Raw genomic sequence first — 57,512 nt, forward strand, 5'->3', positions numbered from 1 at the left:
AGACGCCCACCACTTCGACGAGCGGTTTGGCGTAACTGCCCCCCACATGGGCTTAAATCTCCCGCTGTGACCGGCGTGCGGGGGGCGCGGTTTTCCACGGAAAACACAGCGCCCCTCGTCGACACCGCCTACCCGATCCCGCGCCACCCCTCCGGGTCGACCCCACCCGGCACAGGAGCCCCCTCGTCGTACGGCTGGCGCGTGAACACGAACGAGCCGAGGTCCAGATGGCTCAAGGATCCGTCCGGCCGCCGTACGGCCTTCAGGAGCTCGCCGGCGTAGTAGCCCTCCAGTCCCGTCCATGTGCCGTCGCCGTTCGGGCGGAACCGAGAACGGCGGCCGCTGCCGGACAGCGGCCCCAGCGAGACGAGCCCGTCGGCCGTCAGCCGTAGCGCGAAAGCGTGCGTCCCCCAGTACCACTGCCCCGTCAGCTCCAGCATCGACGGGTCAACATCGCTCACGGGCTTCCACGGAGAGGGGATGCGTGGTTCCGCCTCGGCGACGATGCGAACCAGGTCGGCGGCGACGGAGAACAGCAGCGGGCCCGAGGTGCAGTTGGCCAGGACGACCGCCGCCACGTCCTCCTCGACACCGATCATCAGGCACGCGAGGAAGCCCGGCAGCGAACCGGTGTGTCCGACGAGGGATCGCCCGTTCCGCCGTCGGATCTCCATCCCCAGGCAGTAGGCGTAGCCACTCGCCACATCCGCCGCGTCGTGGGGCGCTGCCGGTGTCCTCATCTCCCGCAGCGACTCGGCGCTCAGCACCCGCTCGTCGCCGTTGACCAAGAAGGCCGCGAAGCGCGCCAAGTCACTCGTGGTCGACCACAGTTGCCCGGCCGGGGCCATGCGCCCCAGATCCTCGGTGGGCTCCGGGAGCATCACGTCGGCCCAGGGATGCACCGCCCAGCCACCCGCATGCGGCGCCTGGGGCCGGACGCTCGTGCGGTGCAACTCCAGGGGTTCGAGCACTTCGCGCCGAAGGACTTCCTCCCAGGAGGCGCCGCGCAGCTTCTCGATGAGCGCGCCGAGCAGCGCGTAGCCCGGGTTCGAGTAGTGGAACCGGCGGCCGGGTGGAGACAGCAGGGGCCGCTCGCCCAGCACATCGGCGAGTTCGGGCCGCAGCGATCCGGGGCTTCGCTCCCACCACGGCCCCGGCGTCTCGGCCGCCAGCCCTCCGGCGTGCGCGAGCAGTTCGGCGACGGTCGCCTCCCCCACGCCGGTGCCCGGCAGATGCTTCTCCAGCGGATCTCCGAGGTCCAGCGCGCCCTCGTCGCGCAGCCGCAGGACGAGAACCGCCGTGAAGGTCTTGGTGATCGAGCCGATCCGGTACTGCACGTTCTCGTCGGGCGCATGCCCCTTCACCGAGGTCCGCGCGCCTGTCCACACCTGTTTCCCGTCCCGCACGACGGCCGCGACGAGCGACGGCGCCCGTCCTTCGGCCTGGGCGACGGCGATCCGGTGCAGCAGTGCGCGACGCGTGCCGGGAAGCAGCTCTTCCTGAGATGTCGTCATGAGCCCAGTCCACCCGCCCCGGCGTCCCCGCGTCGAGCACATTCCGGGCTGGCGTCGCGAGGGCGGAACCACGTGTAGGTTCTCAGCGCCCGTGTCATCCAGCGATGCTGTGATCTGGGCACTCTCGCAGAGTCTCACAGCGTGTCAGCCGACCGCGGTCTCGGATCCGTGTCATTTCCTCGCCTCGGCGGCCGGCCTGCGAGGTGTCCTGCCCCTCCCCCTTGTCAGCAGGCGCCGGCGGAGGCAGCTCCCCAACGCTGAGCCGAGCGCCACGGGTTGCCGCGGGAGCTGGTCCACGGTCGAGCGCGCCGAACGCCGAGCCCAGAAGGGAAGAAATCCTCACGTGCGTCAGGAGGGGCAGGCGGCTTCCCAGGCTGCTTCGATCAGCTCGAAGATCTCGTCCACCGCGGCGTCCGGATCGGCCGCGTCGCGGGCCAGCGCGTAGGCGTCGATCACGAATCGCGCGATCGCCCGGCTGGCTGTCGGGGTCAGTGTCAGCCCGGGACCCGCGGCCATGGCCGCAGCCAGCGCATCCGCGTGGCGCAGCCGCATCAACACCTCGTACTCCCGCAGGGCGCGAGACTCGTCGATCATGCGATAGACGGGCGCGCCGCCGTCCGCCGCGCAGTGCCGCACCATGGCCCGGATCTCCTGGCGCAGCGCCGGCATGAGCGGTTCCGCCGGCGCCCGGTCCGTGACGGCGCGAGTGAGGCGCTGCTCGAAGTCCTCGTCCAGCTCGAAGACCAGCGCCTCCTTCGAGGCGAAGTGGGAGAAGAGCGTGGTCACGGCCACGTCGGCCTCCGCGGCCACGTCGCGGATGCCTACGGCGTCGTACCCGCGCTCCAGGAAGAGCCGCAGGGCGGTGTCGGCGATCTTCTGGCGGGTCGCGGCCTTCTTGCGTTCACGGCGTCCGATCGGCACGGTCATGACGTGATGCTAACAGGTGCGAAATCATAACAGTCACTAAACGCTAACCGTTAGTGCTACGGTCGGCGGCATGAAGAAAGTGAGCTTCTCCGAGTTCGGCGGCCCCGACGTCCTGCACCTCATAGATGCCGAGGAGCCCCACGCGGGTCCCGGCCGGATTCGCATCGCCGTACGCGCGGCGGGCGTGAACCCCGTCGACTGGAGGCTCCGCGAGGGCCAGGTCCTGGGTGCTCATCCCGTCGAGCTGCCTTCCGGGGTCGGCCTGGACGCGGCGGGGGTGGTGGATGAGATCGGCGAAGGAGTCGAAGGAGTCGAGATCGGCGACCACGTGTTCGGCGAAGGGGAGAGCACCTACGCCGAGTTCGCCGTCCTCGGGGCCTGGGCCCGGATGCCAGACGGCCTGACGTTCGAGGAGGCGGCCGGATACCCCTCGGTGGTGGAGACCGCGCTGCGCGTTATCCGGGAGACGGGTGTGCGGCCGCGGCAGACGCTCCTGGTGAGCGGCGCGTCCGGAGGAGTGGGCTCGGCGGTGCTGCAGATCGCCCGCGAGCGCGGCATCAAGGTCATCGGCACGGCCGGCGCCGCCAACCAGGACTATCTGCGGAGCATGGGGGCCCTCGCCACGACGTACGGCGAGGGCTGGGTCGAGCGGGTGCGGCGGCTCGGCACCGTCGACGCGGCGCTCGACTTGGCCGGTTCGGGCGTGATCCGCGAACTCGTCGAGCTGACAGGTCACCCGCGCAAGGTGATCTCCATCGCCGATCTCGGTGCGCCGGAGCTGGACGTCCGGTTCTCCGGGGCGGCGGGGAGCATGCCGGACGCGCTCGCCGAGACGGTCGACCTCATCTCACGAGGGAAGCTCCACATTCCGGTCGAGACGTCGTACGCGCTCACCGATGCCGCGGCGGCGCACACCGACAGCCAGGCCGGCCACAGTCGCGGCCGCCGAGTCGTGGTCATCTGAGCAGATGATTTGGCCACGGAATCTGAGATCCCACACCACGGTCGGGTCAGGTCTGCGCCATGTCGACGAACCGTGAGTAGTGACCCTGGAAAGCGACCGTGATCGTCGCCGTCGGGCCGTTTCGATGCTTGGCCACGATCAGGTCGGCCTCGCCCGCGCGCGGGGACTCCTTCTCGTAGGCGTCCTCGCGGTGCAGCAGGATGACCATGTCGGCGTCCTGCTCGATGGAACCGGACTCACGCAGGTCGGAGACCATCGGCTTCTTGTCGGTGCGCTGCTCGGGGCCGCGGTTCAGCTGGGACAACGCGATGACCGGGATCTCCAACTCCTTGGCGAGGAGCTTGAGGTTACGAGACATGTCCGAGACCTCCTGCTGACGGTTCTCGGCACGCTTGGACCCACCGGACTGCATCAGCTGGAGGTAGTCGATGACGACCAGCCTGATGTCGTTGCGCTGCTTCAGGCGGCGGCACTTGGCGCGGATCTCCATCATCGACAGGTTGGGCGAGTCGTCGATGAAGAGCGGTGCGGCCGAGACGTCCGGCATGCGCCGGGCCAGACGTGTCCAGTCCTCGTCGGTCATCGTGCCGGAACGCATGTGGTGCAGAGCGACACGGGCCTCGGCGGACAGCAGACGCATCGCGATCTCGTTGCGCCCCATTTCGAGCGAGAAGATCACGCTCGGCAGGTTGTTCTTGATCGAGCAGGCTCGCGCGAAGTCCAGCGCGAGCGTGGACTTACCCATGGCGGGACGCGCGGCGATGACGATCATCTGGCCCGGGTGCAGGCCGTTGGTGAGCGAGTCGAAGTCCGTGAACCCCGTGGGCACACCGGTCATCTCGCCACTGCGCGAGCCGATCGCCTCGATCTCGTCGAGCGCGCCCTCCATGATGTCGCCGAGCGGCAGGTAGTCCTCGCTGGTGCGCTGCTCGGTGACCGCGTAGACCTCTGCCTGGGCGCGGTTGACGATCTCGTCGACGTCGTCGTCGGCCGCGTATCCCATCTGGGTGATGCGCGTACCGGCCTCGACCAGGCGCCGCAGGACGGCACGCTCGTGGACGATCTCCGCGTAGTAGGCGGCGTTCGCCGCCGTGGGCACCGTCTGGACGAGGGTGTGCAGATACGAGGCCCCGCCGACCTTGTTGATCTCACCACGCTTGGTGAGCTCGGCGGCGATGGTGATGGGGTCGGCCGGCTCGCCCTTGGCATAGACGTCGAGGACGGCCTGATAGATCGTCTCGTGGGCCGGCTTGTAGAAGTCGTGGCCCTTGAGGATCTCGACGACGTCGGCGATGGCGTCCTTGGACAGCAGCATGCCGCCGAGGACGGACTGTTCGGCCTCGATGTCCTGCGGCGGTACCCGTTCGAACGACGTGTTTCCGCCGCCGTCCCAGTCGCCGCTGTCCCTGCCGCGCTCGTGCTGCTCGTCACGGCCCCGGGCGCCCTCACCGCGTCGGCGGGAGGAGGGCAGACGATCACTGGGCCCGCTGTCGGCCCACGGGTCGTCCAAGGGCTCGGAAATGCTCACCGAGCCACCTCCTCCCGTCCGCCGCAGCAGACCTAGCCGTGCCTGTCTTTTCTACGGCACGGCACTGACAAATGAGAGGCCCAACTCCGGTTGCTGGACGTCGGTTTTGCGACGTTTGCGAAACCGACGGACGGAGCGGGCGCCGGACTACCGTAGGCCCGTCGGCACCGTCAGCCAATCTGGTTATCCACAGGCCATGTGGACGACGGCCCAGATGCTGTGGAGAACTCGGCGAAACCTGTGCACGACCCGGTGGACAGGCCTGTGAACAAGCATCGACCCATCACAGAGAAGCCGCCCTGACCTGCAACTTTGCCGTCCACTGGCTGTGCAGAAGAAAAACTTCCTCAACCGGCCCAAGATCGCTTCGAATGGTGCACAGCCGTGCGGACCTCTGGACGCATGGTAAGGGTCACAAAAGCTTTGTATCTCTTACCTGTGGACGATTAGATTGGTGCACATGACACAGGCCCCCGCGCGCCCTCGACCCGGCCGGAGAGAGCACGACCGAGAGATCGTCGCACTCGCCGTGCCGGCCTTCGGCGCGCTCGTCGCCGAGCCCCTCTTCCTCATGACCGACACTGCCATCGTCGGCCATCTGGGCACGGCCCAGCTCGCCGGTCTCGGCGTCGCCTCGGCCCTGCTGATGACCTCCGTCAGCATCTTCGTCTTCCTCGCCTACGCCACGACAGCGGCGGTCGCCCGTCGCGTCGGCGCGGGTGATCTCCCGGCCGCCATTCGCCAGGGCATGGACGGAATTTGGCTGGCCCTGCTCCTCGGCGCCGGTGTCGTGGCCGTCGTCCTGCCTACGGCACCCCACCTCGTGGACCTCTTCGGCACCTCGGATGCGGCAGCCCCCTATGCGATCACGTATCTGCGCATCTCCGTGCTCGGCATACCGGCCATGCTCGTCGTCCTTGCCGCGACCGGTCTCCTGCGGGGCCTGCAGGACACCAAGACCCCGCTCTACGTCGCCGTCATCGGCTTCGTGGCCAACGGCGCCCTCAACGCGGGGCTCGTCTACGGGGCAGGGCTGGGGATCGCCGGCTCCGCCTGGGGCACCGTCATCGCCCAGTGCGGCATGGCCGCGGTCTACCTCGCGGTGGTTCTGCGTGGAGCGCGGAGGCATGGGGCCTCCCTGCGCCCGGACGCTGCCGGGATCAGGGCCTCCGCTCAGGCCGGTGTGCCGCTGCTGGTCCGCACCCTCTCCCTGCGGGCGATCCTGATGATCGCGACGGCGGTGGCTGCCCGACTCGGGGATGCCGACATCGCCGCTCACCAGATCATCCTGTCCCTGTGGAGTCTGCTCGCCTTCGCTCTCGACGCCATCGCCATCGCCGGGCAGGCCATCATCGGGCGCTACCTCGGAGCCGGTGACACAGAGGGCGCCCGAGCCGTATGTCGTCGCATGGTGGAGTGGGGCATCGCCGTCGGCGTGGTCCTCGGTGTCCTGGTCGTCCTCACTCGACCGGCGTTCCTGCCCTTGTTCACCAGTGACTCGGCGGTCAAGGACGCGGCCCTGCCCGCCCTGGTCATCGTCGCCCTCTCGCAGCCGATCTCCGGCATCGTCTTCGTCCTGGACGGAGTTCTGATGGGCGCCGGCGACGGTCCCTACCTCGCCTGGGCGATGGTGCTCACCCTGGCGGTCTTCACCCCGGTCGCCCTGCTGGTTCCGGTACTGGGCGGTGGCCTCGCCGCCCTCTGGGCCACCATGACGCTGATGATGACCATGCGGATGCTGACCCTGTGGCTCCGGAGCCGCTCAGGCCGCTGGATGGTGACGGGCGCGACCCGCTGACGACCGGGCTCGGCCGTCGGACTGTTTCACGTGAAACACGGTGTTTCACGTGAAACCAGATACCGCGCCGACGGATACGGCGCGACGCGTCCGCATACGACGATGGGGCCACACCCCGAAGGGTGTGGCCCCATCGCTCACTGCATCAGCAAGCGCGGCACTCAGTCCGCGACGACCTCGATGCTGACCTTGGCGTCAACCTCGGGGTGCAGACGCACGGACGTCTGGTGAGCGCCGAGCGACTTGATCGGCGAACCGACCTCGATGCGGCGCTTGTCGACCTCGGGGCCACCGGCAGCCTTGATCGCCGAGGCGATGTCGGCCGGGGTGACGGAACCGAAGAGGCGACCGGCGTCGCCGGCACGGACGGCCAGGCGGACCTTGACGCCCTCGAGCTGGGCCTTCACCTGGTTGGCCTGCTCGATGGTCTGGATCTCGTGGATCTTGCGAGCACGACGGATCTGCTCGACGTCCTTCTCGCCACCCTTGGTCCAGCGGATAGCGAACTTCCGCGGGATCAGGTAGTTGCGAGCGTAACCGTCCTTGACGTCGACGACTTCGCCCGCGGCGCCGAGGCCGGAGACCTCGTGGGTGAGGATGATCTTCATGAGTCGGTCACCCTTCCCTTATCGCGCGGTGGAGGTGTAGGGCAGCAGCGCCATCTCACGGCTGTTCTTCACGGCCGTGGCGACGTCACGCTGGTGCTGCGTGCAGTTGCCGGTCACGCGGCGGGCACGGATCTTGCCGCGGTCGGAAATGAACTTCCGCAGCATGTTCGTGTCCTTGTAGTCCACGTACGTGACCTTGTCCTTGCAGAATGCGCAGACCTTCTTCTTCGGCTTGCGCACAGGCGGCTTCGCCATGGTGATTCTCCTGTGTGATCAAGAAGTTTGGGTGCGAACCCGCCCTAGAAGGGGGGCTCGTCCGAGTAGCCGCCGCCACCGCCGCCGCCGCCGGAGTTTCCACCCCAGCCGCCGCCACCGCCCTGGTTGCCACCGGCGGGAGCGCCGGTCGCCCACGGGTCGTCAGCGGGAGCGCCGCCGCCCTGCTGGCCGCCACCGGGGCCGCCGCCCCAGCCGCCGCCACCCTGGCCGCCACCGCCACCGCTGCCGTAGCCGCCCTGGCCACCGCGGCCGGTGGTCTTGGTGACCTTGGCCGTGGCGTTGCGCAGGCTGGCGCCGACTTCCTCGACGTCCAGCTCGTAGACCGTGCGCTTGACGCCCTCGCGGTCCTCGTAGGACCGCTGCTTCAGCCGGCCCTGCACGATGACGCGCATGCCTCGCTGGAGCGACTCGGCGACGTTCTCCGCCGCCTGACGCCAGACCGAGCAGGTCAGGAAGAGGCTCTCGCCGTCCTTCCACTCGTTCGTCTGGCGGTCGAAGGTGCGGGGGGTGGACGCGACACGGAACTTCGCGACGGCCGCACCGGAGGGGGTGAAGCGCAGCTCGGGGTCGTCGACAAGATTGCCGACCACCGTGATGACGGTCTCGCCTGCCATGGGGAACCTCTCGGCGGGTTTGCTGCTGGCTGCTTGTGCTGCTACTCGAATCCCGGGATCAGCTGAGCGGGAGAGCTCAGTGGGTCTCGGGGCGGAGGACCTTGGTCCGGAGGACCGACTCGTTCAGGTTCATCTGGCGGTCGAGCTCCTTGACGACCGCAGGCTCGGCCTGCAGGTCGATGACCGAGTAGATGCCCTCGGGCTTCTTCTTGATCTCGTACGCGAGACGACGACGGCCCCAGGTGTCGACCTTCTCGACCTTTCCGCCGCCGTCACGGACGACAGAGAGGAAGTTCTCGATCAACGGAGAGACAGCGCGCTCCTCGACCTCGGGGTCGAGGATGACCATCACCTCGTAGTGACGCATGTGGAACCCACCTCCTTTGGACTCAGCGGCCACGGTCGATCCGTGGCAGGAGGGTTGTGATGCGTATCCGACGGTATCGGCCACCACTGACAGTCGAGGGTTCTGTCGAGAACCCTCTGCCGTGATGTGGGCAGACACCGGTGCGGACGGTACAGAGTACCCGCACAGCGGCTTGCGGTTGAAATCCGGCCGCGAGGGCAGCCAATCTGTACACATCGGGTGTGTATGGCGCTACGATGCGCCGCCTTTCGCAGGAGGTGCCCTATGGCACAGGCATTGCGACCCAACACCGCCGGCGGTCTCTTCGCCACGGACGGCAAGCCCCATCCCCTCCAGGACACCCTGCTCGCGGTGACCCTGGTGCTGGGCATCACGTCGTTCGTCGCGGCACTCGTCGACGATGACCTGCACCTGCTCAGCTCCTGGACCGGCCTGGTGGGCATTCTCACCGGCGCGTACGGCCAGTGGATCTCGGAGACGACCCGTGAGCGCTTCGGCCTGATTCTGGGCCTGGGAGCCTCGGCTGTCGGGTTCTTCCTGGGCATGGCGCACGGTGGGTTGTTCGGCGGGCTCATCGACTGACGCCAGGCACACCCCATCTGAACAACGTGTGACGCCCCGGCCGCTCACGGGCCGGGGCGAAGGTCCGTACGCCCAACCGGCGCGCTCCCAAGGCGCAGTAGGCTTCGCGCGAGAGCCGGAGCCCCTGAACCCATGGGGACACACCAGCCCGAGGAGCGCCCCGAATGAGCCTGACCCTGAGGACCATCAGCCGAGAGCAGCATCTGGCATACATCCAGAGCCTGCCGTCGGCGAGCCACATGCAGGTCCCGGCCTGGGCTGACGTCAAGGCGGAGTGGCGCTCCGAGCACCTCGGGTGGTTCGACGACCGGACCGGCGAGCTCGTCGGTGCCGGCCTGGTCCTCTACCGGCAGCTCCCCAAGATCAAGCGCTACCTCGCCTACCTGCCCGAGGGCCCGGTCATCAACTGGTTCTCGCCGAATCTGCAGGAGTGGATCGAGCCGATGCTGGCTCATCTGAAGCAGCAGGGCGCCTTCTCCGTGAAGATGGGCCCGCCGGTGATCATCCGGCGCTGGGAGGCCGCCTCCATCAAGCAGGGCATCCAGAACCCGGACGTGAAGCGCCTGCGCGACATCGAGGCCGACCACATCGAGCCGCGCGCCTTCGAGGTCGCCGACAAGCTGCGCCGCATGGGCTGGCAGCAGGGCGAGGACGGCGGCGCCGGCTTCGGCGACGTCCAGCCCCGGTACGTCTACCAGGTGCCTCTGGCCAACCGCTCCCTGGAAGAGGTCCACAAGAACTTCAACCAGCTGTGGCGCCGCAACATCAAGAAGGCCGAGAAGGCCGGCGTCGAGGTCGTCCAGGGCGGCTACCAGGACCTCGAGGAATGGCAGCGGCTGTACGAGATCACGGCCGTGCGCGACCACTTCCGGCCGCGCCCGCTGTCGTACTTCCAGCGCATGTGGACGGCCCTCAACACCGAGGACCCCAACCGCATGCGGCTGTACTTCGCCCGGCACAACGGCGTGAACCTCTCGGCCGCGACGATGCTGATCGTCGGCGGGCACGTCTGGTACTCCTACGGGGCCTCCGACAACATCGGCCGTGAGGTCCGGCCCTCGAACGCCATGCAGTGGCGGATGCTGCGCGACGCCTACGCGCTCGGCGCCACCGTCTACGACCTGCGCGGCATCTCCGACTCGCTGGACGAGACCGACCACCTCTTCGGTCTGATCCAGTTCAAGGTGGGTACGGGCGGCCAGGCCGCCGAATACATCGGCGAGTGGGACTTCCCGCTGAACAAGCTGCTGCACAAGGCGCTCGACATCTACATGTCGCGCCGCTGACCCCGCACTCACCCCTCATCCCGCACCTCTGACAGCCACGAGAAAGGTTCCAGGTCCGGACATGGCGCTCACGCTTTACGTCGACACCGCGCGCTGGCGTGCGCACCACAAGCACGTGCAGGATCAGTTCCCTGGGCTCGTCCCGGTCTGCAAGGGCAACGGCTACGGCTTCGGGCACGAGCGACTGGCGGAGGAGGCCACCCGGCTGGGGTCGGACATCCTCGCCGTCGGCACGACGTACGAGGCCGCGCGCATCAAGGACTTCTTCGGCGGCGACCTGCTGGTGCTGACGCCGTACCGGCGCGGTGAGGAGCCGGTGCCGCTGCCGGACCGGGTCATCCGCTCGGTCTCTTCGATAGACGGCGTGTACGGCCTGGTCGGTGCCCGCGTGGTGATCGAGGTGATGTCCTCGATGAAGCGGCACGGCATCAGCGAGCAGGACCTCGCCCAGCTGCACGCCGCCATCGAGAACGTCCGCCTGGAGGGCTTCGCCATCCACCTGCCGCTGGACCGGACCGACGGCTCGGACGCGGTCGAGGAGGTCATCGGCTGGATGGACCGGCTGCGTGCGGCCCGGCTGCCCCTGCACACCATGTTCGTCAGCCACCTCAAGGCCGATGAACTCGCCCGTCTCCAGCAGCAGTTCCCGCAGACCCGGTTCCGTGCCCGCATCGGCACGCGGCTGTGGCTGGGGGACCACGAGGCCACCGAGTACCGCGGCGCGGTCCTGGACGTCACGCGCGTCGCCAAGGGCGAGCGCTTCGGCTACCGGCAGCAGAAGGCGGCCTCCGACGGCTTCCTGGTGGTCGTGGCGGGCGGTACGTCGCACGGGGTGGGCCTGGAGGCCCCCAAGGCGCTGCACGGCGTCATGCCGCGCGCCAAGGGCGTCGCCCGCGCCGGCCTCGCGACGGTCAACCGGAACCTTTCCCCGTTCGTCTGGGGCGGCAAGCAGCGCTGGTTCGCCGAGCCGCCGCACATGCAGGTCTCGATCCTGTTCGTGCCCTCGGACGCGCCGGAGCCGAAGGTCGGCGAGGAACTTGTGGCCCATCTGCGGCACACCACCACGCAGTTCGACCGGATCATGGACCGCTGACCGGCGCGGTGCACTGAGGTCGCACAGCTCGGCAAACCGAGGTCACAGACCTCAGCAAGAAGGCCGTACACGGCTTCCCGTGTACGGCCTTTCGCGTCGTTCGCTCAGAGCGAACCGTCGGTCGCGCCCCGTTTTCCCCACTGGACCTGCGCCCCGTCGAACCCAGCGGCCTCGTGCCGCCGCGAGGGACGGGCCGCCGGGCCGAGGACGAAGACGTCCTCGGCGCCGTCGAGCACTCCGCCCGAGGGATCGTCGTCGCCGGACCGGCGCACCGGATCCCGCTCCGGCATGAAGATGTCGCGCACGATCATGACGCACAGGTACAGCGTCCCCAGCAGATGCAGGCCGATGGCCCAGTGGTAGCCGTCGGTCGGCAGGCCCTTGTGGGCCTCTCCGCTGGTCGTGTACGCGAGGTACAGCCAGATCCCGAGGAAGTACGCCACCTCGCAGGCCTGCCAGATCAGGAAGTCCCGCCACCTCGGCCGGGCGAGCGCGGCCAGGGGAACCAGCCATAGGACGTACTGCGGCGAGTAGACCTTGTTGGTGAGGATGAACGCCGCGACGATCAGGAAGGCGAGCTGGGCGAACCGCGGGCGGCGCGGGGCGGTCAGCGCGAGCGCCGCGACTGCCGCGCAGCACACCAGCATCAGCAGCGTGGCGAGCGTGTTGACGGTGTCGATGCTGAGCGGGTCGTCCGAGTTCTGGGCCATGATCAGCCAGAAGGAGCCGAAGTCGACGCCCCGTTCCTGGCTGAACGTGTAGAACTTCGACCAGCCCTCGAACGCGAAGAGCATCACCGGCCCGTTCACGAGGACCCAGGCGACGATCGCGCCGCCCAGAGCCGTCCCGTACGCACGCCACCTGCCCGCGCGCCAGCACAGCACCAGCAGCGGCCCGAGGATCAGGAACGGATAGAGCTTGGCGGCCGTGGCGAGCCCCAGCAGGACGCCGAAAGCGAGGGGGCGGCCGCGAGACCACATCAGCATCGCCGCGGCCGTCAGAGCGACCGCCAGCAGATCCCAGTTGATGGTCGCGGTCAGCGCGAAGGCAGGCGCCAGAGCCACCAGCAGACCGTCCCAGGGACGCCGGGCGTGGGTACGGGTCACACAGACGGCGATGACCGACGCACACACCATGAGCATCCCGGCGTTGACCATCCAGTACCACTGCTCCTGGTACTGGATGGTGCCGCTGCCGGGCGTGAGCCAGGAGGCGACCTCCATGAAGACGCCGGTCAGCACCGGGTACTCCAGGTACTGCATGTCGCCGGGGAGCCGGTCGAAGTACGGCACGAGCCCGTCGGCGAAGCCTCGCCCCTGGTAGAGGTGCGGGATGTCCGAGTAGCACGCGTGCGTGTACTGGGAGCTGGCACCGAAGAACCAGGCCCCGTTGAAGCAGGGCGCCTTCTGGACCAGGCCGAGAGCGAACATGCCGATCGCCACCAGCGCGATCACGCGCACGGGTGTCCACCGGGACGCCCCGAGCAGGGCACGCCGCCCCAGCGGGCCGCCGATCAGCTCGCTGCCGGCCGCGGCGACCTCGTCCTCCCTGGTCGGCCGCACCGGGTCCGGCTCATGGACGCTCGCTTGCGTCGATTCTGCACTGGGCATGCCGCACATCCTGCCGTACGTGTCTGTCAGTACGCCGAGGGCCGCCGCACCCGGGTGGGTACGGCGGCCCTTGTTTCACGTGAAACAGCCTCGCGTTTCACGTGAAACGCGCAAGCCGGGCGATCGGTCGGCTAGCCCTCGGGGCCTCCGAAGATGCCTCCGTTGCCGTTTCCTCTGCTGTTGCCGCCGTTCTCGCTGGTATCCGTTGGCGAGGGTGAGGTGCTCGGCTCTCCGCCCGTGCCGCCGTTCTCCGTACCACCGTCTTCCTCATCGCACCCGAAGAAACCGCAGGTGTCGCTGGGCGAGGGCGACGGCAGCGACGGCGACTCGCTGGGCGTGGCGCTCGGGGACTCGGTCGCGGTCTCGCTGGGCTCCACACTGGGAGTCGGCGTCGGCGTCGGAGCACCCACCGCGTCCTGGATGCCGCCGATCTTCTCGGCCTCCGGGAAGCCGAGGTCGGTCTGGCCCTTCAGCGCGGCCTTCATGTACTCGGTCCACACCAGCGTGGGGACGTCACCACCATGGATGGACGCCTCGCCCGCCGTGCCGTTCATGGAGAGCAGCTTGGCGCTCTTGGGGTCCTCACGGAACATCGCGACCGAGGTCGAGAGCTGCTGGGTGTAGCCGACGAACCAGGCCGACTTGTTCTCGTCCGTCGTACCGGTCTTGCCGGCCGCGGTACGGCCCAGGGTCAGCGCGTTCTTACCCGTGCCGTTCTGGATGACGTTCTCCAGAACGTTCGTGACGTTGTTCGCCACGTTCTCGGGCATCGCCTGCGTGATCCTCGGCTTCTCGAAGCCGGGAACCTCCTGCCCGTTGGACTTGACGCTCGTCACCGAGTACGGAGCGGCCTGCTTGCCGGACGCGGCGAACGTCGCGTAGGAGTCGGCCATGCGGATCGCGCTGGGCGTCGACGTACCGAGCGCGAACGACGCGTTGAGACCGGCGAAGCTGCTGTCCAGGATGCCGGCCTTCTCGGCCAGATCAGCCACGTTCTTCATCCCCACGTCCATGCCGAGCTGCACGAACGGGGTGTTGACGGACTGCTCCATCGCCTTGCGCAGGGAGATGTAACCCCACGGGCGCTCGCTCTCGTTCTCCTGGAAGAAGGGCGTGTTGTCCTTCTTCATGACGTAGGTGCCGTCGTTGTTCCTGATCTTGAGGTGGTCGTTCCCGTTGTACTTGCTGAGCGGTGAGACAGGGCCCCGGTTCCGGTAGGTGCCGTGCTCCATGGCGGCGGCGAGCACGAACGGCTTCCACGTCGAACCGACGGGGACACCCGAGGTGTCCGCGTTGTTGTTGAAGTGGCCGTTCTCGTACCCCGCGCCACCGTAGAGCGCGACGATCGCGCCGTCCTTGGGCTTCACCGACGCCGCGCCGAACTGGACGTGCTTGTCGAGCTCACGCTTGTCCGGGTCGAGCTTTTCCTTCTCGACCTTCTTGACTGCCTTGGTCAGCGCTTCGACCTTGGCTTTGTCGAAGGTCGTCTTGATCTGGTATCCGCCCTGGTCGAACTGCTTCTCCGTGATGTTGGAGTGGTTCAGGACGTACTTCTTGGCCGTGTCCGCCAGATAGCCGATCTGGCCGCTCATCCCCTTGGCCGCCTTGCGGTCATCGGGCATGGGGTACTTGCTGATCGCCTTCTGGTAAGCGGCGTCCGAGAGCTTCTTGTCGTTGTGCATCTGCTGGAGGATCCAGCCCCAGCGGTCCTTGGACCGCTTGGTGTTGGCTTCCTCGCTCGCCGCGGTGTCAAGGCTCGCGTTGCCCGCGGGGTCGTAGTACGTCGGGCCCTTAAGCAGGGCGGCGAGGAAGGCGCACTCACTCGGCTCGAGCTTGACCGCGTCCTTGCCGTAGTACGTCTGGGCGGCCGCCTGGATGCCGTAGGCGCCACGGCCGTAGTACGAGGTGTTGAGGTAACCCTGGAGGATCTCGTCCTTGGAGAGCTTCGTGCCCACCTTGATCGAGATGAACATCTCCTTGAACTTACGGGTGACCGTCTGGTCCTGGCTCAGGTAGGTGTTCTTGACGAACTGCTGGGTGATCGTCGAACCACCCTGCGTGTCGCCGCCCCGGGCCATGTTCGCCAGCGCTCGGGCGATGCCCATGGGGTCGACGCCCGAGTCCTGGTAGAAGCTCTTGTTCTCGGCCGAGATCACCGCCTGCTGCATCTCTTCGGGGATCCGGTCGATCGTGACGTTCTGCCGGTTCTGGCCACTGCCGGTCGCGATCATCTGCTTGCCGTTGGACCAGTAGTAGACGTTGTTCTGCGACAGCGCCGCGGCATTCTCCTCGTTGGGGACGCCCACCATGGCGTACCCGATGCCCGCCACGGCCACCAGGCTCCCGAAGAAGCCGATGCACAGTCCGGAGACGAGCCTCCAGGACGGCACCCAGCGCTGCCAGCCGTACTTGCCGGCCCGCGGATAGTCGATCAGCCGCTTCTTGTCATACATGACCGCGCGCCCTGCGCCCCGCCCGGGCCCGTTCGGCCCGGCGGGAGCGGCGCGCCGGCCACCTCGTGTCGGTTCGGCCGCTCTGCGGCGGCCGCCCCCACTTCTCTGCGCCGCACGCCGGGCATCCGCACGGCCGCCGTACTGGCGCTCCTCACCCCCCGAGTCGTAGGAGTCCGACCCATAGGAGTCGGACGGAGACCCGGTGGCGCCTCGCGGTGCCGCGCGGCGGCCGGAGGACGAGCCGGACTGGCCGCGTCGGGCCGCGGCACGTCCGCCTCCCTGCGGCTGCGGCGGTTTGCGACGGTGCTCGCTCATCGAACGACTACTCCTCGGGCAGGCGCACCCCTGCGCGCCTGGAAACGGTTGCTAGTTTCCGGTCCCCCCGAAGTACGGATGCGGTGGGCTCCGCATTCATCGGTCCCGCATGCACCCGTACTACACCGAGGACGAGGACGCCCTCAGGCGTCCCACGGTTCCCGGTGATGTGCATGGCGCACAGACTACGCACCGCCAAAACCTGCCGAGGACCGAAGTTCACCTCAAATCAGGCAACTCACGTCTGACGAATCGGTGATGTGACCCCGGTCACCACACCCCCTCTTGTCGCATCCGCAAGGCCGTTCTATCGTCGTGATGTATCGAGTCGATACATCAGCTCGACACATCGGACCGAGACATCGGTACCGCGGGAGAGGAGGCGACGATGAGCCGGCGTTCCGGGATCCTCGAGTTCGCCGTACTCGGCCTGCTCCGCGAATCTCCGATGCACGGCTATGAGCTGCGCAAACGACTCAACACATCACTGGGCGTGTTCCGTGCGTTCAGCTACGGGACGCTGTACCCCTGCCTCAAGACGCTGGTCGCCAACGGCTGGTTGATCGAGGAGCCGGGGAACACCACCGAGGACGCCCTCGGGGCCCCCCTCACGGGGCGGCGCGCCAAGATCGTCTACCGGTTGACGGCGGAGGGCAAGGAGCACTTCGAACAGCTGCTCTCGCAGACCGGGCCCGACGCGTACGAGGACGAGCACTTCGCCGCCCGTTTCGCGTTCTTCGGGCAAACCTCACGCGATGTACGCATGCGCGTGCTGGAAGGCCGCCGCAGCCGGCTGGAGGAGCGCCTCGAGAAGATGAGCGTCTCCCTGGCCCGGACCCGGGAACGCCTCGACGATTACACGCTTGAGCTCCAGCGCCACGGGATGGAGTCCGTGGAGCGCGAGGTGCGCTGGCTGAACGAGCTCATCGAGAGCGAGCGGGCGGGGCGGGACCTCAACGGTTCCTCCTCCGGAGAGCCCGCTTCGCGTGACACCACATCTGGAGCGTCGGGCGGCCTGCCCCGGCCGGGGGACGACCCCCGTCCGGATACGCCCGACGACACCGCCACGTGAGAGCCCCCTTGAAGGGCCTCACTCATACACACAGGGAGCAACCGGAATGGGTTCGGTTCGCGTAGCCATCGTCGGCGTGGGCAACTGCGCCGCCTCGCTGGTACAGGGAGTCGAGTACTACAAGGACGCCGACCCGGCGTCCAAGGTGCCGGGCCTGATGCACGTCCAGTTCGGCGAGTACCACGTCAGCGACGTCGAGTTCGTCGCCGCGTTCGACGTGGACGCCAAGAAGGTCGGTCTCGACCTCGCGGACGCCATCGGCGCCTCCGAGAACAACACCATCAAGATCTGCGACGTGCCCAGCACCGGCGTGACGGTCCAGCGCGGCCACACGCTCGACGGCCTCGGCCGGTACTACCGCGAGACGATCGAGGAGTCCGCCGAGGAGCCGGCCGACGTCGTCCAGATCCTCAAGGACAAGCAGATCGACGTCCTGGTCTGCTACCTGCCCGTCGGGTCCGAGGACGCGGCGAAGTTCTACGCCCAGTGCGCCATCGACGCCAAGGTCGCCTTCGTCAACGCCCTTCCGGTCTTCATCGCCGGCACCAAGGAGTGGGCGGACAAGTTCACCGAGGCGGGCGTCCCGATCGTCGGCGACGACATCAAGTCCCAGGTCGGCGCCACCATCACGCACCGCGTCATGGCGAAGCTGTTCGAGGACCGAGGCGTCGTCCTGGACCGCACGATGCAGCTGAACGTCGGCGGCAACATGGACTTCAAGAACATGCTCGAGCGCGACCGCCTCGAGTCGAAGAAGATCTCCAAGACGCAGGCCGTCACCTCCCAGATCCGCGACCGCGAACTGGGCGAGGGCAACGTCCACATCGGCCCGTCCGACTACGTCGCCTGGCTGGACGACCGCAAGTGGGCCTATGTCCGCCTCGAGGGCCGCGCCTTCGGTGACGTCCCGCTGAACCTGGAGTACAAGCTGGAGGTCTGGGACTCCCCGAACTCCGCCGGCGTCATCATCGACGCCCTGCGCGCCGCGAAGATCGCCAAGGACCGCGGCATCGGCGGTCCCATCCTCTCCGCGTCGAGCTACTTCATGAAGTCCCCGCCGGTCCAGTACTTCGACGACGAGGCCCGCGAGAACGTCGAGAAGTTCATCAAGGGTGAGGTCGAGCGCTGACGCGCCGCAACGAGTCGCTCCTGCCAGAGCTGTGAGGGTCCCCGGGTCTTACGACCCGGGGACCCTCCCCGTATGTGAGGCTGTGCCCCATGGCCGTCGTCCGTGACCTGCGCGTCCTGTTGCGCTTCCAGGGCTTCCGGCGTCTGCTCGCCGTGCGCCTGCTCTCCCAGGGCGCCGACGGCGTGTACCAGGTCGCGCTCGCCGCGTACGTCGTCTTCTCTCCGGAGAGGCAGACCTCGGCCGCTGCGGTCGCCTCCGCGATGGCGGTGCTGCTGCTCCCGTACTCCCTCGTCGGCCCCTTCGCCGGTGTCCTGCTGGACCGTTGGCGCCGCCGCCAGGTCCTGCTGTACGGCAGCCTGCTGCGCGCCCTGCTGGCCTCGGCGACGGCCCTGCTGATACTCAGCCCGGCCCCCGACTGGCTCTTCTACGTCTCCGCCCTGTGCGTCACCGCGGTCAACCGTTTCGTTCTCTCGGGCCTCTCCGCCGCCCTGCCGCGCGTGGTCGACGCCGAGCGCCTGGTGATCGCCAACTCCCTCTCCCCGACCGCCGGAACCCTGGCCGCGACCGCGGGCGGCGGCCTCGCTTTCGCCGTCCGCCTGGTGGTGGCGGACTCCGACGCCACTGTGGTGCTCGTGGCAGCGGGGCTGTATCTGTGCGCGGCTGTGGCATCGCTGAGCATGGCGCGGGAACTCCTGGGCCCTGACCGGACCTTGGTGCGCGAGCGGCTCGGGTCCGCCCTCACGGGCACCGCGCGCGACCTGGTGGCCGGCGTACGGCACTTGGCCGCGCCGGAGCGCAGGGAGGCCGCCTGGGCGCTCGCGGCGATGGCGCTGATGCGGTTCTGCTACGGCGCCCTGCTGGTCATGCTGCTGATGCTCTGCAGGTACGCGCTCGCCTCGACCACGGACGACGGACTCGCCCTGCTGGGACTTGCGTTGGGCGTCTCCGGCGCGGGGTTCTTCGCGGCGGCCGTGGTGACGCCCTGGGCCGCGGGGCGGCTGGGGCCGGGCCGCTGGATCGTCGTGTGCGCGGGGGCCGCCGCGCTGCTGGAGCCCGCGCTGGGGCTGCCGTTCGCGACCACCCCGCTGATGGTCGCGGCCTTCGTCCTGGGGCTGACCACCCAGGGCGCGAAGATCGCCACGGACACCATCGTCCAGTCCTCCGTGGAGGACGGCTTCCGTGGCCGGATCTTCTCCGTCTACGACGTCCTCTTCAACGTCTTCTTCGTCGGCGCCGCCGCCGTGGCGGCCCTGATGCTGCCTCCGGACGGCCGATCCGTGCCGCTGGTGGTCACGATCGCCGTTATCTACGCGGCGGTATCGGCGGCTATGGCCAGGTTTGGCCACCAGTAAGTGTCACATCAATGACACAGAGCCACTCCTGACCACAGAGTTGTCAGTGGGGCCCGATAACTTACGTGCGTCTTATCTCGCGACATGTTCGCGTCATTCACCATGTACTAGGGGGACCCCCGAATGACCACTCCGCCGCCCCAGGGCAACCCGTTCGCACAGAACCAGCCCGCGGGTCAGCCCCAGGCTCCGTACCCGCCGCAGGGCGGCTACCCCCAGCAGCCCGGACAGCCCGGCTTCCCGCCCCAGGGTGCTCCGTACGCCCCGGTCCCGCCGCAGCCGTCCGGCCGCAAGCTCAGCTTCAAGACCATCAAGAACATCGTGATCGTCATCGCGGTGGCGGGTATCGCCATCGGCGGCTTCATAGCCAGCCGGGACGACGCCAACACGGCGGCCGTCGGCGACTGCATGCACCGTGGCAGCACCAGCGACAACAACCCGGACCTCGAGGTCGTCAAGTGCAGCGACGCGAAGGCTCAGTACGTGGTGCTGGCCAAGATCGAGGGCTCGTTCCTCACGGACACGCTGGCGTCGAGCAAGTGCGAGTCCGCGGCCAAGGACTTCCAGTACTCGTACACCGAGAGCGGTGACGGCAAGGACTTCCTGCTCTGCCTGAAGGACTACAAGAAGTAGGGCAGCCACTCAGACACAGAGAGGGGCGGTGTTTCACGTGAAACACCGCCCCTCCGGCTGTCTCCTGCGGGGTCATGTTTCACGTGAAACATGACCCCGTTTCACGGTCTCAGCCCTCCTGCTCGACCCACCACTCCTTGAGCGCGGCGAGGGCGACGTCGTGCTCCATCGGCCCGTTCTCCAGCCGGAGCTCCAGCATGTGCTGGTAGGCGCGGCCGATGACCGGGCCGGGGCCGACGCCGAGAATCTCCATGATCTGGTTGCCGTCGAGGTCCGGGCGGATGGAGTCGAGCTCCTCCTGCTCCTGCAGGCTGGCGATCCGCTCCTCCAGGCCGTCGTACGCCCGCGACAAGGCCGTCGCCTTGCGCTTGTTGCGCGTGGTGCAGTCCGAGCGGGTCAGCTTGTGGAGACGGTCGAGGAGCGGGCCGGCATCACGGACGTAGCGGCGGACCGCCGAGTCCGTCCACTCGCCGGTGCCGTAGCCATGGAAGCGCAGGTGGAGCTCGACCAGACGGGAGACGTCCTTCACCAGCTCGTTGGAGTACTTGAGCGCTGTCATGCGCTTCTTGGTCATCTTCGCCCCGACCACCTCGTGGTGGTGGAACGAGACCCGGCCGTCCTCCTCGAAGCGACGCGTGCGTGGCTTGCCGATGTCGTGGAGCAGGGCGGCCAGGCGGAGCGTCAGGTCCGGACCGTCGTCCTCAAGCGCCATCGCCTGCTCCAGGACGATCAGCGAGTGGTCGTAGACATCCTTGTGCCGGTGGTGCTCATCACGCTCCAGGCGCAGGGCGGGCAGCTCGGGCAGCACACGGTCGGCGAGGCCGGTCTCGACGAGCAGCGTCAGGCCCTTGCGCGGGTACCGCGAGAGAACCAGCTTGTTCAGCTCGTCCCGCACCCGCTCGGCCGAGACGATCTCGATCCGCCCGGCCATGTCCGTCATTGCCGCGACGACCTCGGGGGCGACCTCGAAATCGAGCTGAGCCGCGAAGCGCGCGGCCCGCATCATCCGCAGCGGGTCGTCCGAGAAGGACTCCTCCGGGGTGCCAGGAGTGCGCAGCACCCGCGAGGCGAGGTCCTCGAGGCCGCCGTGCGGGTCGACGAACTCCTTCTCCGGCAGCGCGACGGCCATCGCGTTCACGGTGAAGTCACGGCGGACGAGGTCCTCCTCGATGGAGTCGCCGTACGACACCTCGGGCTTGCGCGAGGTCCGGTCGTAGGCCTCCGAACGGTAGGTCGTCACCTCGATCTGGTAGCCGTCCTTCTGGGCGCCGACGGTGCCGAAGGCGATCCCGACCTCCCAGACGGCGTCGGCCCACGGGCGCACGATCTTGAGGACGTCCTGGGGACGGGCGTCGGTCGTGAAGTCGAGGTCGTTGCCGAGCCGGCCCAGCAGCGCGTCCCGCACCGAGCCGCCGACCAGGGCGAGTGAGAACCCGGCCTCCTGGAAGCGGCGGGCGAGGACGTCGGCGACAGGAGCGACCCGCAGCAGTTCACTCACCGCGCGGTGCTGCACCTGGCTGAGGGCACTGGACGTTTCTTCGTTGGCGTTCGGCACAACAGAAGAGGGTACGTGGCCCGGGCGGTCATGAGCTCCCCCTATTACGCGTGCGGACTCGTCATCACGCGTGCGGACTCGTCCGTGAATAGACGCACAAGACCCGCCCTTGAGATGAAAAGAGCCGCTCCCTTCTATACGGTCGCATTCCGGGCAGTGCGGTGCCGGGCCCGCGATCTTGTGGAACGGACCGCGGCACTTCCCCTCAGCGCGCATCGTTACCATGCGTGGACGCACATTCCGACGACCACTGACGAAGACGAGGGACGGGCGAAGCGCGTGGCCGACGCGGCAGACTTCCAGGGGACCAGTGCCTCACCTGCCCGCCGGTGGCTGCGGCGCACCGGGGCACTGCTCGCCGGTGCGCCCCTGCTGGCCGGGCTGCTCCAGCTGCCTGCCGCGGCCCCGGCGGACGCGGCGGGACAGGAGGCCCCGCAGGCGGCCGGACGCGCGGGCTCGGTGGCCGTAGCAGTCGACTCGCTCACCCCCAGCGCCCCCACCGACGGGGACACGGTGAACGTGTCGGGCACGGTCACCAACAACGGCAAGCAGCCGGTCACCGACGCCCACGTCGATCTTCGGGTGGGCCCCTCGCTCGACACCCGCTCCTCCATCGACGCCCTCGCCAAGAAGAGCGACGATGTCCAGGGCCCCGCCGGCAAGGCGGTCGGCGGCAAGTACAGCGAGAAGTTCGCCAAGCTCACTCCCGGCGTGTCAGAGCCCTTCGACATCTCCGTGCCGGCCGACGAGCTGGACCTCGGTCCGGACGGCGTCTACCAGCTGGCCGTCGCACTCTCCGGGGAGACCGCCGCGCAGCCCTGGGACCAGGTCCTGGGGGTCCAGCGCACGTTCCTGCCGTGGCAGCCCGAGGAAGCCGGCACCAAGACGAAGACCACCTTCATGTGGCCGCTCACCTCGACCGTCCATATGACGGCCGAGACGGGATCGAACGAGCAGCAGACGCCGGTCTTCCGCAACGACGACCTCGCCAGGGAGATCGCCCCGGGCGGCCGTCTCGACCAGATGGTGTCGCTGGGCAAGGGCCTCGACATCACGTGGGTGATCGACCCGGACCTGCTGGCGTCCGTCGACGCGATGACGCGGAACTACCAGGTCAGAGGCGAGGACGGCACCGCCACCGCCGGCCGGAACCAGGCCGTGGCCAAGCAGTGGCTCGCCCAGCTCCAGCAGGGCGTCACGGGCAAGGAGGTCGTCGCCCTCCCCTTCGGCGACCCGGACCTGGCGTCCCTCGCCCACAACGGCACGAACGTCACGGGCTCGCTGAGTCACCTCAAGGAAGCCACGGACGCCGTGGACAGCACGGTGGAGACGATCCTCCACGTGAAACCGTCCACTGACTTCGCGTGGCCCGCGGACGGCGCCGTCGATCCGTCGATCGTGAAGGTCGCGACCTCCGCGGGCGCCGACAAGGTGATCGCCCGCAGCGACAGCCTCCAGGACAACCTGTCGTACACGCCCTCAGCGGCCCGGCCCGTCGGCGGCGGCACCACGGCCGTCGTCGCGGACTCCAGGATGTCCACGGCGTTCCAGGGCAACCTGACGAAGGCCTCCGCCTCCACGCAAGCCGTGCAGCGCTTCCTGGCCCAGAGCCTGACGCTCGGCCTGCAGTCCGGCAAGCAGCGCAGTGTCGTCGTCGCCCCGCAGCGCATGCCCTCCGTCAGCCAGGCCCAGGCCATGGCCGAGGCGCTGGCGACCCTGCAGAGCGGGAACTGGTCCGAGTCGCAGGACCTCGCGGACGCCGCCAAGGCCAAGCCGGACCCGGCGGCCAACACCAAGGTGCCGCCGACCTCCGCGTACCCCTCCGCGCTGCGCAACCAGGAGCTGCTGCGGGCCGGCTTCGAGCAGATCGCGAGGACACAGGGCAAGCTCGACCGCTTCAAGGTGATCCTCACCGACCAGTCCCGGGTGGTGACCCCCTTCGGGCGGGCCATGAACCGCGAGATGTCCACGTCGTGGCGTGGCCGTGGTGTCGCGGCGGTGGGGTACCGCGAGGGCGTCGAGTCGTACCTAGACGGGCTCGCCGACGGGGTCAAGCTGATCGAGAAGTCGGAGACCAAGCTCTCCGGCCGCAGCGCCACGATCCCCGTGACCGTCCAGAACAACCTGGTCCAGGGCGTCGAGCACCTCGAGCTGCGGCTCACGTCGAAGAACCCGACGCGCCTGAAGATCGGCGACGACGCCTACGAGGAACAGCGCGTCACCGTGAACGGCGGCCACAGCCAGTCGGTGAAGTTCACCACGTCCGCCAACGCCAACGGCCGGGCGGAGGTCGTCGCCCAGCTGTACACCGAGGACGGCCAGAAGTACGGGGCCCCCGTCACCTTCGACGTGAAGGTCACCGAGGTCACGGCCACCGTGATGCTGGTCATCGGCGGAGGTGTGCTGCTCCTGGTCCTCGCAGGCTTCCGTATGTACACCCAGCGCAAGCGCGCCGCCGCCGCCGCCCGCGAGACGGACGAGGACGGCACCGCCGAGGCGGACGACGACGCCGAAAGCCCGCAGAACCCCGAAGCCCCCGGCGACCGTCTCAAGCAGGAGACCGATGCCGGACCGCGGGCGGAGGGCCCGGAGCAGCCGAGTGACCCGGCCCCGGACACCGCAGCGGAAAGCGCCGACCCGTCCGGCACGGGTGAGAGAGTGGACCGTTAGATTCGTGGCCGGTGGGCCGGGGACGATGAGGTGGGGTAACCATGAACGCGCCGTACGACGGTGACCGCGGCCGTGCCGCGGGCAGCTCGGGCTACCCCGAGTCGGGTGGGCCCGAGGGCTCGCCGGCCGAGCACGGCCAGGTACCGCCGCAGCCCCCCGCGGACATGTACCTCCAGGACGCCTACGACCAGGACCCCTACCGGGCACAGGACCTCTCCGCCCAGGACCCGGTCGCCGAGGCGCTCTACGACCGCGCCGCGCACCCACCGCCCCCTGCGGGCACGTACCAGCCGCAGCAGATGTACGCCCAGCCGCCGCAATCGCCCTATGCGCCCGACCCGCAGGTGTGGGCCCAGACACCCGCGCCGGAGCCGGAGGGTCCGACGCGGCACCTGCCGTACGGCGACGACCCCAGAACCACCCAGTTCGTGGGGGTGGACGATCTGGTCTCCCAGGCGGGCGAGCCGCGCCAGGAGCCGGACGCCTTCGCGCACCTCTACAGGGACCAGCAGCAGAACAGCGGTCACCCGTCGTACGAGCAGCCGTCGGTCCCCGGCCCCTCTCAGGCCCTCGGGCAGGGCCAGTACGCGGCACAGGGCCAGTACGGCGCGCAGGGCGCGTACGGCGCGCCCGGCCAGACCGCTCCGACGCCGCCCCTCGTGGAAGAACCTCCCGCCCCGGAGCCCGCTGCCTCGCAGGCCCCCAAGAAGGGCGGCCGCGCCGCGGGGCTCATGAAGTCCAGCGCCGTGATGGCGGCGGGCACACTGGTCTCCCGCCTCACCGGCTTCATCCGCTCCGCGCTGATCGTCTCGGCCATCGGCGTCGGCTTCCTCGGCGACACCTTCCAGATCGCCTACCAGCTGCCGACGATGATCTACATCCTCACGGTCGGCGGCGGTCTCAACTCCGTCTTCGTGCCGCAACTCGTGCGCGCCATGAAGGACGACGAGGACGGCGGCGAGGCGTACGCCAACCGCCTGCTGACCCTCGTCATGGTGGCGCTCGGCGCACTCACCGCGCTGGGGATCTTCGGTGCGCCGCTCCTGATCCGCATGATGTCCCCTTCGATCGCCAGCGACCCCGCGGCGAACCAGGTCGCCATCACCTTCGCGCAGTACTTCCTGCCCTCGATCTTCTTCATGGGCATCCACGTGGTGATGGGCCAGATCCTCAACGCCCGCGGGAAGTTCGGCGCGATGATGTGGACCCCGGTCCTGAACAACATCGTCATCATCGTGACGCTGGGCATGTTCATCTACGTCTACGGCACCGCCGCAGCCTCAAAGATGGAAGTTGCCACCATCCCGCCGGAGGGCCAGCGCCTCATCGGCATCGGCGTCCTGCTCGGCCTCGTGGTCCAGGCGCTGGCGATGATCCCCTACCTGCGGGAGACCGGCTTCCGGCTGCGGCTGCGCTTCGACTGGAAGGGCCAGGGCCTCGGCAAGGCCATCACGCTCGCCAAGTGGACGGTCCTGTTCGTCCTCGCCAACCAGGCGGGCGCCATGGTCGTCGTCTGGCTGTCCACCGCGGCGGGCAAGGCCTCGCGCGTCGTCGGCACCGGCTTCTCCGCCTACGCCAACGCCCAGCTGATCTGGGGCCTGCCGCAGGCCATCATCACGGTCTCCCTCATGGCCGCTCTGCTGCCGCGTCTGTCGCGCTCGGCGGCCGAGAGCGACGCCGGCGCCGTCCGCGACGACATCTCCCAGGGCCTGCGCACCACGGCGGTCGCGATCGTGCCGATCGCGTTCGGTTTCCTCTCGCTCGGCATCCCCATGTGCACGCTGATGTTCGGCTCCTCTGGCACCGGCGCGGCCACCAACATGGGCTTCATGCTGATGGCGTTCGGTCTCGGCCTGATCCCGTACTCGGTGCAGTACGTCGTCCTGCGGGCCTTCTACGCCTACGAGGACACCCGAACCCCCTTCTACAACACGGTCATCGTGGCCGCGGTCAACGCGGGCGCTTCGGCGGTCTGCTACTTCGTCGTCCCGTCCCGCTGGGCCGTGGTCGGCATGGCCGCCTCGTACGGCCTGGCGTACGCGATCGGTGTCGGCGTCGCCTGGAGCCGGCTGCGCAAGCGGCTGGGCGGGGACCTCGACGGCGCCCGTGTCCTGCGGACCTACGCCCGGCTGTGCATCGCGTCGATCCCGGCCGCACTGCTCAGCGGCGCGGCCTGCTACGGCATCGGCCAGACCCTCGGCCAGGGGGTCATGGGCTCGCTCGCCGGGGTACTGGTCGGCGGTGCCGTGCTCCTCGGGATCTTCTTCGTAGCCGCCCGCCGCATGCGCATCGAGGAAATCAACTCGCTGGTCGGCATGGTCCGCGGACGCCTGGGACGCTGAGTCGGGGGGTAGGCGCACAACCATCGTCAGCCGCTGCGTGTCGTGCATAGCGGCGGACTGTGGGCACAATTGGTCTCGGCGTCGGACGGCGCGCAACGGATGCCGGCCGGCGCGCACATGAATGGGGAGGCAGGAACGACGGTGGCGGAACGTAGTACGGCTGCCGTCGACGTGGCAGACAACAGCGACGACACGTCGCTGACCGCGAAGGCGGACCAGTCCACGGCCGACGGGGTGGCCAAGAACCGGGAGCGGGACACGGACAGCGACGAGGTACAGGAGAGCACCCGGACCGACGGGCCCGGAACGACCTCGCCGCCTGAACTGCACAGCGGGCACAAACTCGCCAGACGCTACCGCCTCGAGGAGTGCGTCACCCGTCTGGACGGTTTCAGCAGCTGGCGTGCCGTGGACGAGAAGCTCCGCCGTGCCGTCGGCGTGCACATCCTGCCCGCCGACCACTCACGGGCCCGCTCGGTCCTGGCCGCCGCACGCTCTTCCGCGCTCCTCGGCGACCCCCGCTTCGTCCAGGTGCTGGACGCGGTGGAGGAGAACGACCTCGTCTACGTCGTCCACGAGTGGCTTCCCGACGCGACGGAGCTGACCCCGCTCCTCGCCTCGGGGCCGCTGGAGCCGTACGACGCCTACCAGATGGTCAGTCAGATCTCCTCCGCCATGGCCGCCGCGCATCGCGAGGGTCTCGCCCATCTGCGGCTGAACCCCAACGCCGTGCTGCGCACTTCGACCGGTCAGTGGCGCATCCGCGGGCTCGCCGTGAACGCCGCCCTGCGCGGCGTCACGACCGAGACCCCGCAGCGCACGGACACCGAGGCCATCGGCGCCCTGCTGTACGCGGCGCTGACCCAGCGCTGGCCGTACGAGAGCGACGCCTACGGCCTGTCGGGCCTGCCGAAGGACATCGGCCTGATCGCACCCGACCAGGTGCGTGCCGGTGTGCACCGCGGGCTCTCCGAGCTGTCCATGCGCGCGCTCGTCAACGACGGTGCCACCGCGTCCCGGCACGAGTCGCCGTGCACGACACCCGAGGAGCTGGTCAAGGCGATCGGCGAGATGCCCCGCATCCGCCCGCCGGAGCCGGCGTTCACGGCCCCGCCCGAGTACCAGCGCACCACGTACCAACAGGGCACGTACGGCCGCCAGGCCCCGCGCCTCGGCGCCACCCAGCCGGTCCCGGCCCCGCCGCCCCCGCTGCAGAGCCGCACGGGCAAGGCCCTGAAGTGGGCCGTGTCCGCGCTCCTGATCGCCGCCCTCGGCCTTGGCAGCTGGCAGCTGGCGGACGCGCTCATGGACCAGGGCGGCAAGAACGAGGAGCCGGGGCAGACGCAGACCAACGACGGGAACGACAAGAGCCCGAAGAAGCCGGCGGGCGGCAAGCCCATCGCCATCAGCGGTGCCCGCGACTTCGACCCCTTCGGCGCGGACGGTTCCGAGAAGCCGTCCGACATAGGGAAGGTCTACGACAACAGCACGGCCACGTACTGGCAGACGGACTTCTACCTCAGCTCGGACTTCGGCCGCCTGAAGTCGGGCGTCGGTGTCATCCTCGACCTCGGCAAGGTCCAGCAGGTCGGAAAGGTGAAGGTCACCTTCGTCGGGGACACCTCGGTCGAACTCCGCAGCGCGAGCGCGGACGCGGGCTCGGAGCCCACGTCCTTCGACGGCTACACCAAGGTCGCCGAGGGCACCGGGACAACAGTGGAACTCAAGCCCAAGTCCCTCAAGAGCCGCTACCTCCTGGTGTGGCTGACCGAGCTGCCCACGCAGGCAGACGACGGCAAGTGGCGCGGCAGGGTGGCGGACATCAAGGTGACCAGCTGACGGCATCTGCCTCGAGGAAGGAGGCCGATGGCAGACGGCACCGGGTACGACGGAGTAAGCGACCAGGATCTGCTCGCCCGCCATGTCGAAGGCGACCCCGACGCCTTCGGTGAGATCGTGCGGCGGCATCGCGATCGTCTCTGGGCCGTCGCCCTGCGGACGCTGGGGGACCGCGAGGAGGCCGCTGACGCGGTGCAGGACGCCCTCGTATCCGCCTACCGGGCCGCCCACACCTTCCGGGGCCAGTCGGCCGTCACAACCTGGCTGCACAGGATCACGGTGAACGCCTGCCTGGACCGCGCCCGCAAGGTCGCCTCCCGGAAGACCTCTCCCGTCGACGACACCGAGCGCCTCGAGCAGCTGCTGGAGCCGCACGAGTCGGCCTCCGCGCCCGCCGAGCGCAACGATCTCCACCGGCAGCTCATCGAAGCCCTGGGCACCCTGCCGGCCGACCAGCGCGCCGCGCTCGTCCTGGTGGACATGCAGGGCTACCCGGTCGCGGAGGCGGCCCGCATCCTCGACGTGCCGACCGGCACGGTGAAGAGCCGATGCGCACGCGGCAGAGCCAGACTCCTGCCGCTGCTCACCCACCTACGGCCGGACAGCGGCGGCAAGGACAAGAACCCGGGCGGGGAACGGAACCGGACGCAAGAGCCAACCGTCCCACCCGCAGCGGGACCACGCCGAACGGGACCGCCGGACACAGGACCGAGCGACTCAGCTGCAGTGAAGGGCGGAGGTGGACGAGCGTGACGTCGACGACAGACATGGCCGGGCACCCGGACGTCGCGGAGATCTCCGACCTCTCCGAAGGCATTCTCCCGCCGTCCCGGAGCACCGAAGTGCGCCGCCATCTCGACGACTGCGAACTCTGCGCGGACGTCTATGCCTCTCTGGAGGAGATCCGTGGCCTGCTCGGCACGCTGCCGGGCCCGCCGCGCATGCCCTCCGATGTCGCAGGCCGCATCGATGCCGCACTCGCCGCCGAGGCGCTGCTGAACGCCACGGAACCCGAGCCCGCAGCGGAGCCGGCACCGGTCGGCGCTCCCCGCTCCGCTTCCGAGGACGACAGTGGTGCGCGTGTTTCACGTGAAACATCGACGCCCGCCGACCGGCCCGCCGGGCACCCCCGCTCTTCCACCACCGGACCGGGCCGCAAGGGGCGCACACGGAACGGGCGACGCAGGATCGCCGTCCTGGGGACCGTCTTCACGGTGGCAGCCCTGGGGCTGGGCTCCGTCCTGCTGTCATCGCTCGGCGACAACAAGCCGCCCCACGACACAGCGGGCGGCAGGCAGACCACCGCTGCGGACACCTTCTCCGAGGGAAAGCTCCAGAAGCAGGTCACCGACCTCCTGGCCGAGAACCAGAGCAAGGAAGGCGGCAGCTCCCGTACCCCCCTCGGCGCAGCGACCGCCCCCGGCACCAACCACCCCAGGGTCCTCAGGGAACCCACCGTGCCCGGCTGTGTCCGTGACGGCATCGGACGCAAGGACGCGGCCCTGGCCGTCGAGAACGGCACCTACCAGGGGAAGAAGGCCATGCTCGTGCTGCTTCCCAACGCCTCCGACCCCGCCCGGGTCACCGCCTATATCGTCGACGCGACCTGCGTGGATCACCAGGCGTCCATTGCCGAGGGCAAGGTCCTCCTGGAGCGCTCCTACCCGTCCTCCTGAGCGAGGGCGTCGTCTTCGCCCTGCGTGGTATCCAGCACAGTGCCGCGTCTCCGTGTGCCCGGACACAGCGGGAATGCGTGCCCCTTAGGATCCGTTGGGTGGTGTGAGAGTTCCGAGAGACGCTCCCACCGGTCGAACGACGCAGACGAGAGACGAGGAAACAAGCCGTGAGCGACGTCCGAAACGTGATCATCATCGGCTCCGGGCCCGCCGGCTACACGGCGGCGCTCTACACCGCGCGCGCGTCGCTGAAGCCACTGGTGTTCGAGGGCGCCGTCACCGCCGGCGGCGCGCTCATGAACACCACCGACGTCGAGAACTTCCCCGGCTTCCAGGACGGCATCATGGGCCCCGAGCTCATGGACAACATGCGCGCCCAGGCGGAGCGCTTCGGTGCCGAGCTCGTCCCGGACGATGTCGTGACCGTCGACCTGTCCGGCGAGATCAAGACCGTCACGGACACCGCCGGGACCGTCCACCGGGCGAAGGCCGTCATCGTCTCCACCGGCTCGCAGCACCGCAAGCTCGGTCTGCCGAACGAGGACGCCCTCTCCGGCCGTGGAGTGTCCTGGTGCGCCACCTGTGACGGGTTCTTCTTCAAGGACCAGGACATCGCCGTGATCGGTGGTGGCGACACCGCCATGGAGGAGGCCACCTTCCTCTCACGGTTCGCCAAGTCCGTGACCGTCGTCCACCGCCGCGACACCCTGCGCGCTTCCAAGGCCATGCAGGAGCGCGCCTTCGCCGACCCGAAGATCAAGTTCGTGTGGGACAGCGAGGTCGCCGAGATCCAGGGTGACCCGAAGCTCTCGGGTCTGAAGCTGCGCAACCTCAAGACCGGTGAGCTCTCCGACCTGCCGGTGACCGGCCTGTTCATCGCCATCGGCCACGACCCCCGCACCGAACTCTTCAAGGGTCAGCTCGACCTGGACGAGGAGGGCTACCTGAAGGTGGAGGCGCCGTCGACGCGCACGAACCTGACTGGTGTCTTCGGCGCCGGCGACGTGGTCGACCACACCTACCGTCAGGCGATCACCGCGGCCGGGACCGGCTGCTCCGCAGCGCTCGACGCCGAGCGCTTCCTCGCCGCCCTCGCGGACGAGGAGCAGCCCGAGCCCGAGAAGACCTCTGTCTGACCCTCCCTACCCGCCCCACGCACCAACCAGTTAAGGAGCCCGCCGTGGCCGGCACCCTGAAGAATGTGACCGACGACTCCTTCGAGCAGGACGTCCTCAAGAGCGACAAGCCTGTCCTGGTGGACTTCTGGGCCGCCTGGTGCGGTCCGTGCCGCCAGATCGCGCCGTCCCTCGAGGCGATCGCCTCCGAGTACGGCGAGAAGATCGAGGTCGTCAAGCTGAACATCGACGAGAACCCGGGTACGGCCGCCAAGTACGGCGTCATGTCCATCCCGACCCTGAACGTCTACCAGGGTGGCGAGGTCGCCAAGACCATCGTGGGCGCGAAGCCGAAGGCCGCGATCGTTCGCGACCTCGAGGAGTTCATCGCCGAGTGAATCGGCTGAGCCGTCGCAGCGACGGTGCATGTTTCACGTGAAACACGAATGGGCCAACCCGGAAGGGTTGGCCCATTCGTTTGGCTGCCTGCCTCTACAGCGGCCGCAGCGCCGGCTCCTTCTGTACGGCGCCCAGGAGCCGGTCCAGCGCCATCTCGACGTCTTCCTTCCAGGAGAGCGTCGATCTCAGGTCCAGTCTCAGCCGGGGATTGGTGGGGTGCTGCCTGACCGTCTTGAAGCCCACCGCCAGGAGATGGTCCGCGGGCAGCACACAGGCCGGCTCCTTCCAGCGCACGTCTCCGAACGCCTCGATCGCCTTGAAGTCACGCCGCAGCAGATCCTTGGCGACCGTCTGGACCATCACCCGGCCCAGTCCCTGCCCCTGGTAGCCCGGCATGATGAACGCGGTCATCAGCTGAACCGCGTCGGGGGAGATGGGGCTCGTGGGAAACGCCGCAGAGCGGGGGACATAGGCGGGAGGGGCGTAGAGCACGAAGCCCACCGGCACATCGTCGACGTACACGACCCGGCCGCAGGATCCCCAGTCCAGCAGAACAGCCGAGATCCAGGATTCCTTCTCCAGGGCGGGCGTGCCCGCCTTTACTGCGGCCTCACCGCTGACTGGGTCGAGCTCCCAGAAGACACACGAGCGACAGCGCTTGGGAAGGTCCTGAAGGTTGTCCAGCGTGAGCGGTACGAGCCGGCGCCCCATGAAGGCTGTTCCTCGCTTCCTTCGCCCGCCGCGTCGCGGGCGGCTGTCAGAGCGCTCCGTTCCCTGAGGAGACTGCCGATGAACCCACCGACCGCCCCCAGCCCCAAACCGGCGCTCACCAGTACGGTGCGGCTCATCGTTCCCATGGCCCCTGCCTGCCTTTCAGAGGTGCTGCCGGGTGGTCGCGCCGTGCCCCAACGCATCGTATCCACGATGCGATTCCATCGATACCGCCAGAAAGGAAAGAGCGGGCCACGTTCCGGTACACACCGGACACGGCCCGCTCTGTCGGATGCACAGCGGAGGCTCCTGCCGGAGGCTCAGGAGTCGCTCTCCTCGGAGTCGCTCTCCATCAGGCTCTTCTGCAGGACCGGTCCCTCTCCGGGAGCGAAGGACCCGAGAATCCGCTCCAGGTCCTCCATGGAGGCGAACTCCACGGTGATCTTGCCCTTCTTCTGCCCCAGGTCGACCTTCACCCGCGTCTCGAAACGGTCCGACAGCCGTGTGGCGAGGTCGGACAGCGCGGGAGAGACCCGGGCACCGGCACGCGGGCCCTTGGGCCGCTGAGCCTTCTGAGGCCGTGAGCCCATCAGGGTCACGATCTCCTCGACGGCCCGCACCGAGAGCCCCTCGGCCACGATGCGGTGGGCAAGCCTGTCCTGCTCCTCCGAGTCCTCGACGGACAGCAGCGCCCGTGCATGGCCGGCGGAGAGCACCCCGGCGGCGACCCGGCGCTGGACGGACGGAGAGAGCTTCAGCAGGCGCAGGGTGTTGGAGACCTGCGGGCGGGACCGGCCGATGCGGTCCGCCAGCTGGTCGTGCGTGCAGTTGAAGTCCCTCAGCAACTGGTCGTAGGCGGCTGCCTCTTCCAGCGGGTTCAGCTGGGCGCGGTGCAGGTTCTCCAGCAGGGCGTCCAGGAGGAGCTTCTCGTCCTCCGTGGCCCGCACGATCGCCGGGATCGCCTCCAGTCCCGCCTCGCGACAGGCACGCCAGCGGCGCTCGCCCATGATGAGCTCGTAGCGGGCGGGGCCCACCTGCCGTACGACGACCGGCTGGAGGAGCCCGACCTCCTTGATGGAGGTGATGAGCTCGGCCAGCGCGTCATCGTCGAAGACCTCACGCGGCTGCCGTGGGTTCGGCGTGATGTCGTCGAGCGGGATCTCGGCGAAGTGCGCACCGACGGGCGCCGCAGGCACGGCGGGAGCACTGGGCTGAACCGGCTCCTCTGTTTCACGTGAAACAGTCGGCAGAGTCGCCACCTTCGCTGCCGCCACCCCACGGTCGTTCGGCAGCGAAGGCACTGCCGCGGGGGATGTGGAAGCGGCTCCCCCTGCCGCCGCCTGGGCCACCGACTTCTCCGTGGGGGCAGCAGGGATCAGTGCGCCGAGTCCACGGCCCAATCCCCTCCGTCGCTCGCTCACTGGATGCCCTCCACCATGCTCGGGTCGTTCTGCTGTACGCCGATGTGGGCGTGCGTCGCTTCATAGCTGATGCCGACGCCCTTCAGCGCGATCTCTCGTGCCGCCTCCAGGTAGGAGAGGGCACCACTCGATCCTGGATCGTATGTCAGTACGGTCTGCCCATAACTCGGCGCCTCGGAGATACGGACGGAGCGGGGGATGCTCGTCCGCAGTACCTCGTCGCCGAAGTGGGTGCGCACCTCGTCCGCGACCTGGGACGCGAGTCGCGTCCGGCCGTCGTACATGGTGAGCAGGATGGTCGACACATGCAGGGCGGGGTTGAGGTGCCCGCGCACGAGGTCGACGTTGCGCAACAGCTGACCCAGGCCCTCCAGCGCGTAGTACTCGCACTGGATGGGGATCAGGACCTCCTGGCCCGCCACCAACGCATTGACCGTCAGGAGGCCGAGTGAGGGCGGGCAGTCGATGAGGATGTAGTCCAGCGGCTGTTCGTACGCCTGGATGGCACGCTGCAGCCTGCTCTCCCGGGCCACCAGGGACACCAGCTCGATCTCAGCACCGGCGAGGTCGATCGTGGCGGGAGCGCAGAAGAGGCCCTCCACATCGGGGACCGGCTGGACGACCTCGGAGAGCGGCCTGCTCTCCACCAACACGTCGTAGATGGACGGGACTTCCGCGTGATGGTCGATACCCAGCGCCGTGGACGCATTGCCCTGCGGGTCGAGGTCGACCACCAAGACACGGCCGCCGTGCAGGGCCAGCGACGCGGCAAGGTTGACGGTCGTCGTCGTCTTGCCCACACCGCCCTTCTGGTTGGCGACCACCATGATTCGGGTCTGCTCGGGCCGTGGCAGGCCCTCGCCGGCGCGGCCCAGCGCCTCCACCGCCAGTTGGGCAGCACGACCGATGGGAGTGTCGTCCATCGGAGGCGGTGTTTCACGTGAAACATCCGCCCCCATCGACTCGGTACGGGGACCGGGGACCGGATCGGTCATCGGTCCCGCGATGTTGGCGTCGGACCGCAAGGATTCACTCTCCTCGACTTCAGGCTCGCTATGAACAGAGCCTCCCATGCCTTCGGGGTCGTGAACCAGTGAGGCCTGGCGTTCTGTGGAGAAATCCACCTCTGTGGACAACTCGGTTCCCTCACCGAGTGAACCGAGAGGCTTACGGTCGCGGGGTTCGGCCGCAGCGCGGCCACGACTGATGATGCCGTGCAGCAGTGAGCGACGTTTCACGTGAAACACGATGCACAGCAGCCGGGGCCGAACTGCCGCGACACTCCGGCATGCATCGGTTAGGCAGCTTGTGTGGAGTACGTCTCGTCGTCAGGACGGATCAGCGTCGCCGACGCGTCCGACTCGTGCGAGCCGCCTTGGCACGCTTCGCGGCGAAACGCACACCGCCGGGGCTCTCCCCGACCTCGACCCGTACGACCGTAGACATCGGGTCCACCACGCCTTCACCCACATGCAGGATGGATGTCTCCACCGCGCCCAGCTTACTCAGTGCCGCCGACGCGCTCTTCAGCTCCTCCTCGGCGGCATCGCCCTTGAGCGCGAGCATCTCCCCGTAGGGCCGCAGCAGCGGGACGCCCCAGGTGGCGAGACGGTCGAGCGGTGCGACGGCCCGGGCGGTCACGACGTGGACAGGCTGGATCTTCCCCATGACCTCTTCGGCCCGGCCGCGTACGACCGTCACGTGATCCAGGCCGAGCAGCTCCACGACCTCGGTGAGGAAGTTGGTACGCCGAAGCAGCGGCTCCAACAGCGTGATCTTCAGGTCCTCCCGGACGAGTGCCAGGGGAATGCCGGGCAGCCCGGCGCCCGAGCCGACATCGCACACGGTCACGCCCTCGGGCACGACCTCCGAGAGCACCGCGCAGTTCAGCAGGTGCCGCTCCCACAGGCGGGGCACTTCACGCGGGCCGATGAGACCACGCTGCACGCCCGCCTGGGCGAGCAGCTCGGCGTACCGCACCGCATCCGCGAAGCGATCACCGAACACCTCGCGTGCCTGCTCGGGCGCGGGGGGAAGCTCCGCTGCCTCCGTCACGGGGGACCGTCCTTCCGTACCGCGTCAACGCGCCCAGCGCCGACGCCAGAACCACCAGAACTATCAGGCTGACAAAGTTCGGCCCCGCCTGCGCAACAGACGGGGCCGGAGAACGTAGGGGCCGATCAGGCGGGCAGCACGACGACGAAGCGCTCCGGCTCCTCGCCCTCGGACTCGCTGCGCAGGCCCGCGGCCTTGACCGCGTCGTGCACGACCTTGCGCTCGAACGGCGTCATCGGCTTCATCTTCACGGCCTCACCGCTGCTCTTGGCCTCGGCAGCGGCCTTGGCACCCAGCTCGGACAGCTCGGAGCGCTTCTGGGCGCGGTATCCCGCGATGTCGAGCATCAGCCGGCTGCGGTCGCCGGTCTCCCGGTGCACCGCCAGACGGGTGAGCTCCTGGAGCGCCTCCAGCACCTCGCCGTCGCGGCCGACCAGCTTCTGCAGGTCGCGGCCCGCGTCGCTGATGATCGAGACGGAGGCACGGTCGGCCTCGACGTCCATGTCGATGTCGCCGTCGAGGTCGGCGATGTCGAGCAGACCCTCCAGGTAGTCCGCAGCGATCTCGCCTTCCTGCTCCAGGCGGGACAGGGTGTCTGCACCCTCGGCAGCGGCGGAGGTGGTGCCTTCCGTCACGGGATGGACTCCTTCTTACTTCTTGGACGGGGACTTGGGCCGCTGCGGGCCCTTGCGCTGTCCGGACTGGGCCTTGCTGCGGGTACCACCGCCGGACTTCGTGCCACCCTTCTGGGCGGCTGCGGCGGGCTTGGCGTCGTCGGGCTCGTCGGACTTGCTCAGCGACGTCTTCGGCTCGTCCTCGCCGGCCGCCTTCGCGGCACCGGACTGACGCTGCGACTTGCTCTGACGCTTGGGCTGCTGACGCTTCGGGGTGCCCGTGGTCGACGTGCCGTCCTCGGTCTCGACAGCGGCAGAGGCGTCGCCCTTGATCACGGTGCCGTCGGCCTGGGCGACGAGTCCGGCCTTGCTGAGGCCGTTGATGAACTTGCGCTCGAACTCGTTGCGCTCGCGTCCCTTGGCGACGATCGCCTTGACGATGGCCCGGTCACGGCGCCGGCCGACCTTGCTGTGCTGCGAGACGTGCTTGTTCAGACGCTCGAGGTACGAGGCCTGGGCCTTGGAACCCGGGGTCGGGTTGTTGTGGATCACGTACATCTGCTGGCCCATGGTCCACACGTTGGTGGTCAGCCAGTAGACGAGGACACCCACGGGGAAGTTGATGCCGAAGACGGCGAACATGACCGGGAAGACGTACATCAGCATCTTCTGTTGCTGCATGAACGGCGTCTTCACCGTGGTGTCGACGTTCTTCGTCATCAGCTGGCGCTGGGTGAAGAACTGCGACGCCGACATCAGGACGATCATGACGGCGGTGACCACGCGGACGTCGGTGAGGGAGGCACCGAGTGCTTCCACCTTCGACGCGCTGTCGGTGAACTTCGCCGCAAGCGGCGCACCGACGATGTGGGCCTTCTGCGCGCTCTGCAGCAGGCTCTGGTTGATCACACCGATGGTGTCGCCCGTCGCGATGCTGTTGAGCACGTGGTACAGGGCGAAGAAGAACGGGGACTGCGCCAGGATGGGAAGGCACGAGGAGAGCGGGTTGGTGCCCGTCTCCTTGTACAGCTTCATCATCTCTTCGGACTGACGCTGCTTGTCGTTCTTGTAGCGCTCCTGGATCTTCTTCATCTCGGGCTGCAGCGTCTGCATGGCCCGGGTCGACTTGATCTGCTTCACGAAGAGCGGGATGAGGCAGATACGGATCAGGATCACCAGGGACACGATCGACAGGCCCCAGGCCCAGCCGGTGTCAGGCCCGAAGAGGGCGCCGTACACCGAATGGAACTGGACGATGACCCAGGAGACGGGTGTGGTGATAAAGCTGAAGAGGCTGGCAATCGTGTCCACTAATCATGCTCCTTGGGCATGGGACGGTGTCTCTGCGGCCGGGCTCGAAGGACTGGACCGACTTGTGGGAGAAGTCTGTCCCTCGGTGGCCGGGTCGGCGGCGGAGGGCCCGCCCTTGCGTGCACGCCACGCGGTACGCAGCATTTCGTGCCACCGCGGGCGCTTGCGCGGCGGGACATGGTCCACACCACCCAGCGACCACGGATTGCACCGCAGGATGCGCCAGGCCGTGAGTGCCGTTCCCTTGATGGCACCGTGCCGGTCGATGGCCTTGTAGCCGTAGTGGGAGCACGACGGGTAGTACTTGCAGACCGGCCCGAGCAGCGGACTGATCGTCCACTGGTAGAGCTTGATCAGAGCCAGCAGCGGGTACTTCATCGCGCGCCCCCTCCCAGCAACCGCTGAAGAGCGGCATCCAGGTCTCGGGCCAGCTGTGCATGGTCGGCGTCGCCCGATCCGGGCAGCGCTCGTACGACTACCAGGCTACCGGGGGGCAGCTGGGCGACTCTCTCGCGCATCAGATGGCGAAGCCTGCGCTTCACCTTGTTGCGCACGACCGCGCCACCCACAGCTTTGCTCACGACGAAACCCGCACGCGTCGGGGGAGCGCTCTCCCCAGGCGCGTGCGGGTCCGTGGCACCGCTACGAAGATGGACGACGAGGAGCGGGCGTCCGGCCCGGCGTCCTCGTCGTACCGCGGTCGCGAAGTCTTCGCGCCGCCTCAGCCGATGCTCGGTAGGCAGCACGACGTCATGACCTGATCGGGATCAGGCGGACAGGTTGGCGCGACCCTTGCTGCGGCGGTTCGCGAGAATCGCGCGACCGGCACGGGTACGCATCCGCAGGCGGAAGCCGTGGGTCTTCGCGCGACGACGGTTGTTCGGCTGGAAGGTGCGCTTGCTCACTCGGGGGCTCCAGAAGAAATCGGTAGATGCGGGGTGCCGTCCTGGCTGTCACCGTGCGCCCACGAGTAGCTCGCAGTTACGCCCGAGTGCACCGCTGACCGATCACCCAAATGACCTGTGCCCATCGGAGGCAGGCGGCAGCAGCCATCGACAACTCGACCTGGTTACGGTACGCGCGGCTACGCCATCCGGTCAAACCAGGAGACGGCGGGAGACACTTGTCCACAGGCTGGGGACAACAACTTGAACCGTACCGGCCGCCCTGACTACCGTGACGGAACTCCGATTCGTTCCCTTGTCCCTGCCCCAGCGGGCCTGCTCCCGCCCACCCACCCGGATTACATCCCAACCCGTCCCAGAACCACACGTTCGTGGGACCTGTGAGAGAGCGTGCCCTGTGGCTGACGTACCTGCCGATCTTGCCGCAGTGTGGCCACGCGTATTGGAGCAACTCCTCGGAGAGGGGCGCGGTCAAGGGGTCGAGACGAAGGACGAGCACTGGATCCGGCGCTGCCAGCCGCTCGCACTGGTCGCGGACACCGCCCTGCTCGCCGTACCGAACGAATTCGCGAAGGGCGTACTCGAGGGCCGTCTCGCGCCGATCGTCAGCGAGACACTGAGCCGCGAGTGCGGCCGCCCGATCCGGATCGCGATCACCGTCGACGACTCCGCGGGCGAGCCCCCCGCTTCGCCGGCACCCCCGGCCCGCCCCCAGCAGTCGCGCTACGAGGAGCCCGAGCTCCCCGCCGCGCGCCAGGACCGCGACGGATACGAGGGGTACGGCCGCCACCGCGCCGAGCCGATGCCGGGAACGCCCGGCGATCAGCATCCGCCTACGCGCGCAGATCAACTGCCCAACCCGCGCCCCGCCTACCCGTCCGAGTACCAGCGCCCCGAGCCCGGCGCCTGGCCGCGGCCCACGCAGGACGAGTACGGCTGGCAGCAGCAGCGCCTCGGCTTCCCCGAGCGTGACCCGTACGCGTCACCGGGACAGGACTCCTACGGCTCGCAGGACCAGTACGGCGGCCAGGACCAGTACGGCAAGCAAGATCAGTACGGCGGCGGTCAGGACTCGTACAGCGCGCAGGACTCCTATAAGTCCCACGGCTCCCAGGACTCATACGGATCCCACGGATCACAGGACTCCTACGGATCTCACGGCTCTCACGGATCCCGTGGCTCCCACAGCTCCCACGGATCACACGGCTCCCACGGATCACAGGACTCGTACGGCTCGTCCGCCCAGGACTACCGCCCGCAGTCCATGGAGCGCCCCTCCTACGAGCCGCCGCGCTCCGACTACGACACCTCACGCCCCGAGTACGACCAGCGCGACGCGGTCCGCCGGGAGCTGCCCGAGCCGCCGGCCGGCTCGGGACACGTGCACCGCGGCGGCCCCGTCGGCCCGAACCTGCCCACGACCGGTGCGCCCGGCCCGCTGGCCGCGCAGCCCGCGCCGGCGACCGGCCCCGGTGAGCCCACCGCGCGCCTGAATCCCAAGTACCTCTTCGACACGTTCGTCATCGGCGCCTCCAACCGCTTCGCGCACGCCGCCGCGGTCGCTGTCGCCGAGGCGCCGGCGAAGGCGTACAACCCGTTGTTCATCTACGGGGAGTCCGGGCTCGGCAAGACCCACCTGCTGCACGCCATCGGGCACTACGCCCGCAGCCTCTACCCGGGCACGCGGGTGCGGTACGTGAGCTCGGAGGAGTTCACCAACGAGTTCATCAACTCCATCCGCGACGGCAAGGGCGACAGCTTCCGCAAGCGGTACCGCGAGATGGACATCCTGCTCGTCGACGACATCCAGTTCCTGGCGGACAAGGAGTCGACGCAGGAGGAGTTCTTCCACACCTTCAACACGCTCCACAACGCCAACAAGCAGATCGTGCTGTCCAGCGACCGGCCGCCGAAGCAGCTGGTCACGCTGGAGGACCGGCTGCGGAACCGTTTCGAGTGGGGCCTGATCACCGACGTCCAGCCGCCCGAGCTGGAGACGCGTATCGCGATCCTCCGCAAGAAGGCGGTGCAGGAGCAGCTGAATGCTCCGCCGGAGGTGCTGGAGTTCATCGCCTCCCGGATCTCACGCAACATCCGCGAGCTGGAGGGCGCCCTGATCCGGGTCACGGCCTTCGCCTCGCTCAACCGGCAGCCCGTGGATCTGGGCCTGACGGAGATCGTCCTCAAGGACCTCATCCCCGGCGGCGAGGACTCGGCCCCCGAGATCACCTCGACGGCCATCATGGGCGCGACGGCGGACTACTTCGGGCTGACCGTCGAGGACCTGTGCGGCACCTCCCGGGGCCGCGCCCTCGTCACCGCACGGCAGATCGCCATGTACCTGTGCCGTGAGCTGACGGACCTGTCGCTGCCGAAGATCGGCGCGCTGTTCGGCGGCCGCGACCACACGACGGTCATGCACGCGGACCGCAAGATCCGCAATCTGATGGCCGAGCGCCGCTCCATCTACAACCAGGTCACCGAGCTGACCAACCGCATCAAGAACGGTTGACGTACGAGCTGCAGGCCACTGAGGGCGCTCCCGGAGGAGGTTTCCGGGGGCGCCCTTCGTCATGCCGCGGTCCCCGGCTGTTCGATTACCTGCCGGGTTACGGCCACCCTCCACAGATTCGGTGGTTTTTTCCCGTCCACATCCTGGGGACCGGGAAGTTGTCCAGACTGTGTCCACAGGGGCTCCTGCCGAGGGATCATCAGGCCAGGTCACCCGCATGTGGATTCGTGGACGAAGGATCTCCACAGCCTGTGGACAGCCGAGAGATCCACAGGCTGTGGAGCAAGTTTTCCACTGACAACCCACAGGCTGGGGTCAGTTGTCCCCAGCGATCACCGGCTTCTCCACATCGCTGTCCACTGTTCGGCAACACGACGCGCCCCCTCACCGGGTCGAGTGAAAGGCGTCACACAAACCCGCCGGGTCGGGCTGTGGGAAAGCTGGGCAAAGCTGGGGACGACGCTGGGGAGAACTCGCCCCTCCCTGTGCACGGCGTGTGCAGAACTTTTCGTTCTCCACAGAGACACCCAGTTGTCCACTGCCGTCGCCCACAGGCCCGGTGGACAAAATTCCTGCTCTGAGCTGGGAAAACGCGGTTATCCACGGTATCCACAGCCCCTACTACTACTCCCAACTAGAGAGAGCTGGGAATTCGTTTCGAAGTGGGTCCTGTGCACAACTCGCTCTTCGGCGTCCGGCTGCCCCTCGTCACGACTTGACCCCGAGAGGCACCTACTGTCAGTGCGGTGCGTCAGACTGGTCCCCGGTGTCCTCCCCATCCCAGGGACCGTCGACACCGAGACAGACGACGAGGGCCAGGCAGAGCGAGAAGCGCCGGCAACAGCAGGAGGCGGCAACAGTGAAGATCCGGGTGGAACGCGACGTACTCGCGGAGGCAGTGGCCTGGGCAGCGCGCAGCCTCCCGGCCCGGCCGCCGGCGCCTGTCCTCGCCGGACTGCTGCTGAAGGCCGAGGAAGGCCAGCTGAGCCTGTCCAGCTTCGACTACGAGGTCTCGGCGCGGGTGTCGGTGGAGACGGAGGTCGACGAGGAGGGCACGGTCCTGGTCTCGGGCCGTCTGCTCGCGGACATCTGCCGTGCGCTCCCCAACCGGCCGGTGGAGATCTCCACAGACGGTGTACGGGCGACCGTGGTCTGCGGCTCCTCCCGGTTCACACTCCACACCCTGCCTGTGGAGGAGTACCCGGCCCTGCCGCAGATGCCGAACGCGACGGGCACGGTCCCCGGCGAGGTCTTCGCCTCCGCGGCCGCCCAGGTGGCCATCGCAGCCGGCCGTGACGACACGCTGCCTGTCCTGACGGGTGTGCGCATCGAGATCGAGGGCGACACCGTCACGCTGGCGTCCACCGACCGCTACCGCTTCGCGGTCCGCGAGTTCCTGTGGAAGCCGGAGAACCCGGAGGCCTCCGCGGTCGCCCTGGTGCCCGCCAAGACGCTCCTGGACACCGCCAAGGCTCTGACCAGTGGCGACCAGGTGATCCTGGCGCTGTCCGGCTCGGGCTCGGGCGAGGGCCTGATCGGCTTCGAGGGCGCCGGCCGCCGTACGACGACCCGTCTGCTGGAGGGCGACCTCCCGAAGTACCGCTCGCTGTTCCCGACCGAGTTCAACAGCGTCGCCGTGATCGAGACCGCCCCCTTCGTGGAGGCTGTCAAGCGTGTGGCCCTGGTCGCCGAGCGCAACACCCCGGTGCGGCTGAGCTTCGAGCAGGGCGTGCTGATCCTGGAGGCCGGTTCCAGCGACGACGCACAGGCTGTGGAGCGCGTCGACGCCCAGCTGGAGGGCGACGACGTCTCGATCGCCTTCAACCCGACGTTCCTGCTGGACGGCCTGAGCGCCATCGACTCCCCGGTCGCCCAGCTGTCCTTCACGACGTCCACGAAGCCCGCGCTGCTCAGCGGCAAGCCGGCGCTGGACGCCGAGGCGGACGACGCCTACAAGTACCTGATCATGCCGGTGCGGCTCAGCGGCTGAGCCCCTCGAAAGCCGCCTGTGGCTGTCCACAGGCTGGGGGCAAAGCCGCAGGTGAGGGCCTACGACTGAGCGCGTATGCCCACAGATGTGCGCGCGCGTCCGGGTTTAGGCTCGGACGCGGCACGCGAGTGCCTCAACGCCACGTCGGACACCTGTACACCTAAGGAAAACAACTGATGGATCTCGGTCTCGTCGGCCTCGGCAAGATGGGCGGCAACATGCGCGAGCGGATCCGCCGCGCGGGCCACACCGTCCTCGGATACGACCGCAACGCGGATCTCGCCGATGTCCACAGCCTGGAGGAGCTTGTGGGCAAGCTCAGCGGCCCCCGGGTGGTCTGGGTGATGGTCCCGGCGGGCGAGGCCACGCAGTCCACGATCGACCAGCTCGCCGCGCTGCTGGAGCCCGGTGACGTCGTCGTGGACGGCGGCAACTCCCGCTGGACCGACGACGAGAAGCACGCCGAGGAGCTGGCGGCCAAGGGCATCGGCTTCGTCGACTGCGGTGTCTCCGGCGGCGTCTGGGGCCTGGAGAACGGCTACGCGCTCATGTACGGCGGCGACAAGGCGGACGTCGCCAAGGTGCAGCCGGTCTTCGACGCCCTCAAGCCGGAGGGCGAATTCGGCGCGGTGCACGCGGGCAAGGTCGGCGCGGGCCACTTCGCGAAGATGGTCCACAACGGCATCGAGTACGCGATGATGCAGGCCTACGCCGAGGGCTGGGAGCTCCTGGAGAAGGTCGACTCCGTGACCGACGTCCGCGATGTCTTCCGCTCCTGGCAGGAGGGCACGGTCATCCGCTCCTGGCTGCTGGACCTCGCGGTCAACGCGCTCGACGAGGACGAGCACCTGGACGGGCTGCGGGGTTATGCACAGGACTCCGGCGAGGGACGCTGGACTGTGGAGGCCGCCATCGACCACGCGGTGCCGCTGCCGGCGATCACCGCGTCGCTGTTCGCGCGGTTCGCCTCCCGCCAGGAGGACTCGCCTCAGATGAAGATGATCGCGGCGCTGCGGAACCAGTTCGGCGGCCACGCGGTCGAGAAGAAGTAAGCAACACCCGAGCGCCTGGGAGGTCGGCGAAACGACCATGCACGTCACGCATCTGTCGCTGGCCGACTTCCGCTCCTATCCCCGGGTCGAGGTCCCGCTCGATCCGGGGGTGACGGCCTTCGTCGGGCCGAACGGGCAGGGCAAGACCAACCTCGTCGAGGCCGTCGGCTATCTCGCCACCCTCGGCAGCCACCGGGTCTCCTCCGACGCTCCCCTGGTCCGCATGGGCGCCGAGCGCGCCGTCATCCGGGCCCAGGTCCGGCAGGGCGAGAGGCAGCAGCTGGTCGAGCTGGAGCTGAACCCGGGGCGCGCCAACCGCGCCCGTATCAACAGGTCCTCGCAGGTCAAGCCGCGTGACGTGCTGGGGATCATACGGACGGTCCTCTTCGCGCCCGAGGATCTCGCCCTGGTCAAGGGCGACCCCGGTGAGCGGCGCCGGTTCCTCGACGAGCTGATCACCGCCCGCTCCCCGCGCATGGCCGGGGTGCGCTCCGACTACGACCGGGTCCTCAAGCAGCGCAACACCCTGCTGAAGTCGGCCGCGCTGGCCCGTCGGCACGGCGGCCGCAGTGTGGACATGTCCACGCTCGACATCTGGGACCAGCACCTCGCGCGCGCGGGCGCCGAGCTGCTCGCGCAGCGCCTGGATCTGATCGCGGCCGTCCAGCCGCTCGCCGACAAGGCGTACGAGCAGCTGGCTCCCGGTGGTGGCCCCATCGCCCTGGAGTACAAGCCGTCCGCGCCGGGCGAGGCGCACACCCGCGAGGACCTCTTCGAGCAGCTGATGGCGGCGCTCGCCGAGGCCCGCAAGCAGGAGATCGAGCGGGGCGTCACCCTGGTCGGCCCGCACCGGGACGACCTCCAGCTCAAGCTGGGCCAGCTGCCCGCCAAGGGCTACGCGTCGCACGGCGAGTCCTGGTCCTTTGCGCTGGCCCTGCGCCTGGCCTCGTACGACCTGCTGCGTGCCGAGGGCAATGAGCCGGTGCTGGTGCTGGACGACGTCTTCGCCGAGCTGGACACCCGCCGCCGTGAGCGTCTGGCCGAGCTGGTGGCGCCCGGCGAGCAGGTCCTGGTGACGGCCGCGGTCGAGGACGACGTACCGCATGTGCTGTCCGGGACGCGGTTCGCCGTGTCCGACGGGGCGGTGGAGCGCGTATGAGCGCACAGGAGCCGAAGGACACCCCCGAGCCTTCCGGCGTGGACCTCGCGCGCGTGGCGCTCCGTGCCGCCAAGGAGGCCGCCCGCGCGCGTGGGGACGCGGCGCAGCAGAAGAAGCAGGCGCGCCGGGGCGGTCTGCGCTCCGGCGCGCGCGCCGACGGGCGCGATCCCATGGCGCTCGGCTCCGCGATCAACCGGCTGATCACCGAGCGCGGCTGGGAGGCTCCGGCCGCGGTGGGCGGTGTGATGGGCCGCTGGCCGCAGATCGTCGGCGAGGACGTGGCCAATCACTGTGTGCCGGAGAAGTACGACGAGGACGAGCACGTCCTGATCGTGCGCTGTGATTCGACGGCCTGGGCGACGAACCTGCGGCTGCTCGCCCCGACCCTGGTCGCCCGTCTCAACGAGGACCTGGGTCACGGCACGGTGCGGCAGATCAGGGTGCTGGGCCCCAGCGCCCCCACCCGCCGCTACGGCCCCCTGCGTGCCCCGGGCAGCAGTGGACCTGGTGATACCTACAGGTGACTTACGTCACGTCTTACGGGGTCGGAGCGGCCCGGTCGGAGCCGTTCCGGGCACTGTTTTCTGCCACCGCACACGGTTGCGAACAGCGACCTGACTCCGAAGTAGCCAAGGGTTGACGGCCGGAAGCGCTGAGTGCCTCCGTGAGCCTCTTGGAGCCCCCATCCGCATATCGGGAGTCGGGGAAGACCCGTCGAGGGCGGCACATGCGGACTCAGGTACCGGCAAACCCCCATCAGTGTCGGTGCTACCGGTAGACTGGAGCCAATCCCGCCCCACTCGCTGGGGACCGTCCGGGACAAGCTGAGCAACGCTGATCAAGGCTTACCAACGCAACATGCCGCAGCCGCTCCGGCAACCCGCCGGCGAGCCTGGCTCGTGCTGTGCCAGAAAGGGCGCTTCGTGGCCGATTCCGGCAACCCCAACGAGAACATCCCGTCCACCGACGAAGGCGTGACCAGCGAGGCGATCACCTCCCACGGCGAGGTAACCGCCTCGTACGACGCCAGTGCCATCACCGTCCTCGAGGGTCTGGACGCGGTCCGCAAGCGGCCCGGCATGTACATCGGCTCGACCGGTGAGCGCGGACTTCACCACCTGGTGCAGGAGGTCGTCGACAACTCCGTCGACGAGGCGCTGGCCGGGCACGCGGACACGATCGACGTGACGATCCTCGCCGACGGCGGCGTGAGGGTCGTGGACAACGGCCGTGGCATCCCGGTCGGCATCGTCCCCTCCGAGGGCAAGCCGGCCGTCGAGGTCGTGCTGACGGTGCTGCACGCGGGCGGCAAGTTCGGCGGCGGCGGCTACGCGGTCTCCGGTGGTCTGCACGGCGTGGGCGTCTCCGTCGTGAACGCCCTGTCGACCAAGGTGTCCGTCGAGATCAAGACCGACGGCTACCGCTGGACCCAGGACTACAAGTTGGGCGTCCCGACGGCCCCGCTCGCCCAGCACGAGGCCACGGACGAGCACGGCACCACGGTCACCTTCTGGGCCGACCCGGACATCTTCGAGACCACGAACTACTCCTTCGAGACGCTGTCGCGGCGCTTCCAGGAGATGGCGTTCCTCAACAAGGGTCTGCGGATCAACCTCGCCGACGAGCGCGAGTCGGCGAAGGCCACGGCCGGTGCGGACGAGGCCGGTGAGGACGAGAAGCACGAGGTCAAGGCCGTCTCGTACCACTACGAGGGCGGCATCGTCGACTTCGTGACGTACCTCAACTCCCGCAAGGGCGAAGCGGTGCACCCCACCGTGATCGACCTGGAGGCCGAGGACAAGGACAAGCTCCTGTCCCTCGAGGTCGCCATGCAGTGGAACGGCGGCTACACCGAGGGTGTGTACTCCTTCGCCAACATCATCCACACGCACGAGGGCGGTACGCACGAAGAGGGCTTCCGGTCCGCGCTGACCTCGCTGATCAACAAGTACGCGCGCGACAAGCGGCTGCTGCGGGAGAAGGACGACAACCTCACCGGTGACGACATCCGCGAGGGTCTGACCGCGATCATCTCGGTCAAGCTGAGCGAACCCCAGTTCGAGGGCCAGACGAAGACCAAGCTGGGCAACACCGAGGTCAAGACCTTCGTCCAGCGCGTCGTCTACGAGCACCTGGCCGACTGGCTGGACCGCAACCCCAACGAGGCCGCGGACATCATCCGCAAGGGCATCCAGGCGGCCACCGCGCGCGTGGCGGCCCGCAAGGCGCGCGACCTGACGCGCCGCAAGGGCCTGCTGGAGACGGCCTCCCTCCCGGGCAAGCTGAGCGACTGCCAGTCGAACGACCCCACCAAGTGCGAGATCTTCATCGTCGAGGGTGACTCCGCCGGCGGCTCCGCCAAGTCCGGCCGGAACCCCGAGTACCAGGCGATCCTCCCGATCCGCGGCAAGATCCTCAACGTCGAGAAGGCGCGGATCGACAAGATCCTGCAGAACCAGGAGATCCAGGCGCTGATCTCCGCCTTCGGCACCGGGGTCCACGAGGACTTCGACATCGAGAAGCTGCGCTATCACAAGATCATCCTGATGGCGGACGCCGACGTCGACGGCCAGCACATCAACACCCTGCTGCTGACCTTCCTGTTCCGCTTCATGCGGCCGCTGGTCGAGGCCGGGCACGTGTACCTCTCCCGTCCGCCGCTCTACAAGATCAAGTGGGGCAAGGACGACTTCGAGTACGCGTACTCCGACCGGGAGCGCGACGCCCTCATCGAGATGGGCCGCAACGCCGGCAAGCGCATCAAGGACGACTCGGTGCAGCGCTTCAAGGGTCTCGGCGAAATGAACGCCGAGGAACTGCGCATCACGACCATGGACCAGGAGCACCGCGTCCTCGGCCAGGTCACCCTCGACGACGCCGCCCAGGCCGACGACCTGTTCTCGGTCCTCATGGGTGAGGACGTCGAGGCCCGCCGCGCGTTCATCCAGCGCAACGCCAAGGACGTCCGCTTCCTCGACATCTGAGTCGGTCTCAGCTGACCGCACCAGGAAGGACCTTCACCAGCAATGACCGACGAGAACACTCCCGTGACGACGCCCGAGGGTGACGCCCTGGCCATGCGCGTCGAGCCCGTCGGGCTCGAGACGGAGATGCAGCGCTCGTACCTCGACTACGCGATGTCCGTCATCGTCTCGCGTGCGCTGCCGGACGTCCGCGACGGCCTCAAGCCCGTCCACCGCCGTGTGCTGTACGCCATGTACGACGGCGGCTACCGCCCCGAGCGCGGCTTCTACAAGTGCGCCCGCGTCGTCGGCGACGTCATGGGCAACTACCACCCGCACGGCGACTCCTCGATCTACGACGCGCTCGTGCGCCTCGCCCAGTCCTGGTCGATGCGCATGCCGCTCGTCGACTCCAACGGCAACTTCGGCTCTCCGGGCAACGACCCGGCGGCGGCCATGCGCTACACCGAGTGCAAGATGGCGCCGCTGTCGATGGAGATGGTCCGTGACATCGACGAGGAGACCGTCGACTTCACGGACAACTACGACGGCCGCTCCCAGGAGCCGACCGTCCTGCCGGCCCGCTTCCCGAACCTGCTGATCAACGGCTCGGCCGGGATCGCGGTCGGCATGGCGACCAACATCCCGCCGCACAACCTCCGCGAGGTCGCGGCCGGCGCCCAGTGGTACCTGGAGAACCCCGAGGCCTCGCACGAGGACCTCCTGGACGCGCTGCTCGAGCGCATCAAGGGCCCCGACTTCCCGACCGGCGCGCTCGTCGTCGGCCGCAAGGGCATCGAGGAGGCGTACCGCACCGGCCGCGGCTCCATCACCATGCGCGCGGTCATCGAGGTCGAGGAGATCCAGAACCGCCAGTGCCTGGTGGTGACGGAGCTGCCGTACCAGGTGAACCCGGACAACCTCGCCCAGAAGATCGCCGACCTGGTGAAGGACGGCAAGATCGGCGGCATCGCCGACGTCCGTGACGAGACGTCCTCGCGCACGGGTCAGCGCCTGGTCATCGTGCTGAAGCGGGACGCGGTCGCCAAGGTCGTCCTGAACAACCTGTACAAGCACACCGACCTGCAGACGAACTTCGGCGCCAACATGCTGGCGCTGGTGGACGGCGTGCCGCGCACGCTCTCGCTCGACGCGTTCATCCGCCACTGGGTGACGCACCAGATCGAGGTCATCGTCCGCCGTACGCGCTTCCGGCTGCGCAAGGCCGAGGAGCGGGCGCACATCCTGCGCGGTCTGCTGAAGGCCCTGGACGCCATCGACGAGGTCATCGCGCTGATCCGGCGCAGTGACACCGTCGAGATCGCGCGCCACGGCCTGATGGACCTCCTGGAGATCGACGAGATCCAGGCCAACGCCATCCTCGAGATGCAGCTGCGCCGACTGGCCGCCCTGGAGCGCCAGAAGATCGTCCAGGAGCACGACGAGCTCCAGGCGAAGATCAGCGAGTACAACCGGATCCTCGCCAGCCCGGTCCGCCAGCGCGAGATCGTCAGCGAGGAGCTGGCCGCGATCGTCGACAAGTTCGGCGACGACCGTCAGACGAAGCTGATCCCCTACGAGGGCGACATGTCCATCGAGGACCTGATCGCCGAGGAGGACATCGTCGTCACGGTCACCCGGGGCGGCTACATCAAGCGCACCAAGACCGACGACTACCGGGCCCAGAAGCGCGGCGGCAAGGGCGTGCGCGGCACGAAGCTCAAGGAAGACGACATCGTCGACCAGTTCTTCGTGTCCACCACGCACCACTGGCTGCTGTTCTTCACCAACAAGGGCCGCGTCTACCGCGTCAAGGGCTACGAGCTGCCCGACGCCGGCCGGGAGGCGCGGGGCCAGCACGTCGCGAACCTGCTCGCCTTCCAGCCGGACGAGGCGATCGCCCAGATCCTGGCGATCCGCGACTACGAGGCGGTTCCCTACCTCGTTCTCGCCACCAAGGCCGGGCTGGTGAAGAAGACGCCTCTGAAGGATTACGATTCGCCCCGTTCCGGCGGTGTGATCGCCATCAACCTCCGTGAGCAGGAGGACGGTTCGGACGATGAACTGATCGGAGCCCAGCTGGTCTCGTCGGACGACGATCTGCTTCTGATCAGCAAGAAGGCCCAATCGATCAGGTTCACCGCGTCGGACGAAACCCTGCGCCCCATGGGCCGTGCCACCTCGGGTGTCAAGGGCATGAGCTTCCGCGAGAGCGACGAGCTGCTCTCGATGAATGTTGTTCGACCCGGTACGTTCGTGTTCACTGCCACAGACGGCGGGTACGCGAAGCGGACCAACGTCGACGAGTACCGCGTCCAGGGTCGCGGCGGCCTCGGCATCAAGGCCGCCAAGATCGTCGAGGACCGTGGCTCGCTCGTCGGCGCGCTGGTGGTCGAGGAGACCGACGAGATCCTCGCCATCACGCTGTCGGGCGGTGTGATTCGTACGCGAGTCAACGAGATCAGGGAAACCGGCCGTGACACCATGGGCGTCCAACTGATCAATCTGGGCAAGCGCGATGCCGTGGTCGGCATCGCTCGCAACGCCGAGGCGGGACGCGAGGCGGAAGAGGTCGACGGCGACATCGTCGTCGACGAGACCGCCGAAGGCGCCGCGACCACCGGCACGGACGAGGGTGAGGCGCCCTCGTCTGAGTAGCACGAGGAGTGAGTCAGCGTGAGCGGAGCCACGGGCGCCGGACCGAGCGGTACCTCGACGGGTACGGACACGGACGACGGCGGCCGTGGCTCCGCCGCGCGTGCGGCGGACCCGCACACGACCAACCTGAAGGCGGTCAAGCCGGCCGACAAGGACGACTCGCCCTCGCCTGACACGCAGGGATCCCAGGGGGGAACCGTGACGGACACCCGAGGTCCGCAGACCCAGCAGCACAGCGCTGGAGCGGGCCCGGCCGCATCCGGCGCCCAGCCACAGCCGCAGCCCAAGGGGGCCGAGACGGCTTCTCCGCTGCCGGGGGAACGGCAGGCGCAGCAGCAGGCAGGGCCGTACCACCCGCCGCAGGCCTATCCGGCGCAGCAGGCGGCGGCCGGTGCCGGTGCCTCCGCCGGTGCCGCGCGGCGCCCCCGTACGGGAGCGGCCCGCACCGTGCCCCGTGTCCGCAAGGCGCGGCTGCGGGTGTCGAAGGCCGACCCCTGGTCGGTGATGAAGGTCAGCTTCCTGCTCTCCATCGCGCTGGGCATCTGCACGATCGTCGCGTCCGCCGTGCTGTGGATGGTGATGGACGCGATGGGCGTCTTCTCGACGGTCGGCGGCACGATCTCGGAGGCGACCGGCTCGAACGAGTCCAACGGCTTCGACCTGCAGGCTTTCCTGTCGCTGCCCAACGTCCTGATGTTCACGTCGGTCATCGCGGTCATCGACGTCGTCCTGGCGACGGCCCTCGCGACCCTCGGCGCGTTCATCTACAACCTGTCCGCGGGCTTCGTCGGCGGTGTGGAGCTGACGCTCGCCGAGGACGAGTGACACGACCCCTTTGACATGGTTTGACGTTGTCCCGACAACCGATTTTGGGACTGCCCATGTCGTGCGCTAATCTTCAGGAGTCAGCGCGCGGGAGACACCCCCGCACAGCGCGGCGGGGCTATAGCTCAGTTGGTTAGAGCGCATCCCTGATAAGGATGAGGCCACAGGTTCAAATCCTGTTAGCCCCACCAGCATGAAGAACCCCCAACCGGTAGCGGTTGGGGGTTTTCTGCGTGACCAGGGGGCGGGCGGGACATGAGGAAGCCCGGCGGCTCTGTCGAGCTGCCGGGCCTGTACGCAGGGTCGCCGTTGGGGTGGTTCGGGGGTTCAGCGCTGCAAGGGGGCGAGATAGTCCGCCGTGGGTTCCGATTCCGCGTCGGTGTCCGCGAGCGGGCGGTGGCGGCAGCGGGGGGTCTTGCCGTGGGCCTCGGCCCGGATGCGCTGTTTCATCGTGGGGGGCAGGGCTTTCGCCAAGGACGCGGGAAACGTCGCCGATGCCGTCCGCTGGTGCGGGATGCGCTCGCTGTTGCGCTCCGGCTCGGTCTGGAGTACCGCCGGGGCGGTGGTCCTGGTGACGAATCCGAGCGTCGTGCACAGCGCCAGGAAGGCGGTGACGATGGCGGTCCACAGCTTCATGACCTTGTTCCGGGCCATGGCCCCTCACTTTCGGGTCGGGCGATTTGCGTACTTTCCTCATGATGTGTATGGGGGTCGAGAAGTGGGGGACCGACGCCCGTGGCGCGGCGATGTTCCGATGAACACCACTCGGATGGCCGCAGGAGGGGCGAAAATGTATGGAGAGAGGAGGAAAGCGCCCAAAGTAACCGTCCGTCGGGGTGTGATCACCCTCCGATCGGAACGGTGGACTCCGCTTCTATCCCGGTTGCCCGGACGGGAGTTGAGGTCCGACTCAGGTCACCGATCGGTATCGGTCGGTGTGTATAGTCGGGCGCCAGAGGTCCCCTACGTCAACGAAAGACGAGGTCGCGCGGTGAAGAAGCTTCTCCTGGTCGCACTGGCCGCCATCGGCGGGCTCCTCGTGTACCGCCAGATCCAGGCGGATCGCGCCGAGCAGGATCTGTGGACGGAGGCGACTGACTCCGTGCCCACGGGTTCGTGAGTCACGACATCCAAACCGAGCACACCCCGGCCGCCTCGCGGTCGGGGTTTTGTGTGTCCCGGGGCCGGCCGTACGGGCAGGATGGGCCACGGCTCGCGGATTCTCATGGGTGAGGGGTGGCGCGTGAGGGGACGGTGTCGTACGGCGTGGGGGCGCGCGGGCGCGTGGCGCGGTAGCCCGTCGGTGGCCGTGCGCCTGGGGGTTGTGGGGGTAGTGCTGGGGGCTGCGGCTGCCGTGACGCCGGGCCCGGCCGCCCTGGCCGCCGCCGGGGCCTCCGGTACGGCTGTGACGCCGGGCCCGTACGCCTTCGCCGACGGTGCCCGGAGCGTCGAGGGCGCGAGGAGCACCGCGGACGCCGTGGTCCTGAAGCCCGGCACCGCCTACAAGAGCTCACTCCCGAGCAGCGGCAAGGTCAACTACAGCGTCGAACTCGACGCCGCGTCGAACGCGTACGTGTCCGTCACCGCCGCCCCCTCCCCCGACAGCACCGTCTCCGTCATCGACGGGCTGCGGGTGTCCATGCAGGACGCCGAGGGCAACTCCTGCTCCGTGGACACCGCGAACTTCGGCGCCGCCCGCAGTCCGCACCCGGTCGCGGCCTGGGGCCTGCGCGAGATCTCGCCCACCAAGCCCCTGTGCCGGAAGGCCGGCACCTACTACGTGTCCGTCGAGCGGGTCGACCCGAAGGGCGAGGGCTCCTCGCCGGACGCCTGGGACCTGGAACTCCTCGCCATGACGGAGCCGCGGACTGCGAGGACCGGGGCGACCGGCGCGCCCGAGGTGTGGAACTCCGCCACGCCCCAGCCGCTCCAGGGGAAGGCGGAGCGCCGTCGGGGCGGTGCGGGATTCGCCGGGGCGACACCCCTCGACCAGGGCGTCTGGCGGGACTACATCCGGCCCGGACAGACGGTCTTCTACGAGGTGCCGGTCGACTGGGGCCGGCAGCTCCACGCCACCGCCGAGCTGGGCAGCACGGACTCCGGCGGCACCGGCTACACGACCGGCGCCCTTGACCTGGCCCTCTACAACCCCGCCCGCGGTCACGTCGCCGACGTGAGTGTCGGCTACGACGGCGACCAGAAGTCCGGCAGCCTGCCTCCCCTGCCGCCGGTCGACCACGCCAACCGCAATGCCGCCCTCGGCCAGGTCGGCGCCATGCGCTTCGCCGGCTCCTACTACCTCGTCGCGCATCTCGCGGAGAGCGTCGCGGGCACCTTCGGGGACGGGCCGTTCGCGATGACGCTGCGCGTCCGGGTGAGCGGAGCGGCGAAGAGCGGGCCCGAGTACGTGGGGGAGTCCGAGCCCGCGGGCGTCTTCGAGGTCTCGGACCAGGAGCGTGAGGCGGCGGCGGAGGGCGCGGCCGGGGGCGACGACACCGCGATGCGGGCGGTCGCCGTGGGCGGCATCGGCACCGGGAGCGCGCTGCTGGTGGGGCTCGGGGTGTGGACCGTGGTGGCGCGGCGGAGGAGCGCTGCCCAGTAGCGCCGGTCCCTCGCCGGGGCTGATGCCCGCGCGGGCTCAGACGCGGGCTCAGACGCGGGCTCGGATGCGGGCTCAGATGCGGGTCAAGGCCCAGAAGCCGACGGCGTAGCAGGCCAGGGCGAGCAGCAGGAGCGGGACCGCCACCTTGGCCGGGGGACCGGGGCGGCGGCGCGGCCGTTCCGCGCGATGCCGTGAGGCGGCCCGGGTGGGCGGTGGGGCCTGCGGGGGCTGATGCGGGGCCTGGGTGGTGTACGAGGCCGTGGAGGCGTCGGGGCGGTGGTGCGCCGCGGGGGGCAGAGGCTGACCGGGGTGGGCCGGGTGGCCGGCGTACGCCGGTGGGAGCGGCTGGGAGGTGTGCAGCCGGTGGGTGGTGTCGTAGGGGGAGACGGGGGTCTCCGGCTGGTGCGGGGCTTGGGCCTGTGCGTCATGGGGCCGGCCCTCGGGTGCGGGGGAGGAGGTGCCGGTGGCCTGCGGAGGCGGCAGATGGAAGCTGCCGGTGTCCGACATGGAGGCCGGCTGAGGCTGGCCAGGGGTCGACGGGGTGGACGGGGTGGCTGACGGGCCGGGGTCCTGGCGGGGGTCGGGCTGTACGGCCCCGGGGCCTGGGATCGACCAGGCATGGCCGTTGTCGTCCGACGGTGTCTCGACTGACGGTGCCTCGTCCGGCCCCGAGCCGGACGGTTCTTCCCCGCGGCCCAGTCCCCGCGCTCTCTCCAGCGGGCCCTCGGGGGCGAACCCCGGGGGAAGAGGGCCGAGTTGGTCGAAGATCTCGATCAGCTCGTCGTCCGGGCCGGGCTCCGGGAGGAGTTCCGCGGCGGCGGCGAGAGCCTTGCGCGCCCCCGTGGCCGTACGGAACCGCGCCTGCGGGTCCGGCTGCAGCAGCGTGGCCACCACCTGCCACAGCGGCTCCGGGATGCCCTTGGGCGCACCGGGCGTCCCGTGCTCGGCGAAGTACTGGATGAGCGCCTTGCTGTCCGGCTTGGCCCCCTCCAGCAGATACAGCGCGACCAGTCCTACGGCGAACAGGTCGGCGGGGAAGTCGGGTTCGGCGCCCATCAGCTGTTCGGGCGCGAGATAGCCGGGCGTTCCCACGACGAGGTTGGTCTCCGTCAGGCGGGGTTCGCCCAGCCGCATCGCGATGCCGAAGTCGGACAGCCGCAGCCGCGGCCGGCCGGTGCCGGTGGCCTCCAGCAGCACGTTGGCGGGCTTGACGTCGCGGTGCACGACGTCCTCCGCGTGTACCGCGGCCAGCCCCGCCAGCAGCTGGTCGAGCAGGGTGCAGACGAACGCCGGCGGGAGGGGACCGTAGTCCCCGACGATGTGGGCCAGGGAACCCCCGGCGACCAGGTCCATGGTGAACAGGACCTTGTCGTCGTCGGCCGCCCAGCTGGAGGGGGCGAGCACATGGGGGTGGTCGATCCGCAGGGCCTGTTCGCGCACGAAGCGCAGCAGCGAGTGCGCGTCGCTCTGGAGCAGGACCTTGGCGGCGACGTAGCGGCGGCGGCGGTGGTCCCAGGCGCGCCAGACGGCACCGACCCCTCCGCGCCCGATCGGGTCGACCAGTTCGTACCGGCCGGCGAAGACCTCACCCATGGCTGTACGTCGCTCCTCCCCCTGCGCCTTCCCCCCTTGCTTCCCCCTCGACGAGCGCTGCGACTCCTCGATGAGTGATGCGACTCCCCCGTTGCGCTACGACTCCCCCGTTGAGCGGGAGAATCCGCTCTCGCCGGCTGGTCCCCCGTGCGTGACACGCCCCCGCGTGTCCGCCCGTGCCGTGCGCTGTCCCCCGTGACGCCGGTCAGCGTCCGTCCCCCGTCAGATCACTCCGTCCGGCCGCCGAACCCCCTTCGGCTGCCGGGCGGTGTGATCAGCTCTGGTGGGACTGGTAGTGCGCGACCGCGTCCGAGGTGCGGCCCGCGCCGTACACCCGGAGGAACTCTGCCAGTTCCGGGTGGGTCGGGGCGAGGGTCTCCGCGGCCTCGATGATGTCGCCCGCCGCCGCGACCGAGCGCAGCAGCGACTGGATCTCCCGGACCACGCGCTTGACCGTGGGCGCTCCCGAACTGGTCGTCGTCTGCGTGGTGTTGCTCAGCACCGAGCCCCCTTGTGACTTCTTGATCTCCTCCATGCGCTCAGTGGCCTCGGCCGCGCTCACGCTGCCGTCCGCGACCTGCCCGGCCAGGTCCTGCAGCAACTGCACGCGCTGCACGACGGCCGGGTTGCCGATCTTCGCCCGCTGTCCGCTCATCAGCTGCGACAGCATCGGTGCGGACAGTCCCAGAACCCCCGCGAGACGAGCCTGGTTGAGACCAAGATCGTCGATGAGCCTACGGAAGAGCGCCCCCAACGGCTCCCCGTACCAGTTCCGCTGCAGTTCCCGCGCTCTTGCGGTGGCTTCCTGCTGTGCGGCGTCCATTGCGTCTCCCCATCGCTTCCCCATGTACGGCGGTTCGCGGTAGCGAACCACGCCGAGCATCTTACGGAGAGTGGTCGGCGACGGGGACCCCCAATCCTTTTGCGGAATCACGGGGGTGACCCGGTACTCTGGTCTCCGACGCCCGCCGGGACGGCTTCGTCCGGGCGGATGTCCCCTTCCGGGGCCTTAGCTCAGTTGGTAGAGCGCTGTCTTTGCATGGCAGATGTCAGGGGTTCGACTCCCCTAGGCTCCACTTGATCAGACCCCTCTGATCTGCGGAAACGCAGACAGGGGGGTCTTTCTCGTGCCGGTCGGCGCATCGGGTCAGGCGGTGCTCACGGATTCGGCCTCGTTCACGTGGTACGTGCCGAGGTGACGGTTGAAGACGACCCAGGCGATGGAGGTCGCCAGGCCGCAGGAGGCGATGACCAGGGCCGTGGTGGGGCTGAGGAACTGGGAGACGGTGCCGCCCACGATCGCGCCGACGGGTTCGAAGCCCAGCGTCGTGAAGCGCATGGCGGAGGTGACCTGACCGATCATGTGCGTCGGCGTCACCATCTGCTTGATCGTCTCGCTCATGACCAGGTTCACGACGATGGCG

Annotated in this window: 49 protein-coding genes and 2 tRNA genes (1 of these 51 cut by a window edge); 28 read left to right on the forward strand and 23 right to left on the reverse strand. The window is 68.7% G+C overall.

The genetic code is table 11. The features are described 5' to 3' along the window. Nucleotides 1–128 precede the first annotated feature (128 nt). Together ACZ6I3_RS19410 and ACZ6I3_RS19415 are read right to left on the reverse strand one after the other, a co-directional pair. Nucleotides 129–1,514 carry a serine hydrolase domain-containing protein gene (locus ACZ6I3_RS19410; RefSeq protein ID WP_469415950.1) on the reverse strand — a complete coding sequence of 462 codons (1,386 nt, stop codon included), beginning with the start codon at nt 1,512–1,514 and terminating at the stop codon, nt 129–131. A 348-nt stretch (nt 1,515–1,862) separates the two neighbouring features. Next, nucleotides 1,863–2,441, reverse strand: a complete 579-nt coding sequence (locus ACZ6I3_RS19415; RefSeq protein ID WP_469415952.1) for a TetR/AcrR family transcriptional regulator — start codon at nt 2,439–2,441, stop codon at nt 1,863–1,865. A gap of 70 nt (nt 2,442–2,511) precedes the next feature. On the opposite strand from ACZ6I3_RS19415, the gene ACZ6I3_RS19420 reads away from it, so the two are divergent. Continuing rightward, nucleotides 2,512–3,405 (forward strand): NADP-dependent oxidoreductase, encoded by an 894-nt coding sequence (locus ACZ6I3_RS19420; protein WP_469415954.1) that lies wholly within the window; start codon nt 2,512–2,514, stop codon nt 3,403–3,405. Nucleotides 3,406–3,451: 46 nt separating this feature from the next. Here the strand turns inward: ACZ6I3_RS19420 and dnaB are convergent, their stop codons facing one another. Next, the gene (gene dnaB / locus ACZ6I3_RS19425; RefSeq protein WP_469415956.1) at nt 3,452–4,933 is read right to left on the reverse strand and encodes a replicative DNA helicase; all 1,482 of its coding nucleotides are present in this window, start codon (nt 4,931–4,933) and stop codon (nt 3,452–3,454) included. A 460-nt stretch (nt 4,934–5,393) separates the two neighbouring features. Here dnaB and ACZ6I3_RS19430 point away from each other — a divergent pair, with 460 nt between their 5' ends. After that, nucleotides 5,394–6,731, forward strand: coding sequence for an MATE family efflux transporter (locus tag ACZ6I3_RS19430; RefSeq protein ID WP_469415958.1), 1,338 nt, complete (start codon nt 5,394–5,396; stop codon nt 6,729–6,731). A gap of 161 nt (nt 6,732–6,892) precedes the next feature. On the opposite strand, the gene rplI is transcribed toward ACZ6I3_RS19430, so the two are convergent. From rplI to rpsF, 4 genes are all read right to left on the reverse strand, one after another. Then, on the reverse strand, nt 6,893–7,339 hold the full coding sequence (gene rplI / locus ACZ6I3_RS19435) for a 50S ribosomal protein L9 (protein WP_469415959.1): 447 nt from the start codon (nt 7,337–7,339) through the stop codon (nt 6,893–6,895). An 18-nt stretch (nt 7,340–7,357) separates the two neighbouring features. Further along, the gene (gene rpsR, locus ACZ6I3_RS19440) at nt 7,358–7,594 is read right to left on the reverse strand and encodes a 30S ribosomal protein S18 (protein ID WP_003949403.1); all 237 of its coding nucleotides are present in this window, start codon (nt 7,592–7,594) and stop codon (nt 7,358–7,360) included. 44 nt (nt 7,595–7,638) lie between these two features. Further along, nucleotides 7,639–8,229 (reverse strand): single-stranded DNA-binding protein, encoded by a 591-nt coding sequence (locus ACZ6I3_RS19445; protein WP_469415961.1) that lies wholly within the window; start codon nt 8,227–8,229, stop codon nt 7,639–7,641. 76 nt (nt 8,230–8,305) lie between these two features. Beyond that, nucleotides 8,306–8,596 carry a 30S ribosomal protein S6 gene (rpsF, locus tag ACZ6I3_RS19450; protein WP_030847098.1) on the reverse strand — a complete coding sequence of 97 codons (291 nt, stop codon included), beginning with the start codon at nt 8,594–8,596 and terminating at the stop codon, nt 8,306–8,308. A 264-nt stretch (nt 8,597–8,860) separates the two neighbouring features. Here rpsF and ACZ6I3_RS19455 point away from each other — a divergent pair, with 264 nt between their 5' ends. The 3 genes from ACZ6I3_RS19455 (at nt 8,861) to ACZ6I3_RS19465 (ending at nt 11,557) form a co-directional block, all read left to right on the forward strand. Then, nucleotides 8,861–9,178, forward strand: a complete 318-nt coding sequence (locus ACZ6I3_RS19455) for a hypothetical protein (RefSeq protein WP_469415963.1) — start codon at nt 8,861–8,863, stop codon at nt 9,176–9,178. 164 nt (nt 9,179–9,342) lie between these two features. After that, nucleotides 9,343–10,464, forward strand: a complete 1,122-nt coding sequence (gene femX / locus ACZ6I3_RS19460; protein WP_382837669.1) for a peptidoglycan bridge formation glycyltransferase FemX — start codon at nt 9,343–9,345, stop codon at nt 10,462–10,464. 61 nt (nt 10,465–10,525) lie between these two features. After that, the gene (locus tag ACZ6I3_RS19465) at nt 10,526–11,557 is read left to right on the forward strand and encodes an alanine racemase (RefSeq protein WP_215120322.1); all 1,032 of its coding nucleotides are present in this window, start codon (nt 10,526–10,528) and stop codon (nt 11,555–11,557) included. Nucleotides 11,558–11,661: 104 nt separating this feature from the next. Here ACZ6I3_RS19465 and ACZ6I3_RS19470 read toward each other — a convergent pair whose 3' ends face one another. Both ACZ6I3_RS19470 and ACZ6I3_RS19475 read right to left on the reverse strand, forming a co-directional pair. Beyond that, nucleotides 11,662–13,176, reverse strand: coding sequence for a glycosyltransferase family 87 protein (locus tag ACZ6I3_RS19470; protein ID WP_469415965.1), 1,515 nt, complete (start codon nt 13,174–13,176; stop codon nt 11,662–11,664). A gap of 122 nt (nt 13,177–13,298) precedes the next feature. Then, nucleotides 13,299–15,935: a transglycosylase domain-containing protein gene (locus ACZ6I3_RS19475; RefSeq protein ID WP_469415966.1), complete on the reverse strand. Its 2,637-nt coding sequence runs from the start codon at nt 15,933–15,935 to the stop codon at nt 13,299–13,301. Between the two features lie 388 nt (nt 15,936–16,323). On the opposite strand from ACZ6I3_RS19475, the gene ACZ6I3_RS19480 reads away from it, so the two are divergent. The 4 genes from ACZ6I3_RS19480 (at nt 16,324) to ACZ6I3_RS19495 (ending at nt 20,121) form a co-directional block, all read left to right on the forward strand. Next, nucleotides 16,324–17,007, forward strand: coding sequence for a PadR family transcriptional regulator (locus ACZ6I3_RS19480; RefSeq protein WP_469415967.1), 684 nt, complete (start codon nt 16,324–16,326; stop codon nt 17,005–17,007). 46 nt (nt 17,008–17,053) lie between these two features. Then, nucleotides 17,054–18,136 (forward strand): inositol-3-phosphate synthase, encoded by a 1,083-nt coding sequence (locus tag ACZ6I3_RS19485; protein WP_469415969.1) that lies wholly within the window; start codon nt 17,054–17,056, stop codon nt 18,134–18,136. An 89-nt stretch (nt 18,137–18,225) separates the two neighbouring features. Beyond that, the gene (locus ACZ6I3_RS19490) at nt 18,226–19,488 is read left to right on the forward strand and encodes an MFS transporter (protein ID WP_469415971.1); all 1,263 of its coding nucleotides are present in this window, start codon (nt 18,226–18,228) and stop codon (nt 19,486–19,488) included. Between the two features lie 123 nt (nt 19,489–19,611). Continuing rightward, nucleotides 19,612–20,121, forward strand: coding sequence for an LppU/SCO3897 family protein (locus ACZ6I3_RS19495; RefSeq protein WP_469415972.1), 510 nt, complete (start codon nt 19,612–19,614; stop codon nt 20,119–20,121). Nucleotides 20,122–20,230: 109 nt separating this feature from the next. Here ACZ6I3_RS19495 and ACZ6I3_RS19500 read toward each other — a convergent pair whose 3' ends face one another. Next, nucleotides 20,231–21,676: a CCA tRNA nucleotidyltransferase gene (locus ACZ6I3_RS19500; protein WP_469415974.1), complete on the reverse strand. Its 1,446-nt coding sequence runs from the start codon at nt 21,674–21,676 to the stop codon at nt 20,231–20,233. A gap of 279 nt (nt 21,677–21,955) precedes the next feature. Here ACZ6I3_RS19500 and ACZ6I3_RS19505 point away from each other — a divergent pair, with 279 nt between their 5' ends. The 7 genes from ACZ6I3_RS19505 (at nt 21,956) to trxA (ending at nt 31,716) form a co-directional block, all read left to right on the forward strand. After that, entirely contained in the window at nt 21,956–24,346 is a 2,391-nt protein-coding gene (locus ACZ6I3_RS19505) for a DUF6049 family protein (RefSeq protein ID WP_469415976.1), read from the forward strand. Between the two features lie 41 nt (nt 24,347–24,387). Continuing rightward, complete coding sequence (gene murJ / locus ACZ6I3_RS19510; RefSeq protein ID WP_469415978.1) at nt 24,388–26,688, forward strand: murein biosynthesis integral membrane protein MurJ; 2,301 nt, start codon at nt 24,388–24,390, stop codon at nt 26,686–26,688. Nucleotides 26,689–26,829: 141 nt separating this feature from the next. Then, nucleotides 26,830–28,527, forward strand: coding sequence for a protein kinase family protein (locus tag ACZ6I3_RS19515; RefSeq protein WP_469415979.1), 1,698 nt, complete (start codon nt 26,830–26,832; stop codon nt 28,525–28,527). A gap of 27 nt (nt 28,528–28,554) precedes the next feature. After that, nucleotides 28,555–29,280, forward strand: a complete 726-nt coding sequence (sigM, locus tag ACZ6I3_RS19520; protein WP_193479147.1) for an RNA polymerase sigma factor SigM — start codon at nt 28,555–28,557, stop codon at nt 29,278–29,280. Next, complete coding sequence (locus ACZ6I3_RS19525; protein WP_469415981.1) at nt 29,277–30,203, forward strand: anti-sigma factor family protein; 927 nt, start codon at nt 29,277–29,279, stop codon at nt 30,201–30,203. The genes sigM and ACZ6I3_RS19525 overlap by 4 nt, the downstream gene beginning before the upstream one ends. A gap of 167 nt (nt 30,204–30,370) precedes the next feature. Next, a complete protein-coding gene (gene trxB / locus ACZ6I3_RS19530) occupies nt 30,371–31,339 on the forward strand; it encodes a thioredoxin-disulfide reductase (protein WP_184593873.1) in 969 nt (322 codons plus the stop codon). Nucleotides 31,340–31,383: 44 nt separating this feature from the next. Continuing rightward, nucleotides 31,384–31,716, forward strand: a complete 333-nt coding sequence (gene trxA / locus ACZ6I3_RS19535) for a thioredoxin (protein WP_184593875.1) — start codon at nt 31,384–31,386, stop codon at nt 31,714–31,716. Between the two features lie 94 nt (nt 31,717–31,810). On the opposite strand, the gene ACZ6I3_RS19540 is transcribed toward trxA, so the two are convergent. From ACZ6I3_RS19540 to rpmH, 9 genes are all read right to left on the reverse strand, one after another. Further along, nucleotides 31,811–32,428 (reverse strand): GNAT family N-acetyltransferase, encoded by a 618-nt coding sequence (locus ACZ6I3_RS19540; RefSeq protein ID WP_468197018.1) that lies wholly within the window; start codon nt 32,426–32,428, stop codon nt 31,811–31,813. Between the two features lie 320 nt (nt 32,429–32,748). Then, nucleotides 32,749–33,849, reverse strand: coding sequence for a ParB/RepB/Spo0J family partition protein (locus ACZ6I3_RS19545; protein ID WP_469415983.1), 1,101 nt, complete (start codon nt 33,847–33,849; stop codon nt 32,749–32,751). Further along, nucleotides 33,846–34,922 carry a ParA family protein gene (locus ACZ6I3_RS19550; protein WP_469415985.1) on the reverse strand — a complete coding sequence of 359 codons (1,077 nt, stop codon included), beginning with the start codon at nt 34,920–34,922 and terminating at the stop codon, nt 33,846–33,848. Before ACZ6I3_RS19550 ends, ACZ6I3_RS19545 begins: the two co-directional genes overlap by 4 nt. A gap of 265 nt (nt 34,923–35,187) precedes the next feature. Continuing rightward, on the reverse strand, nt 35,188–35,904 hold the full coding sequence (gene rsmG / locus ACZ6I3_RS19555) for a 16S rRNA (guanine(527)-N(7))-methyltransferase RsmG (protein WP_469415987.1): 717 nt from the start codon (nt 35,902–35,904) through the stop codon (nt 35,188–35,190). 125 nt (nt 35,905–36,029) lie between these two features. Further along, nucleotides 36,030–36,539, reverse strand: coding sequence for a Jag family protein (locus ACZ6I3_RS19560; RefSeq protein WP_469415989.1), 510 nt, complete (start codon nt 36,537–36,539; stop codon nt 36,030–36,032). 15 nt (nt 36,540–36,554) lie between these two features. Then, complete coding sequence (gene yidC, locus ACZ6I3_RS19565) at nt 36,555–37,829, reverse strand: membrane protein insertase YidC (RefSeq protein ID WP_469415991.1); 1,275 nt, start codon at nt 37,827–37,829, stop codon at nt 36,555–36,557. Nucleotides 37,830–37,832: 3 nt separating this feature from the next. Next, complete coding sequence (gene yidD / locus ACZ6I3_RS19570) at nt 37,833–38,207, reverse strand: membrane protein insertion efficiency factor YidD (RefSeq protein ID WP_469415993.1); 375 nt, start codon at nt 38,205–38,207, stop codon at nt 37,833–37,835. Beyond that, nucleotides 38,204–38,575, reverse strand: coding sequence for a ribonuclease P protein component (gene rnpA, locus ACZ6I3_RS19575; protein ID WP_184593889.1), 372 nt, complete (start codon nt 38,573–38,575; stop codon nt 38,204–38,206). Before rnpA ends, yidD begins: the two co-directional genes overlap by 4 nt. A 21-nt stretch (nt 38,576–38,596) precedes the next feature. After that, nucleotides 38,597–38,734, reverse strand: coding sequence for a 50S ribosomal protein L34 (rpmH, locus tag ACZ6I3_RS19580; protein WP_018846094.1), 138 nt, complete (start codon nt 38,732–38,734; stop codon nt 38,597–38,599). 427 nt (nt 38,735–39,161) lie between these two features. On the opposite strand from rpmH, the gene dnaA reads away from it, so the two are divergent. From dnaA to ACZ6I3_RS19625, 9 genes are all read left to right on the forward strand, one after another. Further along, entirely contained in the window at nt 39,162–41,246 is a 2,085-nt protein-coding gene (gene dnaA, locus ACZ6I3_RS19585; protein WP_469416035.1) for a chromosomal replication initiator protein DnaA, read from the forward strand. Between the two features lie 859 nt (nt 41,247–42,105). Next, nucleotides 42,106–43,236 (forward strand): DNA polymerase III subunit beta, encoded by a 1,131-nt coding sequence (dnaN, locus tag ACZ6I3_RS19590; protein WP_382492188.1) that lies wholly within the window; start codon nt 42,106–42,108, stop codon nt 43,234–43,236. 176 nt (nt 43,237–43,412) lie between these two features. Continuing rightward, nucleotides 43,413–44,288 (forward strand): phosphogluconate dehydrogenase (NAD(+)-dependent, decarboxylating), encoded by an 876-nt coding sequence (gene gnd / locus ACZ6I3_RS19595; RefSeq protein WP_469415995.1) that lies wholly within the window; start codon nt 43,413–43,415, stop codon nt 44,286–44,288. Between the two features lie 37 nt (nt 44,289–44,325). Then, nucleotides 44,326–45,447, forward strand: a complete 1,122-nt coding sequence (recF, locus tag ACZ6I3_RS19600; protein ID WP_469415996.1) for a DNA replication/repair protein RecF — start codon at nt 44,326–44,328, stop codon at nt 45,445–45,447. Further along, nucleotides 45,444–45,971 carry a DciA family protein gene (locus ACZ6I3_RS19605; protein ID WP_469415998.1) on the forward strand — a complete coding sequence of 176 codons (528 nt, stop codon included), beginning with the start codon at nt 45,444–45,446 and terminating at the stop codon, nt 45,969–45,971. Before recF ends, ACZ6I3_RS19605 begins: the two co-directional genes overlap by 4 nt. 399 nt (nt 45,972–46,370) lie before the next feature. After that, nucleotides 46,371–48,431, forward strand: a complete 2,061-nt coding sequence (gyrB, locus tag ACZ6I3_RS19610; protein WP_469416000.1) for a DNA topoisomerase (ATP-hydrolyzing) subunit B — start codon at nt 46,371–46,373, stop codon at nt 48,429–48,431. 42 nt (nt 48,432–48,473) lie between these two features. After that, nucleotides 48,474–51,068, forward strand: coding sequence for a DNA gyrase subunit A (gene gyrA, locus ACZ6I3_RS19615; RefSeq protein WP_469416002.1), 2,595 nt, complete (start codon nt 48,474–48,476; stop codon nt 51,066–51,068). An 18-nt stretch (nt 51,069–51,086) separates the two neighbouring features. Continuing rightward, nucleotides 51,087–51,893, forward strand: a complete 807-nt coding sequence (locus ACZ6I3_RS19620) for a DUF3566 domain-containing protein (protein ID WP_469416003.1) — start codon at nt 51,087–51,089, stop codon at nt 51,891–51,893. Between the two features lie 114 nt (nt 51,894–52,007). Further along, nucleotides 52,008–52,084: transfer RNA gene (locus ACZ6I3_RS19625), tRNA-Ile, on the forward strand. A gap of 136 nt (nt 52,085–52,220) precedes the next feature. On the opposite strand, the gene ACZ6I3_RS19630 is transcribed toward ACZ6I3_RS19625, so the two are convergent. Next, entirely contained in the window at nt 52,221–52,547 is a 327-nt protein-coding gene (locus tag ACZ6I3_RS19630) for a DUF6344 domain-containing protein (RefSeq protein ID WP_469416004.1), read from the reverse strand. A gap of 337 nt (nt 52,548–52,884) precedes the next feature. On the opposite strand from ACZ6I3_RS19630, the gene ACZ6I3_RS19635 reads away from it, so the two are divergent. Next, nucleotides 52,885–53,013: a DLW-39 family protein gene (locus ACZ6I3_RS19635; protein ID WP_003999697.1), complete on the forward strand. Its 129-nt coding sequence runs from the start codon at nt 52,885–52,887 to the stop codon at nt 53,011–53,013. Between the two features lie 105 nt (nt 53,014–53,118). Further along, nucleotides 53,119–54,495 (forward strand): hypothetical protein, encoded by a 1,377-nt coding sequence (locus tag ACZ6I3_RS19640; protein WP_469416006.1) that lies wholly within the window; start codon nt 53,119–53,121, stop codon nt 54,493–54,495. A 72-nt stretch (nt 54,496–54,567) separates the two neighbouring features. Here the strand turns inward: ACZ6I3_RS19640 and ACZ6I3_RS19645 are convergent, their stop codons facing one another. After that, a complete protein-coding gene (locus ACZ6I3_RS19645) occupies nt 54,568–56,088 on the reverse strand; it encodes a serine/threonine-protein kinase (RefSeq protein ID WP_469416008.1) in 1,521 nt (506 codons plus the stop codon). Nucleotides 56,089–56,362: 274 nt separating this feature from the next. Continuing rightward, nucleotides 56,363–56,911 (reverse strand): helix-turn-helix domain-containing protein, encoded by a 549-nt coding sequence (locus ACZ6I3_RS19650; protein ID WP_189727172.1) that lies wholly within the window; start codon nt 56,909–56,911, stop codon nt 56,363–56,365. 180 nt (nt 56,912–57,091) lie between these two features. Between ACZ6I3_RS19650 and ACZ6I3_RS19655 the strand changes: the two genes are divergently transcribed. Next, a tRNA-Ala gene (locus tag ACZ6I3_RS19655) sits at nt 57,092–57,164 on the forward strand. 71 nt (nt 57,165–57,235) lie between these two features. Here ACZ6I3_RS19655 and ACZ6I3_RS19660 read toward each other — a convergent pair. Further along, nucleotides 57,236–57,512 carry the 3' portion of an MFS transporter gene (locus ACZ6I3_RS19660; protein ID WP_469416011.1) on the reverse strand. It continues 1,028 nt past the right edge of the window, so only the last 277 of its 1,305 coding nucleotides appear in the window; the start codon falls outside the window, past its right edge; the stop codon is at nt 57,236–57,238.

It is taken from the genome of Streptomyces sp. NPDC041940, from assembly GCF_055589465.1.

What these genes read in the sequence shown, in the direction of transcription:
- ACZ6I3_RS19410 (WP_469415950.1), bottom strand. Translation starts at nt 1,514, where the DNA reads ATGACGACATCTCAGGAAGAGCTGCTTCCCGGCACGCGTCGCGCACTG.
- ACZ6I3_RS19415 (WP_469415952.1), bottom strand. Translation starts at nt 2,441, where the DNA reads ATGACCGTGCCGATCGGACGCCGTGAACGCAAGAAGGCCGCGACCCGC.
- ACZ6I3_RS19420 (WP_469415954.1), top strand. Translation starts at nt 2,512, where the DNA reads ATGAAGAAAGTGAGCTTCTCCGAGTTCGGCGGCCCCGACGTCCTGCAC.
- ACZ6I3_RS19430 (WP_469415958.1), top strand. Translation starts at nt 5,394, where the DNA reads ATGACACAGGCCCCCGCGCGCCCTCGACCCGGCCGGAGAGAGCACGAC.
- rplI (WP_469415959.1), bottom strand. Translation starts at nt 7,339, where the DNA reads ATGAAGATCATCCTCACCCACGAGGTCTCCGGCCTCGGCGCCGCGGGC.
- rpsR (WP_003949403.1), bottom strand. Translation starts at nt 7,594, where the DNA reads ATGGCGAAGCCGCCTGTGCGCAAGCCGAAGAAGAAGGTCTGCGCATTC.
- ACZ6I3_RS19445 (WP_469415961.1), bottom strand. Translation starts at nt 8,229, where the DNA reads ATGGCAGGCGAGACCGTCATCACGGTGGTCGGCAATCTTGTCGACGAC.
- rpsF (WP_030847098.1), bottom strand. Translation starts at nt 8,596, where the DNA reads ATGCGTCACTACGAGGTGATGGTCATCCTCGACCCCGAGGTCGAGGAG.
- ACZ6I3_RS19455 (WP_469415963.1), top strand. Translation starts at nt 8,861, where the DNA reads ATGGCACAGGCATTGCGACCCAACACCGCCGGCGGTCTCTTCGCCACG.
- femX (WP_382837669.1), top strand. Translation starts at nt 9,343, where the DNA reads ATGAGCCTGACCCTGAGGACCATCAGCCGAGAGCAGCATCTGGCATAC.
- ACZ6I3_RS19465 (WP_215120322.1), top strand. Translation starts at nt 10,526, where the DNA reads ATGGCGCTCACGCTTTACGTCGACACCGCGCGCTGGCGTGCGCACCAC.
- ACZ6I3_RS19470 (WP_469415965.1), bottom strand. Translation starts at nt 13,176, where the DNA reads ATGTGCGGCATGCCCAGTGCAGAATCGACGCAAGCGAGCGTCCATGAG.
- ACZ6I3_RS19475 (WP_469415966.1), bottom strand. Translation starts at nt 15,935, where the DNA reads ATGAGCGAGCACCGTCGCAAACCGCCGCAGCCGCAGGGAGGCGGACGT.
- ACZ6I3_RS19480 (WP_469415967.1), top strand. Translation starts at nt 16,324, where the DNA reads ATGAGCCGGCGTTCCGGGATCCTCGAGTTCGCCGTACTCGGCCTGCTC.
- ACZ6I3_RS19485 (WP_469415969.1), top strand. Translation starts at nt 17,054, where the DNA reads ATGGGTTCGGTTCGCGTAGCCATCGTCGGCGTGGGCAACTGCGCCGCC.
- ACZ6I3_RS19490 (WP_469415971.1), top strand. Translation starts at nt 18,226, where the DNA reads ATGGCCGTCGTCCGTGACCTGCGCGTCCTGTTGCGCTTCCAGGGCTTC.
- ACZ6I3_RS19495 (WP_469415972.1), top strand. Translation starts at nt 19,612, where the DNA reads ATGACCACTCCGCCGCCCCAGGGCAACCCGTTCGCACAGAACCAGCCC.
- murJ (WP_469415978.1), top strand. Translation starts at nt 24,388, where the DNA reads ATGAACGCGCCGTACGACGGTGACCGCGGCCGTGCCGCGGGCAGCTCG.
- sigM (WP_193479147.1), top strand. Translation starts at nt 28,555, where the DNA reads ATGGCAGACGGCACCGGGTACGACGGAGTAAGCGACCAGGATCTGCTC.
- ACZ6I3_RS19540 (WP_468197018.1), bottom strand. Translation starts at nt 32,428, where the DNA reads ATGGGGCGCCGGCTCGTACCGCTCACGCTGGACAACCTTCAGGACCTT.
- ACZ6I3_RS19550 (WP_469415985.1), bottom strand. Translation starts at nt 34,922, where the DNA reads ATGGGAGGCTCTGTTCATAGCGAGCCTGAAGTCGAGGAGAGTGAATCC.
- yidD (WP_469415993.1), bottom strand. Translation starts at nt 38,207, where the DNA reads ATGAAGTACCCGCTGCTGGCTCTGATCAAGCTCTACCAGTGGACGATC.
- gnd (WP_469415995.1), top strand. Translation starts at nt 43,413, where the DNA reads ATGGATCTCGGTCTCGTCGGCCTCGGCAAGATGGGCGGCAACATGCGC.
- recF (WP_469415996.1), top strand. Translation starts at nt 44,326, where the DNA reads ATGCACGTCACGCATCTGTCGCTGGCCGACTTCCGCTCCTATCCCCGG.
- ACZ6I3_RS19605 (WP_469415998.1), top strand. Translation starts at nt 45,444, where the DNA reads ATGAGCGCACAGGAGCCGAAGGACACCCCCGAGCCTTCCGGCGTGGAC.
- gyrA (WP_469416002.1), top strand. Translation starts at nt 48,474, where the DNA reads ATGACCGACGAGAACACTCCCGTGACGACGCCCGAGGGTGACGCCCTG.
- ACZ6I3_RS19630 (WP_469416004.1), bottom strand. Translation starts at nt 52,547, where the DNA reads ATGGCCCGGAACAAGGTCATGAAGCTGTGGACCGCCATCGTCACCGCC.
- ACZ6I3_RS19640 (WP_469416006.1), top strand. Translation starts at nt 53,119, where the DNA reads ATGGGTGAGGGGTGGCGCGTGAGGGGACGGTGTCGTACGGCGTGGGGG.
- ACZ6I3_RS19645 (WP_469416008.1), bottom strand. Translation starts at nt 56,088, where the DNA reads ATGGGTGAGGTCTTCGCCGGCCGGTACGAACTGGTCGACCCGATCGGG.
- ACZ6I3_RS19650 (WP_189727172.1), bottom strand. Translation starts at nt 56,911, where the DNA reads ATGGACGCCGCACAGCAGGAAGCCACCGCAAGAGCGCGGGAACTGCAG.